We start from the raw sequence: 57,671 nt of genomic DNA on the forward strand, positions 1-57,671 counted from the left end.
GTATTCTCGATACCCGATCGTCAGCCGAGGTCTTCGGCAGCCCGTCGTTTCTGCCTGCACCCGTCGGCTGAGCACAGCCGTCATGGGGGAGGGCGACGTCTGTCGTACCGGCCCCAGCCTTCACATTCCAACAACAAATTCAGGTGAAACGATGAAAATCAAAGGCATCCGCTGGTGGATGGTCGGGTTGGTCACGGCCGGCCTGGTGGTCAACTATCTGGCCCGCAATACCCTGTCGGTGGCCGCACCGACCTTGATGACCGACTTGAGCATTTCTACCGCGCAATACGCCCAGATCGTGGTCGCGTGGCAGGTCTGCTACGCGCTGATGCAACCGGTGGCGGGCTACATCATCGACGCCATCGGCACCAAGATGGGTTTTGCCATTTTCGCCCTGGCCTGGTCGGTGGCCTGCGCTGGCGCGGCCATGGCCACGGGCTGGCAGAGCCTGGCGTTCCTGCGCGGGCTGTTGGGGTTGACCGAGGCCGCAGGTCTGCCTGCCGGGGTCAAGGCAACCACCGAGTGGTTCCCGGCCAAGGAGCGTTCGGTTGCGATCGGCTGGTTCAACATCGGCTCCTCCTTCGGTGCGCTGCTGGCGCCGCCGCTGGTGGTCTGGGCCATTCTGCACAGTGGCTGGGAGTTGGCGTTTCTGGTGGTAGGCGGCCTGGGTATCCTCTGGACCGGCTTGTGGGCCGTGCTGTACAAGCATCCACGGGATCAAAAAGCCCTCAGTGACAATGAGCGCGAGTACATCCTCTCCGGCCAGGAGGCGCACTTCAAGGATGTGCCCCAGCAAAAAGGCAGCTGGAAAAAGATCATCACCTCGCGCAACTTCTACGCCATCGCCTCCGCGCGGATTCTTTCCGAGCCGGCCTGGCAGACATTCAACGCCTGGATCCCGCTGTACCTGATGACCGAGCGGCACATGAACATCAAGGAAATCGCCATGTTCGCCTGGCTGCCGTTCCTGGCTGCGGATATCGGCTGTGTTTTGGGTGGTTACCTGAGCCCGTTCTTCCACCGCTACCTGAAGGTGTCGCTGTTCACGTCTCGCAAGCTGGTGATGCTGTTCGGTTGCTCGTGCATGATCGGCCCGGCCTGCATCGGTCTGGTGGACAGCCCTTATACAGCCATTGCGTTGCTGTGCATCGGTGGCTTTGCGCACCAGACGTTGTCCGGAGCGTTGTATTCCATCACTTCAGACTCGTTCGGCAAGAATGAAGTAGCCACCGCTACCGGTATGGGCGGGATGTTCGGCTATCTAGGGGCGGCGGCGTTCACCATGGTGTTCGGCGTGCTGGTGACCAAGGTCGGTTATAGCCCGCTGTTCGTGGTGCTGGCGGCGTTCGATCTGATCGCGGCGGTGGTGGTGCTGAGCGTCGCGCGTGAACTGGTCAAGCCACCGGAGCCGCGTGTTTCGCCGGATACCTCTATCGGCGGTAACGCTTTGCCTTCGGCTTGATCGCATGCCTGGGGCGGCGATGGCGTCTGCGAGGATGTCTTCGCGGGCAAGCCCGGCTCCCACAGACAGCGTGGGGGCAGGAATTGCTCGAACAGCCTGTGCAGGGGCAGAGTTCACTCCCACAGACTGTGTGCGGGCAGAGCTTGCTCAGACAGTCTGTATGGGGGCAGAGCTTGCCCTGTGTGGGAGCAGAGCTTGCTCGCGAAGAGGCCGGATCAGGCAGCGCAGCACGTCAGGGAAGGATCTTCACCGTATAGAACGCCGCCGTATCGTAGGGCACCGAGACCTGCTCCTTGCCCTTGAGGTCCACATGATCGGCGATCACGCCACGCACCTTGGCCAGGATTTCGTCCCGCTCGGCCTGGGGCTTGGAGGCGATAAAGCTGATCGACTTGACCCTGTTGACGATCACATCCTCGGGCGCGCCGGTGTGCAAGTGGGCGAAATGCTCCTCGTGCAGCGGCGCAAACTTGCCGTACGGGAAGACCTTGCGCCATTCCTGGCTGTAGTACCGCGGGTTGTCACTCGCCACCTCGCTCACCAATCCCGCCACCTCGGCGACCCATGGCTCGCGGGTATCGCGCAGATTCCACAGCATCACCAGGCGCCCGCCGGGCTTGAGCACCCTATGGATCTGCGCCATGGCGTCGTTGTTGGCGAACCAGTGAAAGGCGTGAGCGCAGACCACCACATCTATCGAGTGATCGTGCAACTCTGCCGGTAGCTCTTCAGCGGCCGCCAGATAGGCGGGCACCTGGGGGAAATTCTTCTTGAACCTGTCGAGCAACGCCTGCACCGGTTCCACGGCGATGACCTTGGCCTCGAGGTCGAGCAGGTGCTGGGTGAACTTGCCGGTACCGGCACCCAGATCCAGCACCACGGTGTTTTGGCCGACCTTGATGACCTCCTTCAACCACTTGTCGACCTGGGGCGGATAGCCGGGTCGGCCCTTGGCGTAAACATCGGCAGCCTGCACATAACCGCTGAAAGCGGACCAGTGGAGCATTTCTTTTATGGATTTCATGGATGCCCTCGAACGCGTGTCTACGCCATTATTCTTCTCAAAGCGTAGACAATCCCTCAGGCATCGCAGGGCTTTTTTCCCGGAGCGGCTAGGGGGTTGCCCCTCGCCCTACGGCCACTTAGAAGATGGCGTGAAACAAGGCATACAAGCCGGCCGACAGCAGCATCGCCGCAGGCAGCGTGAACACCCAGGCCATCAGCAGATTGCGTACCGTCGCCCACTGCAGGCCGCTGCCATTGGCGGCCATGGTGCCGGCGACGCCGGAGGAAAGTACGTGGGTGGTGGAGACCGGCATGCCGAACATGTCCGCGGCGCCGATGGTCGCCATGGCCACCAGTTCGGCACTCGCGCCCTGGGCGTAGGTGAGGTGGGTCTTGCCGATGCGCTCGCCGACGGTCACCACGATACGCCGCCAGCCCACCAAGGTGCCCAGCCCCAGGGCAATGGCCACGGCAATCTTCACCCACGACGGGATGAATCGGGTGGCTTCATCGATCTGACGCTTGAACTCGTTGAGGTTGGTCTGCGTCTGGGCGCTGAGCGTGGCCAGATGCTGCTGGTTGACCAGGCGAATGGTTTCGGAAGTCAGGAACATGTCGTTGCGCACGTTGGTCATGGCCTGGGCGGGGACCCGGTCCAGCGTGCCGTAGTTCTGTACTTCGTCGGCGATCTTGCCGGTGACGTCGGCCAGTGCCGGAACCACCTGCGGGCTGTTCTGATGGCTGCGCACGAATTCCAGCAACACAGCGCGCGAGTCGGCAGGCGCAGGGCCAGGGACGGCTTGCACCAGGCCATCGTGTGTGACCTGCGCGACCGCGACGAACTGCGTGGTCTGGGTCGAGGGGACGGCGCGGTTCAAGGCGTAAGCCATGGGCAGGGTGCCCACCAGAATCAGCATGATCAGGCCCATGCCCTTCTGGCCGTCGTTGGAGCCGTGGGCGAAGGATACGCCGCTGCAGGTCAGGATCAGCAGGCCACGGATCCATGCCGGTGGTGGCGAATTGCCGACTGGCGCACGGTACAGCTCGCGCTGCTTGATCAAAATACGCATGAACATCAGCAGCAGCGCGGCACAGACAAAGCCGACCAAGGGTGAGAGCAGCAGGGTGTAGCCGACCTTGGTGACTTGGGTCCAGTCCACGCCTTCGGTACCGGGGCGGCCATTGATCAGGGCGCTGCAGATACCGACGCCCAGGATCGAGCCGATCAGGGTATGGGACGAGGACGCCGGCAGCCCGAACCACCAGGTGCCCAGGTTCCAGATGATGGCGGCGATCAACAGGGCGAAGATCATCGCGAAACCGTTGCTGGAGCCCACCTGCAGGATCATGTCGATGGGCAGCAGAGCGATGATGCCAAACGCTACCGCACCACTGGAGAACAATACCCCGGCAAAGTTGCAGAACCCGGACCAGACGACTGCGACGTTGGCCGGCAGCGAATGGGTATAGATGACCGTGGCGACCGCGTTGGCGGTGTCATGGAAACCGTTGACGAACTCGAAGCCCAAGGCGATCAACAGCGCTAGCCCCAGCAGGCCATAGGGCATCCAGGTGGTGGCGACGCTGCCAGCCTGATCGACATCGCTGAAAATGCCGTAGGCGGTGATGACCATGCCCAGGATCAGCAGGCCGCAGAACAACAGGATGCTGCGTTTACCCATGGGATGATCGAGACGAGGACGCGCTTCTACGGCGCGGTGTAGGTGTTCTGCGGAGGTATTCATCGGATGGACCCTTTGAGTGGGACCCCAAGCCTAGCCCTGCAATGTGAAGATTTTCCTACGCGGGTCAATGAAAGCGATGGTTGGCGCTCAACCATCGCTAAAGACGACCAAGGGTCAGAACGCGGCGCTGGCCAGGCTCGGGTGCAGCGCCAGGAGTGGCAGCAGCGTGGCCTGATAGGCGTGATAAAGGTCCGGTTTGCCTGGCCAGATGCTATGGCTGGGCTGATTGTCGGCGCCCAGTTGGTGATGCCAGCTGCCGTGCTGGCGATCGATCAGCCAGGTGTCGATGTAATCCCAGAAGCAGCGATACCACTGCTCGTATTCGAACTCGCCGGTACGCTGCAGCAGTGCGCCGGCCGCGGCGACGGCTTCGGCGAGGGTCCAGTGCAGGCGGTCGGCCACCACCGGTCGCTGGTGCCAGTCGAGGGTATAGACGATACCGGGTTCACCATCTACCTCCCAGCCATGGCGTGTGGCGGCTGCGAACAGGCGCCGCGCATCGGTCAGTAGCCACTCTGGGGTCGACAGCCCGGCGGCTTGCCGTGCGGCCTCGAGATGCAGCAGCAGCCGCGCCCATTCGTAGGCATGCCCGGGCGTCTGGCCGAAGGGGCGGAACAGGTCGTCGGGCTTGTCCTGGTTGTAGTCGAGCAGGGGTTGCCAGTGCGCGTCGAAATGCTCTACCGGCATGTCGTGGTGCGCGCGTGCGTGCTGGTGGATGATCCGTTCGCTGATACGCAACGCTCGATCGAGCCACACCGGCGCCTGCAAGGCATCGGCCAGGGCGAGAAACGCCTCGGTGCCGTGCATGTTGCTGTTGCCGCCGCGGTAGGCCTCGGTGTGCTGCCAGTCCCGGGAAAAACTCTCGCACAAGGCGCCTTCGTCTTCCCGCCAGAAATAGCGCTCCACGATGCCCACTGCGTCGTCCAGCAAGGCCTTGGCCTCAGGCCGACCGGCAACGTACGCCGAACTGGCGGCCAGGGCGACGAAGGCATGCCGGTAGGCGGGTTTGTCGGTGTCGCCATCGGCAGCGTCCGGGCAGCCGAACCAGCCTCCGAAGACCGCATCGCGCAGCGCGCCGCGCAGTGCCGCGACACCGTGATCCACCAGCGCAGCGGCGCCTTCGACGCCCTGACGGTGGGCGATGGAGAAACAATGAACCATGCGCGCCGTGTGCAGCGTATCGGCGCGGGCGTCTTCGGCCAGCTTGCCGTAGCGATCGAGCGCGCCAAAGCCGCCAGGCATCTGCGCCGCATGGGCGAACGCGAGCAGGCGCTGGGCTTCGACTTTCAGCCAAGCGTGGTGGACGGAGGTATTGAGCCAACTGTCGGCGGGGAGATTGCTGAAGGTCATGGGCAGGGATCTTGTTGTTGGAGGTCTATGACTGTAGCGAGGGGGCTGCCCCCGATACGGAGTATCAGTCACAGCGAATGTGCCTGACACCCAATATCGGGGGCAAGCCCCGTCGCTACAGCTAAGTCGATTCAAACCTGTACCGGTTGCAAGCGCCGCCACAGATTGGGGCCGAACACGTTGATCGCAAGGCCCGCCATGACCAGAGCTCCGCCCATCCACTGCAATTCGCCGAGGCGTTCATCGAGCAGCAGCGCCGCCGATGCCAGGCCGATGACCGGCACTAGCAGCGAGAAGGGCGCCACCTTGCCGGCCGGATAGCGCGAGAGCAACTTGCTCCACAGGCTGTAGCCGAGCATGGTGGCAACGAAAGCCAGATAGCACAGTGCCAGGATCGAGTGCAGGCCGATGTGCAGCAACGATTGCTCGATCAGCGCCGGCCCTTCGAGCCACAACGACAGGGCGAAGAAGGGGATCGGCGGAATCAGCGCTCCCCAGACCACCAGACCGACCAGATTGATGTTGCCGAAGCGCCGGGTAATGATGTTGCCCATGGCCCACATGGCGGCGCCGCACAGCGTCAGCACCACTGCGATGAGCGGCGTCGGCCGTGAGCCATCGAAGCCGATCAGCGCCAGGCCCAGGGCGGCGACGATCAAACCGATGAGGCTGGCTGCGCGCAGTTTTTCACCGAGAAACGCCGCGGCGAAAAACAACGTGAAGAAGGCTTGCGCCTGCAGCACCAGCGACGCCAGCCCCGGCGGCATGCCGTGGGCCATGGCTTCGAACAGAAAGGCGAATTGCCCGACGGAGATGGTCAAGCCATAGGCTACCAGCCAGCGCAAGGGCAGTTGCGGACGCTTGACGAACAGCAGTGCAGGGAAGGCCACCAGGGTGAACCGCAGCGCGCCCAGGAGCATGGGTGGCAAGCCGTCGAGGCCGATCTTGATCACCACGAAATTCAGGCCCCAGGCAATGATCACGACCATTGCGATTAACAGATCCTTGGGTGCCATCGGGGTGCGCTCCTTATGTGGTGGTAGGCAGGGGCGTGAGGATAGCGCAAAGCACCGCATGGATAGAAGCAAGGTTACCTGCTGATCCTGTAGCGAGGGGGCTTGCCCCCGATACGGAATATCAGGCACATCTGCTGTGACTGACACTCCGTATCGGGGGCAAGCCCCCTCGCTACAGTTCTGCGCAGACAGGCCGATCAGTCGATGAACAGCAGCGACGGCTGCTCGAGCAAGCGCCTGACTGCCTGGATGAATTTCGCCGCGTCCATGCCGTCTACCACTCGATGATCGAAGGAACTGGACAGGTTCATCATCTTGCGAATCACGATCTGCCCGTCGATCACCACCGGCCGTTCGACGATGCGGTTGACCCCGACGATCGCCACTTCCGGAGTATTGACCACCGGTGTCGAGACAATCCCGCCCAAGGCTCCCAGGCTGCTGAGGGTCAGGGTCGAGCCGCTGAGTTCTTCGCGCGTTGCCTTGCCTCGGCGCGCGGCCTCGGCCAGGCGCTGAATCTCTTTGGCGTTGCTCCACAGGTCGTTGGCTTCGGCATGGCGCAGCACCGGCACCATCAGGCCGTTGTCACTCTGGGTCGCGACGCCCAGATGCACCGCGCCATGGCGGGTGATCACCTGGGCCTCGTCGTCATAGCGGGCATTGATCTGCGGAAACTCGCGTACCGCCACCACCAGCGCTCGTACCAGCAAGGGCAGCAATGTCAGGCGTCCGCGCTGCTCGCCCCAGCGTTGATTTAGTTCGATGCGCAGGGCCTCGACGGCGGTGACGTCGATTTCCTCGACATAGCTGAAGTGAGCGACGCGACGCTTGGCATCCTGCATGCGTGCGGCGATCTTGCGCCGCAGGCCGATGACCGGGATCTGCTGCTCGCTGTCTTGATGCACGGCAGAGACGGCTGGACGAGCCGTGCGTGGGGACTGCAATCTGGCATCGAGGTCAGCGTGCAGAATTTGCCCGCCTGGACCGCTGCCGTCGACGCTGTGCAGATCGATCCCCAGATCACTTGCGCGTTTACGCACTGCGGGTGCGGCCAACGCACGGCCGTTGCCTTGGTCATTTCCACCGCTATCGGTGGCAGCGGTTCGCGTGTTCACCGCGACCGATTGGTTATCCTCGATGTCGACCGGGGCAGGCCGGGTGTCCTGTGGGGTACAGGCCGGCGCAGTCGCGGGCATAGCCTGTGCCCCTCCAGCGTCCGGCTCCGTAGCGGCTGGCGACGCTTCGGGCACTTGCAGATCGGGCGCTTCTCGTTGCTCGGCCCCACCCTCTACCGCAATGCGGATCAGATCGCTGCCCACCGCCATGACATCCCCCGGGGCGCCGCCCAGGGAGATCACCGTGCCGCTGACCGGGCTGGGGATCTCGACCGTCGCCTTGTCGGTCATGACATCGGCCACCACCTGGTCTTCACTGACGCTGTCGCCGACCTTGACGAACCACTCCACCAGTTCGACCTGGGCAATGCCTTCGCCGATGTCCGGCATCTTGATGACGTGAGTACCCATTCAAACCTCCATGACGCGTTGCAGGGCCGCGCCAACACGGGTCGGGCCGGGGAAATAAGCCCATTCCTGGGCATGGGGGTAGGGGGTATCCCAGCCGGTCACCCGTTCGACCGGTGCTTCCAGCCACTGGAAGCAATGCTCCTGTACCAGTGCCACCAGTTCGGCACCGAGCCCGCAGGTTCGAGTCGCTTCGTGCACCACCACGCAACGGCCGGTCTTGCGCACCGAGTCGACGATGGCTTGCAGGTCCAGCGGCCACAGGCTGCGCAGGTCGATCACCTCGGCGTCGATGCCGGTCTCCTCGGCAGCGGCCACGGCGACATGCACCGTGGTGCCATAGGTCAGCACCGTGGCGGCCCGGCCGGGGCGGGCGATGGCCGCGCAATCCAGCGGCACCCGGTAATAACCTTCGGGCACCGCACTGGCCGGATGTTTGGACCACGGCATCACCGGCCGCTCGTGATGGCCGTCGAAGGGGCCGTTGTACAGGCGTTTGGGTTCGAGGAAGATCACCGGATCGTCGCACTCGATGGAGGCGATCAGCAGACCCTTGGCGTCATAGGGGTTGGACGGCATGACGGTGCGCAGGCCGCACACCTGCGTGAAGATGGCCTCCGGGCTCTGGCTGTGGGTCTGCCCGCCGTAGATACCGCCGCCACAGGGCATGCGCAGGGTCAGTGGCGCGCTGAACTGGCCGGCGGAGCGATGGCGCAGGCGCGCGGCCTCGGAGGTGATCTGGTCATAGGCGGGGTAGACGTAGTCGGCGAACTGGATCTCGACCACCGGCCGCAAACCGTAGGCGCCCATGCCTACCGCCGCGCCGACGATACCGCCCTCGGAGATCGGCGCATCGAATACCCGCGATTGGCCGTACTTGGCCTGCAGGCCTTCGGTGCAGCGGAACACGCCGCCGAAATAGCCGATGTCTTCACCGAAGGCGATGACGTTGTCGTCGCGCTCCAGCATTACGTCCATGGCCGAGCGGATCGCCTGGACCATGGTCATTACCGTGGTGGCACTGGCGTTGTGCAGCGCCGGTTGCAATTCGGTCTGACTGTTCATGCTGCGTTGCTCCCTTGACCATGGGCGCTGGCCAGGTCCTGCATCTGCTGGCGTTGCAGGCGCAAGTGCTCGGGCAGCTCGGAGTACACATCGTCGAAGATGCTGATATCGCTGGCCACGTGACCATCGTTGAGGGTGCCGTAGCGCTGCGCCTCCTTGAAGGTGGCGATGATCTCGGCGTCGATGTCGGCGACCGCAGCGCTGTGCTCGGCATCGCTCCAGGCGCCCAGCTCGATCAGATGCAGCTTGAGGCGGGCGATCGGGTCACCCAGGGGGAACAGGCTCCAGTCGTCGGCGGGGCGATATTTGGAAGGATCGTCGGAAGTCGAGTGCGGCCCCGCGCGATAGCTGACCCACTCGATCAGCGTCGGGCCGAGGTTGCGTCGCGCCCGTTCGGCGGCCCACTGGCTGACCGCGTACACGGCGAGGAAGTCGTTGCCGTCCACCCGCAAGGAAGCGATGCCGCTGCCCACGCCACGCCCGGCGAAGGTCGTCGCCTCACCGCCGGCGATGCCCTGGAAGCTGGAGATCGCCCATTGGTTGTTGACCACGTTGAGGATCACCGGGGCGCGGTACACGTGGGCAAAGGTCAAGCCGTTATAAAAGTCGGCCTCGGCCGTGGCGCCGTCGCCGATCCAGCCGGAGGCGATACGGGTGTCGCCCTTGATCGCCGAGGCCATGCCCCAGCCCACGGCTTGAATGAACTGCGTGCCCAGGTTGCCGGAAATGGTGAAGAAACCGGCTTCCTTGTGCGAGTACATGACAGGCAACTGACGGCCCTTGAGCGGATCGCGCTCGTTGGACAGCAACTGGCACATCAGTTCCAGCAGCGGTACCTTGCGGGCCATGAGAATGCCTTGCTGGCGGTAGGTGGGGAAACACATGTCGTCGTACTGCAAGGCCATGGCATGGGCGCAGCCGATGGCTTCCTCGCCCAGGCTCTGGATGTAGAACGACATCTTCTTCTGGCGCTGGGCGGTGACCATGCGGGTATCGAACAGCCGCGTGCGAATCATCGCCCGCAGCCCCTCGATCAGGGTTTCGGCGGGCAGTTGTGGTGCCCAGGGGCCTACTGCGCGGCCCTGTTCGTCGAGCACCCGCACCAGGCCCACGGCCAAGTCTTGAGTGTCGCGGGGTTCGACATCGATGGGCGGCTTGCGCGCACTGCCGGCGCCGGCCAGGTTGAGATAGGAAAAGTCGGTCTTGCAGCCTGGCCGACCGCTGGGTTCGGGGACATGCAGCCGCAGGGGCTCGTAGGGGGTATTCACGCTTCACAACCCTCGCTTTTGTGCTTTTTATGGGTGGGGTGCAACGGTGTGGCAGGCCCGATCGCTGCGGGCCGATGGCATCAGTTTACGACGGCCTCGGGAGAATAAATGTCCTTAATGGCCGGGTCGAAGAGGAACGAGCAGGCGTTTTATTCTGCGCCACGGGCGATAGGCGGATAAATTATCTGGTGGCGGTCAAGCGCTGTTTTCCGGCCGCCCATTGAAACCGGTCGGCAGGCTCTGCGAGACTGGGCGCTTCGATTTTCTCGCCAGCGAGTTGTGCACCTTGGCATTGTGTTCTGTTGTTTTGAAAGGAGGGCGGCCTCGTCGCGCGTTGAAATGCCTCCCTTGGATACTGGTGTTTTGCACCGCGCCGACCCTCGCCGATGACAGTTTGATCGTCTGGCCTCCCGGCTGGCAGGTCGAAAATCTGCCAGCGCCGGGCGCCGATCAGGCGCGACGCCAGCGCGCGGTCAAGGCCGACGGCAACGGCGATCCGGCCATGGTGGTGGAATTGACGCGCACGCCACTGGCGGCCGACCATCAGGTCAATCTGGCCGGCGTACTGCTGCAAATGCGCAAGGCGATGCAGGTCGATTTCTCCAAGGGTGGCTATCAAAGCGTCTGCAACAGCATCCATCCCGGTACACTGGGTAATCTGGCGGCCATGGAAACCACCTGCAAGGTGCTGCTCAACGGCGGCCACGTGATGACCCAGACCTTGGTGGCCGCCACGGCCCAAGGCAGCGCCTGGTCATTGTCCTATGCCGGATCGGCCCAGGGTTACAGCGATAACGAAACAGCGGTCAAGGGCATCCGCGATTCACTGATATTCAGCCCGCAACCATGATCAGTCGTTCATGCTTGCATTCCAGGAGAGCAACACCATGAGTCAGTTCGCCCATTTTTCGGCCAACGCCCACGGGCGTGATTTTGCCGTGGGCGATATCCACGGGCATTTCTATCGCCTGCAAGCCGCACTGGACCAACTGGGTTTCGATCCGGCCGTCGACCGCCTGTTCAGCGTCGGCGACCTGGTCGACCGCGGCCCCGACAGCTTCGATGCCCTCGACTGGCTGGAGAAGCCCTGGTTCTTCGCCGTGCAGGGCAATCATGAGGTCCTGACCTTGCAACTGATGGCCGGTCACTCGCGGCTCAACCTGATGGATTATCGGCACAGTGGCGGCGCCTGGTTCATCGACAGCCCGCAGGCTACCCGCGAGCGCTATGCCCAGCGTTTCCGGCGCTTGCCAGTGGCCATCGAGATCGAAACCGCCGACGGCCTGGTCGGTCTGGTGCATGCGGACTGTCCGTTCCCCAGCTGGACCACATTGCGCACTTACCTGCAAACCCATGAGCTGCAAGAAGGCTATGACCCGAATGCCGGCGGCGGCGTCGACGAGACCTTCCAGTGGTCGCGCTCGCGTCTCAAGCGTCGTGATTTCAGTGGGGTCAAGGACGTGCGTGCGGTGGTGGTCGGCCATACGCCCCTGCGCCGGGCACGGCAGTTGGGCAATGTCTTCCATATCGATACCGCAGGTTGGAGCGAAGGGTTTTTCACCTTCATCGAGCTGAGCACGCTGCGTATCCATGAGCAGCCGCTGCTGGGTTTTTAAGCGTACTGGGGCTCAAAACACTTGGGGGCGCACCCGGATCGGCTCATCGAGCGTCGGAAAGACCTGGTTGCGCCCGCCGTGCTTGGCAGCGTACAGCGCGACGTCAGCGGCGGCGATCAGCGCCTCGGGAGTCGGAATCGGGTGGGTGACGGTCCAGACATGCAGCCCGGCGCTGACCGTGACGATCCCGTGCTCACTGCCCGCATGCTTGATGCCCAGCGCGCGCACGGCTTCGACGATGCGCTGCGCCACACGCCAGGTGCCGGGGGCGTCGCTTTCGGGGAGCAGCACCAGCAACTCCTCGCCACCGTAGCGGGCGACCAGATCGCCGGCGCGCCCGACGCATCCCAGAATCGCGCGCCCGACGTCACGAATGCAGGCATCACCGGCAGGGTGGCCGTATAGATCGTTGAAACGCTTGAAGTGATCGATATCAAGCATGATCAGCCCCAGCGGGCGGCCGCTGCGGACGGTGCGGCCGATCTCCTGGGGCAGGGCCAGATCCAGCTGGCGGCGATTGGCCAGGCCTGTGAGGCCGTCCTGCATGGCCATCTGCTGCAGGCTGGCGTGGGCCAGCAGCAAGTCCGCCTCGGTGCTCTGGTTATGGCGAATCTGGCGCAGCAACAGGATGGCGAAGGCCCCCAGCACGGCGAACACCAGCGCTACCAGTACCGCCGAACGCAGCAGGTTGGCACGCCAGCCAGCGAAGATCGCCGACTCGGGCTGTGAGGTGTAGATCAGCAGCGGGTACACGCTGGAGGCTCGGTACGCGATCATGCGGGTCACGCCATCGATCAGCGACGGCAGCATCCGCGCACCCGTCGGGGCGTGCGGCAGCATCTGGCTGTAGATCACGCCTTTAGCAAGGCTGGTACCGATTATCTTCGGGTCATATGGACGGCGAATCAGGATAGTGCCGTCGCCCAGTGCCAGAACGATCGCGCCTTGCTCATCGAGATCGAAGCCGTCGTAGAACTTCTTGAAGTATTCGACCTTCAAGGTCGCCAGCACCACCCCGCCAAAAGAGCCGTCGGCGTTGTCCAGGCGCCGCGAGACGGGGATGATCAGTTCCCCCGTGGAACGGCTGACGATCACCGCGCCGATATGCAAGGCAGGGCCGGGATGGGTGCGGTGCCAGGTGAAATATTCGCGATCGGCATTATTGGCGTTAGGCGGGTCGACATCGTTCGAGGTCACCAGCCAGCGGCCGTCGGCGCCATAGATGAAGAGGCCGTGCAGTTGATCGAGGGCGGCGGTGGTCTGTTTGAGCACCCGATGCAGGCGTTCATGCTGCGCGCCCTTGACCCCATCGTTGTGAACCCGCTCGACCAGATCAGCCAATATCGTCTCGGCTTCCCCGACCGTGTCTTCGGCATGCTGGGTCAGTGAGCGCGATAGGTTCGACACCGTGACTTGCGCGGCGTCGAGCGCTTGCTGGCGCGCCGTCAGCGCTTCCCAGGCCACCAGCCCGAGCACCGAGCAGCCGACCAGAATGATCAGTGCCAGTGCCAGATGGCGCGCGGACTCGCTGGTGGGCGGTTCGGCAAGAGGAGAGGTGAGCTGGGACATCGCCGGCGCTTGTTGGCTGATAATCCTGTGATGATAGTGAAGGTCGCCGCCCTATGCTTGGCCAATGTCGCCTGGAGATGCAGGGCGCGGTGATCTTTTGACTCTTGAGGGATAGAACCCCTGCCGCAATGGTCGAACTGCCAGTAAACTGCCATTTCAGCCCTAGTTGCCCGTTCAGAGGTTTTGCATGAAGCTCAGTCCGTTTGCCGGAAAAACTGCACCCGCCGAGTTGCTGGTCGATATCCCGCGTCTGGTGACCGCTTATTACACCCAGCGCCCCGACCCCTCGGTCGCAACCCAGCGCGTGGCCTTCGGCACCTCCGGGCACCGCGGCAGTTCATTCGATGGCAGCTTCAACGAGGCCCATGTGTTGGCCATCAGCCAGGCGATCTGCCTGTATCGCCAGCAGAAGGGCATCAACGGCCCGTTGTTCGTAGGTATCGACACCCACGCCTTGTCGACCCCAGCGGGCGCCAGCGCTTTGGAAGTCTTCGCTGCCAACGGCGTCGAAACCATGATCGCCGCCAACGACGAATACACCCCGACCCCGGCGATCTCCCACGCCATCATTTGCTACAACCGCGGTCGCACCCAAGGCCTGGCGGATGGCGTAGTCATCACGCCATCGCACAACCCGCCACAGGCGGGTGGTTTCAAATACAACCCGCCCAATGGCGGTCCGGCTGACAGCGATGTCACCAAGTGGATCGAGAACAAGGCCAACGAGCTGCTCGCCGACGAGCTCAAGGGCGTCAAGCGTGTGCCCTACGAACAGGCGCTCAAGGCCTCCACCACTCATCGCCACGATTACCTGAACACTTATGTAGCCGATCTGATCAACGTCATCGACTTCGACGCGATTCGCTCGGCCAACCTGCGCCTGGGCGTCGATCCACTGGGCGGCGCCGGTGTGCGCTACTGGTCGGCGATCGCCGAGCATTACCGGCTGGACCTGACGGTGGTCAATACCGCTGTCGACCCGACCTTCCGCTTCATGTCCGTCGACTGGGACGGGCAGATTCGCATGGACCCATCCTCGCCGTACGCGATGCAAGGTCTGATCGGCCTCAAGGACCGTTTCGACGTGGCCTTTGCTTGCGACCCGGACCACGACCGGCACGGCATCGTGACCCCGAGCGGCGGCTTGCTGGCCCCCAACAATTACCTGGCAGTGGCCATCGACTACCTGTTCCAGAACCGTCCGCAGTGGCGCACTGACGCTGCCGTGGGCAAGACTGTGGTCAGCAGCGGCATGATCGACCGAGTCACCGCGCGGCTGGGCCGGCGCCTGTATGAAGTGCCGGTAGGCTTCAAGTATTTCGCCGACGGCCTGTTCGACGGCTCGCTGGGCTTCGGCGGCGAGGAGAGCGCCGGGGCATCGTTCCTGCGCCGCGATGGCAGCGTCTGGAGCACCGACAAGGACGGCTTGATTCCGTCACTGCTGGCCGCCGAGATGACCGCGCGCACCGGGCGCGATCCGAGTCAGGCGTACACTGCGCTGACCGAAGCGCTGGGCGAGCCGTTTTCGACTCGCGTCGAAGCCAAGGCCAATCCGCAGCAGAAGGCGCTGTTGAGCAAGTTGTCGCCCGAACAGGTCACCTCCACCGAACTGGCAGGCGAGAAGATCGAACAGGTCCTCAGCCGTGCGCCAGGCAACAATCAGGCAATCGGCGGGCTGAAGGTGATCACCGCGAACGGCTGGTTCGCAGCGCGGCCGTCGGGCACTGAAGACATCTACAAGATCTATGCGGAGAGCTTTGTCGACGAGGCGCACCTGCAGCGCCTGGTAAGCGAGGCACAAGTGCTGGTGGACAGCGCCATCGCCTGATTGCGCGCAGCGATGTAGCGAGGGGGCTTGCCCCCGATAGCAATGCGGGCGTTGCTCGCATCTATCGGGGGCAAGCCCCCTCGCTACATAAATCTGAAGCGGTTTCTGGGAATGACTTGTAAGGATCTGAAATTAATGAGGAAACCCCAGTTAATTAAAGTGCTTTCTCAGGCGACATCCACCAGCACCAGTTCACTGTCTTCCAGTGCGGTGACTGTCAGTACTGGCTCGTTATCAATTGCAACACCGTCTCGAGCTTTAGCCTGTAAGCCATTGATTTCTATGGATCCTGTCGCCGGTACCAGATAGGCTTTTCGGCCGCTTTCGAGCACGTACTGGGCTGTTTCCCCCGCCTTGAGCGTCGCTGCTACCAAACGTGCGTTAGCGCGGATGCGCAAGCTCACGTCGTCTTCGGCCTTGCCGCTGGCAAGGGTCACGAAGCCTTCACCGCGCTCGCCTTTCGGAAAGGGCCGCGCGCCCCAGGATGGCGCCGCGCCAAGCTGGTGGTCATCAGGGAAAATCCAGATCTGGAAAATCCGCGTTTCCACCGTTTCCAGGTTGTACTCACTGTGCTGCACGCCGGTGCCTGCACTCATTACCTGCACATCGCCGGCCTCGGTGCGACCTTTGTTGCCAAGGCTGTCCTGGTGGCTGATGGCGCCTTCACGCACGTAGGTGATGATTTCCATGTCGCGGTGCGGGTGCTGGGGGAAACCGGTGCCGGGGGCAATGATGTCGTCGTTCCATACCCGCAGATTGCCCCAGTGCACGCGTTTGGGGTCATGGTATTGGGCGAAGGAAAAGTGGTGATGGGCATTCAACCAGCCATGGTCGGCACCACCAAGGGATGCGAAAGGCCGTAATTCGAGCATGCTGGTCTCCGTAGAAGAAAAGGATCATGGATAGGAATTCTGTGCCAATAGTGCTCGATTAAAAAGCGCATAATTCGTGGGTGAAGCATCGGCTTAATCGATAGATAGCCGCCTCTTTACGTGATTTTCTGCTTGCGATTCGTCGCCTAATCGATTGATCGCAAAGCAATTGACTGGCCAAGCGCGGCTATAGCGGCGAAGATGTCGGCCTGCCGAAAACTAGCTGGAGTCCGCGTGCCGAGCCGTCCTTCCCGATTGTCCGTCGATCTGCTGCCACCCGCCGAATTGCCTTGGTTCAAGCGCCTTGCCGCGCGATTGCTGGGGCGCGGACTCAATCGCCTACAGGCGCAGCACCGTGATTCGTGGTTTCACGGCCACGCCGCCGGGCAGCGCGCCGGGCATGCCGACGGGCTGCGTGAGGGCTATGAGGAGGGTCATCTGGATGGTCTGCAGGAAGGCCGCCAGGTGCTGGTGATTCGTGATACCCGCCCGGCGGCGGGCGCGCCCGGTGTCGACGATGCGCTGTTCGACGATTGGCGCCTGGGATTGAGCGCCGAGCTCAAGAAGCGCATCAAGGCCGATGTCGCCGTGCGCCTGCCCAAGCATCAGCAACCCAGTGCGGCGCAATGGAAGATGATCTTCAGCGATACGCCGTCCACCTGCGTCATCGCCGGTGCCGGTGCCGGCAAATCGACCTCCTTGGTGCTGCGTATCGTGCTGCTGGTGCACTACCTCGGGTATGAGCTGGATGCGTTGACGGTAGTGACCTTCACCCGCGAATCGCGCAAGGATTTCATCGCCCGGCTAGTGACGGTGATGGGGCTGTGGGGGCGTGAGCTGAGCCCGCGCGAAGCGCAACGGCTGGTGCGCACCTTTCACTCGCGCATCCTGCCGATGGTGCGCAGCTTGCCGGGCTTCGCTCAACTGCAGGCTTTCGAAAACCTCGGCAACTCCGCTGTGACGCGGGGGCTTGCCGCCGATGACACGGCCCCGGGTGAACAGGGCCTGCTTGCAGGATTTTCGGGGGCAAGCCCCCTCGCTACAGAGGAGGCCGACAGCAACCCCTTCGATCTGCGCCTGAACGATACGCAACGCCAGCAGATGAACCTGTGCTACCGCGATCTGCTAGCCAGCGACGAGCGCTTTGCCGAATTGATCGATCTGATGCGCCGCGAGGCTCTGCAGCTCACCAGGCTGGAGCGCGATCACCCTGATGTGCAAAAGCGCGCCGCGGTGACCGAGCTTGCGTCAAAGCGCGACGAAGAGCTGTGCGACAGTATCGAGGACCTGTGGTTTCGCGCCGGGGCCTGGCCGATCCAGGGCATCGAGCCAGACCGCATGACGTTACAGATCAATGGCCATCCCTTTCACTGCCACGGGTTCATTCCTGCGCTGGATGCATGGGTGGTGCTGGGCTTCGATCCGGGCGAAAGCCAGCAGATCAAGCGCAATGGCGCCAAGTTGCCGGTCTGGGCCGAGTGGGTCATCAAGCGCACCTTGTTTCAAGCGTTCAGCCCCAAGCCGATCATCTGGCTGGAAAATTACGCCAGTGCCAGGCGCTTGATCCAGAGTCTGGCAGGTGACGCCGTGGCTGGCCCGGGCTTCGCCTACAAGGTCAATGGCGAGCTGGCGCCAGCGCCATTGCTGGATGCCTTCGTGGCCACCGCAGGGTTCATTGAAAACCTCGGCCTCGACGTGAGCGCCGCTGTCGCCGCCATGACCTTGCCCGGTGATGATCAGGACCGGCTGTTCTTCGAGGCTCTGAGCCGTTACTGGCGTGCCTTCGAGCAGCATCTGGAGGCCCAGGCACCGCCTGTCATGACCTACAACCGCATGTTCGCGCTGTTTGGCGAGAACAACCCGGAAAACCTGCGACTGATCAGTGATCCCTTGTTGCGCACGATGTCGCACCTGATGATCGACGAATTCCAGGACGTCTCGCCGCAGATCGTCTCCTGGCTGCGCGCCAGTCTGCGGGAAATCCGCCGACGCGGCGCGGACCTGCACCTGGGCCGCGCGGCGCAGCATTCTTCGCTGCTGGTGGTCGGAGATGACTGGCAGTCGATCTATGGCTGGCGCGGCAGCTCGCCGCGGTACTTCACCGATTTCGCCAAGACCTTCATCGCGCCCGCTACCACGCGGGTCATGCTCAGTGACAACTACCGCAGTCATCAGCACATCATCGACGCTGCCGAGCATCTGGTGAAATCGACACCGGCCATCGCTGGCAAAAAAGCCAGGTCGATGGGCAGCGAAGAGTCGGTCCTGGAGCCGGTGCGGGTTTATGAGCGCGACGATGAAGCCTTGGCGCAACGCTTGAGCGAGCATTACCGGCAGGGGGATTCGGTACTGGTGCTTTATCGAAAGTATTCGGATAAAGCGTTACTGAACAAGTACATAGACAGTATTGTTAATGAAGATTATAGAAAGCCATTCGCTCAGCGCAGGCTCAAGCAACTGACCTATCACAGTGCCAAGGGGCTGCAAGCGGATGTGGTGTTCATGGTCGGGGATTGCCAGCACGTGACCCGCTCACCCTACAAGAACAAGCTGTATCGGCTGGCCGGCCTGAGCGCTGCTGGCGAGGTCGAAGGCTACGACAAGGCCCAGCGCGACGAAGCACTGCGCCTGGCCTACGTAGGCGTGACCAGGGCGATCCGGCATTGCTATTGGTATGTGGACGCACCGGGCAAGGAGGGCGCGGCTGGCGCTGCCAAGGCCTCGGACCATGTCGATGACACCAGGCCCTTCTTCGAGGACAACCGCCCGCGCAGCGCCGCCACCAAGCCTGTCAGCTGACCGCGCACAGCGATAGTGGCGGTATGAACGCATCCAGTTCCGCCTCGACCGCTTCAATGATGAGCTCGACATCGGCGGCGTTCATGACGGTCGCGCAGGGGATGCCCGCAATCGCAATCAGGGTCTGGCCGCTGGCGCGATCGAACAATCGCGCAACCATACTGCTGGGGGCATCCATGCTGGCCTCGAAGCCCAGAGGGTGAAAATGCCAACGCATGACCTGGCATGCATTGGGGAACGTCATCTTGTTCATGTGCCTGCCCCTAATGCTTCGTGCAGCGATCCGTTGCTGCTCCCAAGGAAGGACCCAGCCGCAGCTGGAATTGATGTGCAGGGATAAAAATAGCACCCGCTGATGACAATAAAACTAATTTTTTCCTGTGGCCGGAACTTTATCCGGCTTTATTGACGTGCATCACGGGCCGTCCGACAAATGGGCAGATATATTAATTTGCCATCATCGTTTGACCCTTATAGAACGAACTGAACGGTTAAATAATTAGCTCTCAAGTATTTCTGTCAGCGAGCTAAAGTTCGGGCGAAGTGGCCGATAGACATTATGAGGGCATCCGCGTCCTCCTAAGGACGAAAACAACAAAGCAGCGGACGCCGCACGCCCTTACGAGAGATATCGACATGTCGCTACGCCGCCTCAATATCGCCCCTCGCGCGTTTCTCGGATTCGCCTTCATCGCCCTGCTGGTCGTGGGCCTGGGCTGGTTTGCCACCACCCGGATCAACCTTATCCGCGATGCTTCGCTGGATATGGAAACCAACCAGATCCCCAGCATCACTTACCTGGGCGACCTGTCGGAAAACACCCTGCGATTGCGCATCCTGTCGTTCCGTATCCTGACCAACCGCGAGCCCGCGGCCTTGAGCGAGGCCCAAACCCGTACGGCATTCTTGATCGATAAAGTTAAAGCAGCGCAGCGCAACTACGCGGCGTTGGATATCGGTGACGAAGAATCGGCGGTATTTAAAAAATTCAACACGACACTCGATAACTATCTGAGCGCTAACGCTTTGATGATGAGTCTGTCAGGGCAGAACAAGCTTGAAGAGATGCGCACGTTGATCAATACCCGCATCAACGAGGGCACCGATCAGATGGGCGATCAGATTCGCGAGCTGATCGCTATCAATCAACGCGAGGCGAAAGAAAGCGGCGTGATTGCCGCTGAACAGTACCGCTTCGCCAATACCGGAGTGATCCTGTTCGCCATCGTCGCCTGCTTGCTCACCGTGCTGCTGGCCTGGCTGCTGACCCGCAGCATCATTCAGCCGCTGAACCTGGCGCTGGAGGCCGCACGCACCATCGCCAAGGGCAACCTGACAGTCGCCATCGATGCCCAGGGTAATGACGAGCCAGCACGCCTGCTGGCAGCGCTGGATGAAATGCAGGGCAGCCTGCGCCGTACCGTGTCGCAGATCGCCGGCTCGGCGACGCAGCTGGCTTCGGCGGCTGAAGAGCTGAGTGCGGTGACCGAGGAGTCCGCCCGGGGCGTGGCGCAGCAGAACGACGAAATCGAGCAGGCCGCCACGGCGGTCAATCAGATGACCGCCGCGGTAGAGGAGGTCGCGCGCAATGCCGTATCGACCTCCCAGGCTTCCGCGGACTCCACCCGATTCGCGGGCCAGGGCCGGGAGCGCGTGGTCGCCACGGTCAGCGCCATCCAGACCATGACCCAGGATGTGCTGCACACCTCGCAATTGATCGAAGGCCTGGCCGCCCAAGGGCGCGACATTGGCAAGGTCCTCGACGTGATCCGCGCCATTGCCGAACAGACCAACCTGCTGGCGCTCAACGCCGCCATCGAAGCGGCGCGCGCGGGCGAGGCCGGCCGTGGTTTCGCCGTGGTGGCGGATGAAGTGCGGGCCTTGGCCCACCGTACCCAGCAATCGACCCGCGAGATCGAGCAGATGGTGGCTGGCATCCAGAGCGGCACCGGCGATGCGGTGCATTCGATGGAGCAAAGCACAGCGCGCAGCCAGAGCACTTTGACCCTGGCCCGTGACGCTGACGGTGCATTGGTACAGATCGCCGAGTCGGTGGCGCTGATCAATGAGCGCAATCTGGTGATCGCCAGCGCTTCGGAAGAACAGGCCCAGGTCGCGCGCGAGGTGGATCGCAACCTGGTGAATATCCGTGACCTGGCCAATCAGACCGCGACCGGCGCTCAGCAGACCAGCACTGCCAGCCATGAACTGTCGCGCCTGGCCGTGGACCTCAATGCCCTGGTAGCGCGCTTCACCGTATGAGCCTCGCCAGGCGCCCGGCAGTCGCTGCCGGGCCTTCAATCTTGAACCTCCGGCCTTGCTGCCTGTCGTCTATAGAGAGAGTGGCAATAATCACGATTGTGATGGAGGTTTCACCATGAACAAAGCGACGGACTACGAAGACCATAAAAACGGCCCGCTCGAGGGGCAGGAACGCGTCCATGAAGAAACCCTGGCAAATCATTGCACCATCCGCGTCACTGTGACTCCTTTGGCGCATAACCCAAAACGCCCGCAATGGCAGGTGGTGGTACTTTCGCCGGAAGGCAAGGAGATCCACAACGAGACCTCCGTGGCCAAGGATGATCACTGGACGGTGCCGAAGTTGCTGGATTGGGGGATCGATCAGGCCAAGCGCGTGGCCGGTGGGCACCATGGTGCGCCGCTGGATGATCATCACCAGAAGACGCCGGTCTGATCACTGACTGGAAGTTCGCACTACCGCCATAACGCATCGAGGGGGCTTGCCCCCGATTGCGGTCTGTCAACCACCACCCGGTGACTGAAGACCCGCAATCGGGGGCAAGCCCCCTCGCTATAGAGCGGCCTGCCTTACTGGCCGTCTTTCTCCGGAGCAGGGCTACCGGCCTGAATTTTCTTGAAGATTTCTTCGCGATGCACCTGGACTTCCTTGGGTGCGTCGATGCCAATGCGCACCTGCATGCCTTTGACCCCCAGGATAGTAACGGTGATGTCGTCGTTGATGATGATGCTTTCGCCTACCTTGCGGGTGAGAATCAGCATGAATGGCTCCTAAGTCCTTTACGCAAAAAAATGTGTCCGATGGTCGGTGTCTTCCGCTGCACCCCCCACTTAATGGACGCACGGATGAAGATTTAATTCCGTTACGGGAATCCTCGTCGACACGTCCTGAAGCGGATTACTGGCGAAATGGGAACGATCCCCAAAGGAAGTATGGCTGGCTTTATGCTAAACCGCCGGTTAACTGCGCACATGATATCTGCCGACGCGGCAGATGTCCTGCAACCTTTTGTTCATCTGGCAATAATTGCGCACAATTATGGTTGCCACAGGGTCCGTTCTCCACTCAGTTTGCGGTTCAGGAAGCTCGCCGCGCTGATCAGTGCCAGGTGGCTGAGTGCCTGGGGCGTGTTGCCCAGGTGCCTGCCGTGCTTGTCGAACTCCTCGGCGTAGAGCCCCAGCGGGCTGGCATAGCGCAACAGTTGTTCGAATTCCAGGTGAGCCTGCTCGACGCGCCCGGCGCGGGCTAGACACTCCACGTACCAGAACGAGCACGCGGTGAAGGCGCCTTCGCTGCCGTCCAGCCCATCGCCGTTCTGCTCGTCGGTGCGATAGCGATAGACCATGCCATCGCGCACCAGCGTGCGTTCTATTGCGTCCAGGGTGCTCAGCCAGCATGGATCGCTGGCACCGACGAAGCGCACCAGCGGCATCAGCAGCATCGAGCCGTCGAGCCGATCACTGCCGATGTACTGCACGAAATGGCCGCGCTCGGCGTTCCAGAAACTGCTCCAGATATCATCGTGGATCGCCTGCCGCTCCTTGTCCCAGCGGTCGAACGGGGCGGGCAGCGAACGCTTGAATGCCAGCCGCAGGGCCCGGTCCAGCGCCACCCAGCACATCAGCCGCGAGTGCAGAAAGTGCTGCGGCTCGCCGCGCATTTCCCAGATGCCCACGTCCTTCTCGCGCCAGCTCTCGCAGACCCGATCCACCAGCTGCGTCACGTGCCGCCAGCCTTCGTGGGAAATCGCGTCGCCGTACTTGTTGGCCAGGTACACGGCATCCAGCAACTCGCCGTAGATGTCCAGCTGCTTCTGCTCATGGGCGCCGTTGCCGATGCGCACGGGCTGGGCACCGCCAAAGCCGCGCAGATGATCGAGGTCGGCTTCCGGCAGCTCTTCGCGCCCATCCAGTCCGTAGACGATCCCCAGCTTGGCCTGTTCGCCACAGCTGTTGCTGACGCGGTCGTGAACCCAGCGCATATAGGCGTTGGCTTCCTGGTTGAAGCCCAGGCGCATGAAGGCGTACACGGTAAACGACGCGTCGCGGATCCAGGTGTAGCGGTAGTCCCAGTTGCGCGCGCCGCCGGGTTGCTCGGGCAAGCCGAAGGTGGCGGCGGCGATGATGCCGCCGTGCTTGCGCGAGGTCAGCAGCTTGAGGGCGAGCGCCGAGCGCATGACCATCTCGCGCCAGCGCCCCCGATAATGAGCGTTGCCGAGCCAGTCGCGCCAGTAGTCGAGCGTGGCGCGCAGGCAATGGTCGCTGCTGTCGGCGTACACCAGCGGGTCTTCGATACCGCCGAGGATGAACTCGGCGGTCTGCTCGTCACCGAGTTCGAAACGTGCCACGGCGCTGTTGCCGTCCAGTGCCAGTGCCTGGTCGGAACACAGCCGCAGGCTGGGTTGGCCTTCAGCGTGAAAACTCACGCTGGGCTTCTTGCAGTCGCTGTCCGCTTGGGCGCGGGTGTCGGCGCGGCTGTAGTCATGACGCACGCGGCAGCGCATCGACAGCGTCGCCTGGCCACTGACGACCTTGACCCGGCGTACCAGACGCGGCGTGTCGTCGACGTTATCCGGTATCGGCATGAAATCGGTGACTTCCACCACCGCTTGCTCGCTGATCCAGCGGGTTTGCAGGATGTTGCTGTCGGGAAGGTAGATCTGCAGCCGGCGGGCGTCCGGGAGTTCCGGGGCCAGCGCAAAGATGCCGGCGTCAGGGGTGTCGAGGAGGGCGGCGAACAGTGACGGGCTGTCGAAGTCCGGCCAGCAGCAAAAGTCGATGCATCCAGTATCGGCCACCAGGGCGGCGCTGCGCATGTTGCCGATCAGACCATGGGCTTCGATCGGGCGTTGTGCAGCGAGAGGGTCGAGGTCGTGCGCGCTGGACTCAGCCATTGTCACGGAACCCTGGGTAGAGGCTCATGCCACCGTCGATGAACAGCGTGGTGCCGTGCAGGTAGTCGGACAGATCGCTGGCCAGCCAGACCACCGCATTGGCGACATCCTCGACGTCACCTATGCGCCCATAGGGAATCAGCTCCAGTATCTTTTTCTCCGCGTCGCCCTTCATGGCCTCGGCGTTGATAGCGGTGCGGATCGCACCAGGGGCGATGGCATTGACGCGAATATGCTGTTGCCCGACTTCCTGGGCGATGCTGCGCATCAACAGGTCGATGGCGCCCTTGGACGCGGCGTAATTGGCATGACCGGCCCAGGGAATCAACTGGTGCACCGAACTCATGTGGATGATCTTGCCCGCCGCGCGGGAGACTTCGAGGCGCGGCCCCTGGCGTGCGAACTGGCGCAAGGCGGCGCGGGCGCAGAGGAACTGCCCGGTCAAGTTGACTTCGATTACCTTGTTCCAGTCGGCGAGGGTCATGTCGACGGTGGCGGCGTCACGCTGCAGGCCGGAGTTGGCCACCAGAATGTCGAGGGCGCCGAAGGTATCGAGAGTGGTGGCGAAGAGACGCTCGACGTCTTCTTCCTTGGACACATCGGCGCCGACGGCAACGGCGCGGCCGCCGTTGTCGCGGATGCTCTGCGCCAGCTTTTCGGCGGGCTCGGCGTGACTGTTGTAGTTGATCACCACGGCGGCACCGGCGTCCGCCAGCGCCTTGGCAGCGCCTGCGCCGAGGCCGGAGCTGGCGCCGGTGACGAGAGCAACCTGTTTTTCGAGGGATATTTGCATGGTCGAAGGCCTTGTCTGCAAGGATCTTGAGGGGTCTCCTTAACCTGACTGGCGCGGGGGTGTATCGGTTCAGGAAAATTACATGGCACCTTTTTCAGGATCGGCGTGCCTAAGAAAGGTACGTCCTTATTGAGGAATGCCTGATGTCACAGTCCGATAAAGAATCCAGGTCAAAACGTGAAGACCTGGCAAGCGAGCCCGCCAATGCCGGCAAGGTGGGCGAGAAGAACAAGCAGATGAACGAGAAGGGCGAGGCCGAACGACCTGGCACGCCGCCGGACCCCAAAAAACCACTGTAGCGAGGGGGCTTGCTCCCGATCAAGCCAACGCTTATTTATCGCCGATAGAGGGTAATCGGGGGCAAGCCCCCTCGCTACAGGCCGAAGTTGAACGCAATCGAAATCCGCGCCCGATCCCCACGATGGGGCTTGACCGAGTGCAGCAGCCACGACGGAAACATCACCAGCGTCCCGGCTGTGGGCGCCATCTTGCTCATGAAACCCGCCGTCAGGCAGCCCTCGATGCGCATGCGCAGTGCCGGGTAGAGCATGGTCGGCATCACGCCGCGCGGGTCGACGAATTCCAGTTCTCCGCCCAGGGAGGCGTCTTCACTGCGCCCGCCATCGTCAACCCAATACACCGCCGACCAATACGCCCCCGGGTGCCCGTGCACGCCATTGCCGTGGCCTGAGCGATTGATGTTGGCCCACGCCGCGCAAGTCCAGGTCAGCTTGGCCTCGATCAGGCCATGTTCCGGCGAGTTGACCGCCGACAATTGATTCGCCAGCTCCTGAGCGAATGCCAGCAGCTCGGCGCCGGCGGCACCCGACCATTGGCCGAAATCATCAGTGGACTGCCAGCCGCCTTCGTTGCTGTGGTCGGTGCTCAGGTGCGTAGCCTCCCGGGCCAGGATGGTCTCGCGCAACTCGGCGTTGAGACGCTGAAAGTCGGGATGCTGCAGGCTGGCGACCGGTGTGGCGAAGAGTTTGTTGATCTTGATCTGCCCGGCGTCGACGCCGAAGGGGGGAGGTGCAGGCTCAGACATGACGATATTCGCTCGATCGGGGTAAAGATATAAACGCAAAGCCTATTACAGGCGTCTGCGGTGTGCCATGACCTGTCGCAACCCTCAGGCGATCTGCGCAAGTTTTTCCAGAAAACTCGACAAGGCCACTTCTTCCATGCGCAGCCCCTTGCGCTGGCGCGGCTTGGGCAGCTTGGCCAGTTCTCCCAAGGCGAAATGCTCCAGCACCGCCGGGTGGATATAGCAACGTCGGCACACCGCCGGGGTGTTGCCCAGGTGCCGGGCGACCTTCTTGACCATGTCGACGATGTGCTGCTTGGCCTGGGGCTCGGGCTGCCAATGCAGTTCGCGCAGCATCTCCAGCGCCATCGCCGTGCCGGCCCAGGTGCGGTAATCCTTGGCGGTGAAGTCGGCGCCGGTCAAACGGTGCAGATAAGCATTGACGTCGGAGGAACTGACCTTATGGCGCTGGCCATCGTCGTCCAGATACTGGAACAGCGCCTGCCCGGGCAACTCCATGCAACGTTTGACGATCCCCGCCAGGCGCCGGTCCTTGACGCTGACCTGATGCTCGACGCCGCTCTTGCCGCGGAACTCGAAGGCGATCTGGCTGCCATGCACTTCGACGTGGCGATTGCGCAAGGTGGTCAGCCCGTAGGAGCGGTTGTCCCGCGCGTACTGGGTGTTGCCGACGCGAATCAGCGTCGCATCGAGCAGCGAAATGACCGTGGCCATGACCTTGTCATGGTTGAGCCCTGGAGTGCTCAGGTGCTTGTCCAACTGTTTGCGCACCCGTGGCAGTTGCTTGCCGAAGGCGATCATCCGCGCGTATTTGCCCTCGTCGCGCAGTTCGCGCCAACGCGGGTGATACCGGTACTGCTTGCGCCCGCGGGCATCGCGGCCGGTGGCCTGCAAGTGGCCATTGGGATCGGCGCAGATCCACACGTCGGTATAGGCCGGCGGGATCACCAGCTTGTTGATCCGCTCGATTTCGGCTTTGTCGCGAATGCGCTCGCCGTCGGCGTTGAAATAGGCGAAATGACCACGCAGCAGCTTGCGACGCAGGCCAGGTTGGGAATCGTCGACGTAGTGCAGATCGGCGGGCAGTGGGGGCGGGTTCGATAAGTCCGACATAGGGTGACCTTGATGGCGCAATGCTTGATCAGTTGACCTCGGCCACCTTGAAGGGTGCGATCAAAGTGCTTGCGAGTCGACGCCGACTGCCGCTGAGCGTGGGGCATGCGCAGTTATTTTCCGGCGCGGATCCCGCAACCACGGGGCCATCAGCGGTTTGTAGGATTAGTCGCAGCTAACTTCAGAAACGTCCTACAGACCTTGCCGAAATCCTAACCAATACTGTGCCCCTGGCCGCTCCTGAAGGCGTTGGCCGAACCCCAAAGCCCTGGGAGGGCCCCATGTACAAGGCATTGATCGTGGACGATCATCCGTTCATTCGCGCCAGCGTGAAGGTGCTGCTCAAGCAGGAGCGCTTCGACACCATCGTAGAGGCCGGCGACGGCGCACAGGCCCTGCAGATGGCCAAGCATTACATCCCCGACCTGATCATCCTCGACATCAGCATGCCCGGGCTGGACGGCATCGAGGTCATCCAGCGCATCCGTGAGCAGCGGATTCCGGCGCGTATCCTGGTGCTGACCTCGCAGCCCGCCGAGTATTTTTCCGCGCGCTGCATGAAGGCCGGCGCCAAGGGCTATGTGTGCAAGAGCGACCGTTTGTACGAGTTGTCCAAGGCCGTCGGCGCCATCATGACCGGTTACACCTACTTTCCCGACGTCGAAGAGTCCTCCGTCTACCGCGGTGATCGCAGCGCCAGTGAAGCCGAAGCCATCGCGTGCCTGACCGATCGCGAGATGATCGTGTTGCAGCAGCTGTCCCGCGGCCTGCGTAACAGTGAAGTGGCCGAGCACATGATGATCAGCCACAAGACCGTCAGCACCTACAAGTTGCGCATCATGTACAAGCTCAAGGTACGCACGCTGGTGGACCTCGCCGACCTCGCCAAACGACACGAGTTGATATAGCCCATGAACTCGCGCCTCTCCAGACTGCTGGCCCATGCCGTGCTCGGTTGCTGCTTCATTCATGCCGGGGTCCAGGCCCGGAGCCTGTCGTCGCCCCAGGCGCCGCCTCCTGTCCCCGAGACCCTCGAACTGCTCGGGCGCTCGACACTCGACGCCAAGGCGTTGGTCGAAATGGACCTCAGTGCCGAAGATCGCCGCTGGTTGTGGGAGCGGCGCACCCTGCGCCTGGGCGTCAGTCAGCCCGATTACCCGCCGTTCGACATGACTGGCAGCGGTCGAGACTACGAAGGCATCACTGCCGACTACGCGCGTCTGATCGCTGAGTTGCTCGATCTGCAGGTCACCGTGTCGCGCTATCGCACCCGCGAAGCCGCCCTGGAGGCACTGCAACGCAACGAGATCGACCTGCTGGGAACGTCCAACGGAGTCGAGGTGGCCAACGCCAACCTGAGCCTGTCCCAGGCGTATGGTCTTGACCAGACGGTGTTGGTACGACGCGTTGAATCGCCCCCGGTGCCGCTGTTGCAACGTCAGCCCCAGCGCCTGGCGATCGTCCAGCATTACTTGCCCGACGATGTGGTGCGGATGCTGTATCCGGATGCGCAGGTGCTGATCTACGAATCATCGCTGGCAGCTATGAGCGCCGTCGCCTTCGGCCAGGCCGACCTGTATCTGGGCAACGCCCTGGGTGCGCACTTCCAGCTTGGCCGCAGCCTGTTGAACAACCTGCAGCTGACCCAGGTGCCGGAACTACGGGAAAACAACTTCAGTTTTGCCATGGCTCCGGCCAACAGCCGCTTGCTGGCGCTGGTCAACCGTGCACTGCAGATGATCGACCCGCTGGAACGCCGCGCCATCCTGCGTCGTTGGAGTGTCGAGGGGGTGGTGATCCCGCGCCGCGCCGAGGTGCAGTTGAGCGCCTCCGAGCGGCGCTGGATGCAGCACCACCCGCGGGTAACGGTGTTGATCGACGAGCGTATGCTGCCCATCACTTACCGTGACGAGCAAGGGCGCTTTCGGGGCATCAGCGCCCAGGTGCTGGACGCCATCAGTCAGCGCACCGGACTGGTGTTCGATGTGCAGTCTTCTACCTCCCTGGCGCAGATGAGCCGCAGTGTCGTGCGGCGTGAGGCGCAGCTGCTGGCCGCCTTGGCACCGAGCCCGATGCGCGAAGAACAGCTGGCCTTCAGCCGACCCTATCTGACCAGCGGCATGGTGCTGGTGACGCCGGACGATAGCCTCGCGCCTACCAGTCTCGAGGAGTTGGTCGACAAGCCGGTAGCGGTGGTGGAGGGCACCTTTTTGCTCGATGAACTCGCCGAGCGCTACCCCCATGTGCCGTTGGTGCACGCGGCCACCGTGGCCGATGCATTGGCGTTGGTGGCTGAGGGCAAGGCCAATGCGGCGGTGGTGTCGCTGCTCAGTGCGCGTTATCAGTTGGCCGCCCGCTACGGCCGCGAACTGCGCATCAGCGCTTCGCTGCCGGTCAGCCAGGCCCATTTCGCCTTCGCCACCGCCCGCGGAGAAGGCGAACTGTTATCGATCATCGACAAGGCCCTGCTGAGTTTCGAGCCACAGGAGCTGGAAGCGCTGACCCACCGCAGCCAGCCACAGGTGATCGTTGCCGACAGCTACTGGAGCCGCCATCGCGAGCGGATCTTTCGGGTGCTGTGGGGCGGCGGCACCTTGTTGCTGCTGGCACTTATGTGGATCACCTGGCTGCGCCGCCAGATTCGCCGCCGCGAGCGCGCCGAGCAGGCCCTCACCGATCAGTTGGAGTTCATGCGGGTGATGATCGACGGCACGCCTCACCCGATCTACGTGCGTGATCGCCAAGGCTTGCTGCTCAACTGCAATGCCAGTTACCTCAAGGCGCTGGGGGCGAGCCGCGAGGAAGTGATAGGTCAGCCGATCACCATGACCAAGGTGGTCGAGCCGCAGGCCGCGCAGTTCTATCAGGATTCCTATCTGCGGGTCATGGCCCATGGCAAACCGATCGTCGAGGACCGCACCTTGATCCTTGCCAGTGGCGAGGAGATGACCATCTATCACTGGATCCTGCCGTACAAGGCGTCGGGCGGGCAGACGGTCGGCCTGATCGCCGGCTGGATCGACGTCACCGAGCGCGAGCGTCTGTGCCTGGCGCATCAGCAGGCCACCCAGGAGGCCGAGGCGGCCAATCAGGCCAAGACGCACTTCCTTGCCACCATGAGCCACGAGATCCGCACGCCGATGAATGCCGTGCTGGGCATGCTCGAACTGGCGCTGAAAAAAGCCGACGAGGGCCGCCTGGACCGCCTTGCCATCGAAGTGGCGGCCGAGGCGGCTCAAGGGTTGCTGGACCTGATCGGCGATATCCTCGACATCACCCGCATCGAGGGCGGTCACCTGCAATTGGAGACCCGCGCAGTGGCGCTGCGGCCATGGATCGAATCGGTGTTGCGGGTCTTCGATGCCCAGGCACGGCAAAAGGGCCTGGCGCTGGAGCTGCAGTTGCTCGGTGATACCCATCAGGAGCTGACGCTGGACCCGGTGCGTCTGCGCCAGGTGGTGGCCAACCTGGTTGGCAACGCGATCAAGTTCACCGCGACGGGCCATGTGCGGGTAACGCTAGAGGTACAGCCGCTGGGCCGCGACGTGCGCATCGTGTTGTGCGTCGAAGACACGGGGGTGGGCATTGCCGAGCACGAACAGCAGCAGCTCTGCGAACCCTTCGTGCAGGCTCGCAACCAGGTGCCCGGCAGCCGTGTGGGTACAGGCCTTGGCCTGAGTATCAGCCGCGCGCTGTGTGAACTGATGGGCGGCTCGCTGCGCCTGCACAGCGAGCCGGGCCGGGGCACCCAGGTGTGGGTGACCTTGCAGGCGTCGCGGGTGGCGGCCGAAACAGTGCCGTGCGCCCAGCCGAAAGCCGATGCGCCGATCAAGAGTGGTCAGGCGCTGCGGGTGCTGGTGGTGGACGATTATTCGCCCAACCGCCTGTTGCTCGATCAGCAACTGAGCTATCTGGGGCATACGGTGCGCTTGGCCAAGGACGGCGCGACGGGCTTCGAGCTGTGGCGGGCCGAGGCCTTCGATGCGGTGATCACGGACTGCAACATGCCGGAGGGCAACGGCTATGTGCTCGCGCGGCAGATCCGCGACAGTGAGCGTGAGGGTGGATTGCCACCCTGCCTGATCCTCGGCTGCACCGCCAACGCTCAACCCGAGGAGCGCCAGCGCTGCCTTGAGGCCGGCATGGACGATTGCCTGTTCAAGCCCTTGAGCCTGGCCCATCTCGCCAGTTGCCTGCGCGATGTAGTCGGCTGTCGACATCCGCGTACGCCGGCCCAGGTGGTCGATTTGAGCGAGTTGCGCCGTCTGACCGCAGGCTCCGCGGAAAGCTTCGCGCAGTTGCTCGAAACCCTGGTGGCCTGCCATCGCCAGGACCTGCAGCGCCTGGATGCCTTGACCGCCGCCGGCGATTTCCAGCCAGTGGCGGACCTGGTGCATCGGATCAAAGGCAGCGCGCGGATGATCCGTGCCGACGCCGTGCTGCAAGCCTGCACCTGGTGCGAGGTGTTGGCCAAGGATGATCCGATGGCGCTGGGAGACGCCCTGGCGACCTTGCGGGAGGCGATGTACGAGCTATCCCGGGCGCTGGAGCAGACCACCGAGGAGGTCTAGGTAGCGAACCGCTCAGGCCAGCACGGCCACCGACTTGATCTGCGCCCATAGCCGCAGGCCCGGGGCGATACCGAGTTGCTCCGCTGAATAGCGTGTGATGCGTGCCAGCAGCGGGGTGCCATCGGCCTCCAGACTGACCAGTACGTGGGCGGTATTGGCCGCACTGGCCAGGGCCTTCACGGTGACCGGCAGGCGGTTGAGGATGCTGCTCTGGTGTTCGTCCTGCAGGCTGAGGCTGACGTCTCGGGCCTGGATCGCCACGCGCAGGCGGCTGTCGGCGGGCAGGGGGGCATGGGCGATACGCAACTGCAGGGCGCTGTCGGGCAGCGCCAGGTCGAGCAGTTGGTAATGTGCGTCGTGACGAATCACGCGGCCGTCGATCACCACGCTGGCATCCTGTTGTTGCGCCAGTGGCAGGTCCAGCCTCGCCAGGGTCGACGTGATCGGCCCGCTGGCCTGCACTCGGCCGCTGTCGAGCAAGACCAGATGATCGGCCAGGCGTGCGACCTCGTCCTGAGCGTGGCTGACGTACACCACCGGGATCGCCAGTTCCCGGTGCAAGCGTTCGAGATACGGCAAGATGTCATTCTTGCGGGCACTGTCGAGGGCGGCCAGGGGCTCGTCCATCAACAACAGCCCCGGGCTGGTCAACAGGGCACGGGCAATGCCGACGCGCTGGCGCTCGCCGCCAGACAGCTCGCCAGGGCGGCGTTGCAGCAGGCCATCGATGCCCAGCAAGGCGCACGCCTGATCCATCTGCACCTTGCGCTGGGTGGCCGCCACGCGTCGCCAGCCGTACAGGAGGTTGTCGCGCACCGACAGGTGTTCGAACAGACTGGCTTCCTGAAACACATAGCCCAGCGCACGGCGATGAGGCGCGAGGAATATCCCCCGAGCGCTGTCCTGCCAGACCTCGCCCGCGACTTCTATATATGCCTCGTCGGCGCGCTCCAGGCCCGCCAGACAGCGCAGGCAGGTGGTCTTGCCCGACCCCGAGGGGCCGAACAAGGCGCTGACGCCGCTGCCGGGCAGTTGCACGTCGACGTCGAGGGCGAAGCCGGGTTTGTTCAGGCGCAGGCGCGCGACGATCGGGGCTGGGATGTTCATGGCTCAGTTCCAGGCGGCTTTGTGGCCGCGGCTGGAATACAGCGCCAACAGCACGAAAAATGAAAACACCACCATGGCCCCGGCCAGCCAGTGAGCCTGGGCGTATTCGAGGGCCTCGACGTGGTCGAAGATCTGTACCGACACCACGCGGGTGCGGTTGGGAATGTTGCCGCCGATCATCAGCACCACGCCGAATTCACCGACGGTGTGGGCAAAGCCGAGAATGCTGGCGGTGATGAAACCGGGGCGGGCCAGCGGGATGACCACGCTGAAAAAGCAATCGAGCCTGCAAGCACGCAAGGTGGCGGCCACTTCCAGCGGGCGCTTGCCGATGGCGGTGAAGGCGTTCTGCAGCGGCTGTACCACAAAGGGCATGGAATACAGCACCGAGCCGATCACCAGCCCGGCGAAACTGAACACCACCGTGCCGAGCCCCAACGCGTGAGTGGCCTGGCCAACTGGGCCGTGGGGGCCCAGCAGCAACAGCAGATAAAAGCCGATTACCGTGGGTGGCAGCACCAGCGGCAAGGCCACCAACGCCCCGACCGGCCCGCGCAGGCGCGAGCGGGTGTGAGTCAGCCACCAGGCGATCGGGGTGCCGACCAGCAGCAGAATCACCGTGGTCAGGGTCGCCAACTGCAAGGTCAGCCAGATGGCGGACAGATCGGCAGCGCTGAATGGCATCAGAGGGCGTAGCCGTAGGATTTGATGATCGCCGCGGCCTTGGGCCCCTTGAGATAGTCCATCAGCGCTTTGGCAGCGGCATTGTCCTTGCCTTTGCTGAGCACCACGGCGTCCTGCTTGATCGGTGAGTACAGATCGTTCGGCACTATCCAGGCCGAACCGCTGGTGACCTTGCCGTCCTTGTAGATCTGCGACAGGGCGACGAAACCCAGTTCGGCATTGCCAGTGGAGACGAACTGGTAGGCCTGGGAAATGTTCTGGCCTTCAACGATCTTGGCCTTGGTGGCTTCAGTCAGCTTGAGCCTGTCGAGCACCTCGGTGGCCGCCAGGCCGTAGGGCGCGGCCTTGGGGTTGGCAATTGACAGGTGCTGGTACTGATTGGCCTTGAGCACGGCGCCCTTGTCATCGACGTATCCGTCCTTGGCCGACCACAGCGCCAGGGTGCCGACGGCGTAGGTGAAGCGCGAGCCGGGGACGGTGTCGCCTTCTTTTTCCAGCTTGGCCGGGGTGGTGTCGTCCGCCGCCAGGAAGACTTCGAAAGGCGCGCCGTTCTTGATCTGGGTATAGAACTGGCCGGTGGCGCCGTAAGAGGCGACCAGCTTGTGCCCGGTATCTTTCTCGAAGTCGGCGGCGATGGCCTGGATCGGCGCGGTGAAGTTGGCGGCGACTGCCACCTGGACTTCATCGGCATGGGCAACGGACAGGCACAGGGCGCTGAGGGTGAAGAGGGCGAGGCGCGAGATCATCGGGTGCTCCGGGGCTGTTGGTCATTATCGTGTCGTTATATAAATCAATATATAGCGAAGCGCCAGCCCCGTGACGCACTGCGGTGCTACAGCGCCTTGCTGACCTTGATATCCGACACCTGACTGATGTCGTCACCGTGGATGGCCTGCAAGGCGGCGGTGGCTTCTTCCAGAGAGCCGGTGTGCAAATGGGCGAAGTCCCAGCGGCGTTCGCCGTTGAGCAAGTAGCGGATCACGTATTTGGTCACGGTGGCAGTACCTTGGAGCGCCTGGCGCTTAACTGAATTTTGACGCCGACCGGCGCACAATCTTGATCGAGTGGGTGAACGCAGGCTTGCGCGTGGCCGCCGTCGGCTTAGTGCCGGCGGTATCGATGGTGATGTTCCAGAACCCGGTGCTGGGAGCGGTAATGCGCGCCGGGAAGGTGTCGAAGGCGCCGCCGTGATAGCTGTGACGACCGCCATTCTTGAAGCTGCGGAAGTTGGCGTCGCTCATCAAGCGGATATTGCAGCGCTGGGAGCACTGGATGACGACGAGATCGTCTTCATTGAGGTGTTCGCGCTGGTGGACGAATTTCATGGAAAGCTCCGGAGCGGTATAGCGGGCAAAGGTGCAACAATACCATGATGGCATCGGCTCTGGCGCTTGCGGCAGAAAAACCTGCAAGCCAGGGGAGCAAACTGCCACTGGTGCGGTCTGAAGATTTTTTTTTGCATGGAGAAGTATATGAAGCGGGTCTGGTGGGGCATGGCGGTATTGGTAGTGCTGGGTGGCTGTACATCGGTGGGCGAAATTGAACAATCGCCCGAAACCATGAGCGTCATCTCCGGGAAAAAGCCCCAGGAATACGCGGAATGCGTCATGGGCAAGTTGCAAGCGTCACGCAAGCCCTCGAAGCTCGAACCCGTTCATAACGGCCTGCGCCTGATCGTTCCGCAGAAGCTCTCCGACGGCCCGGCCGCGGTGATCCTTATCGAGGACCGTTCCAGCGGCAGTTCGATCAAGGTGCACGAGCACCTCAACAATTTCCCGCTGCGCTTCGGCGATGTGCGCAAGGCCGCGGATCAGTGCATTTCCGGTTGATCGGCCGTCCCTATTTGCAGGTTATTACCATGGTGCGGTTCTTGTAGTTGCCAAGGTCGGCGGTGATGCTCTGCTCATCGGCCGCCACTGGCACGCCGTTGCGGGCGATGATGGTGTACTGCCCGCTGGCGCACGAAGTGGCAGCCTTGTCGTTGCACTGCTGCCATTTCATGGCTTCGCCAGAGCAACTGATGGCCAGCCCTTGGCGGCCATCCTTGAGGTAGGTCGGTACAGCGGTCGCACATCCGGCCAGGGCCAGGACTGCTATGAGTGCGAGAAGGTTGCGCATGGGATCGTCATCGATGGATATGGAAGAGGGGTCGTTCGCTGGCGGCGAAGATGGATCATCACCGCCGGGTATGGCGCAATGCTATACATTGCGCGTTGCGGGGTATATAAAAATGATCGGTTCGCCGTCGCTTGCCAGGAATTTTTCGAGTGAGCGGAACTATCCCTCTACAGATTTTTCTATTTAACCTGCAGACACCACGGGCCAAGGCATTGTCATCCGCACCTTGGCCTGATTAGACTGCGCCGAATTCAGCCGCTACGCCCTGTTAAGGACTCCCAATGATCAAGAAATGCCTGTTCCCCGCAGCCGGTTACGGCACTCGCTTTTTGCCTGCGACCAAAGCGATGCCCAAGGAAATGCTGCCAGTGGTCAACAAGCCGCTGATCCAGTACGGCGTTGAAGAAGCACTGGAAGCGGGCCTCAGCCAGATCTCCATCGTCACGGGCCGTGGCAAGCGCGCCATCGAAGACCACTTCGACATCATGTACGAGCTGGAAAACCAGATCAAAGGCACCGACAAGGAAAAATACCTGGTCGGCATCCGTCGTCTGATCGACCAATGCACCTTCTCCTACACCCGTCAGATCGAAATGAAAGGCCTGGGCCACGCCATCCTCAGCGGTGAGCCACTGATCGGTGACGAGCCGTTCGCCGTGGTGCTGGCGGATGACCTGTGCGTCAACCTCGAAGGTGACGGCGTACTGCTGCAGATGGTCAAGCTGTACAACCAGTTCCGCTGCTCGATCGTCGCCATCCAGGAAGTCGATCCGCAAGAGACCAACAAGTACGGTGTGATCGCCGGCGAGATGATCCGCGACGACATCTACCGCGTGCACAGCATGGTCGAGAAGCCCAAGCCTGAAGATGCGCCGTCCAACCTGGCCATCATCGGCCGCTACATCCTGACCCCGGATATCTTCGACATCATCCGCAACACCGAACCGGGCAAGGGCGGCGAGATCCAGATCACCGACGCGCTGATGAAGCAAGCCCAGGACGGTTGCGTACTGGCCTACAAGTTCAAGGGTCAGCGTTTCGACTGCGGTGGTGCCGAAGGCTACATCGAGGCAACCAACTTCTGCTTCGAAAACTTCTACAAGACTGGCAAGGCGCTCTGATTCACAGCGTCTGAGTCGATCAAGAAGCCGCTGATGACCTCAGCGGCTTTTTTCATGTAGCGAGGGGGCTTGCCCCCGAAAATGTTTGACCCCATATGTGGTGTTTGCCTGGCGGTTTTTCGGGGGCGAGCCCCCTCGCTACAGGTTCATTACCAAGGAATTCTGCAAATGCCCTACGATTTCGACCTGTTTGTCATCGGTGCCGGCTCCGGCGGTGTGCGCGCTGCGCGTTTCGCGGCGGGCTTTGGCGCCAAGGTCGCGGTGGTCGAGAGCCGCTATCTGGGCGGCACCTGCGTCAACGTCGGCTGCGTGCCGAAAAAACTGCTGGTATACGGCTCGCATTTCGCCGAGGACTTCGAGCAAGCCAAGGGCTACGGCTGGACCGTTGGCGAAAGCAGCTTCGACTGGCCGACGCTGATTGCCAACAAGAACCGCGAAATCGAGCGCCTCAACGGCATCTACCGCAAGTTGCTGGTCGGCAGCGGCGTGACCTTGCTTGAAGGTCACGGCCACTTGCTGGACCCGCACACCGTCGAGGTCAACGGTCAGCGTTACAGCGCCGAGCGCATCCTGATAGCGACCGGTGGCTGGCCGGTGATCCCCGAGATTCCGGGGCGCGAGTACGCCATCAGTTCCAACGAAGCGTTTTTCCTGGAGCAATTGCCCAAGCGCATCGTCGTGGTGGGCGGTGGTTACATCGCCGTCGAGTTCGCCGGCATCTTCAACGGCCTTGGCGCCCAGACCACCCAGCTGTATCGCCGCGAGCTGTTCCTGCGCGGTTTTGACGGCACAGTGCGTACCCACTTGCGTGACGAGATGACGCGCGCCGGCGTCGACCTGCAGTTCAACGCCGACATCGCGCGCATCGACAAGCTGGCGGACGGCAGCCTCAAGGCCACCCTCAAGGACGGCCGCGAACTGGAGACCGATTGCGTGTTCTACGCCACCGGTCGCCGTCCGATGCTGGACAATCTGGGGCTCGAGAACACCGGCGTGCAGCTCGATGACAAGGGCTTCATCAAGGTCGACGAGCTGTTCCAGACCACCGAGCCTTCGATCCTCGCTCTGGGTGACGTGATCGGTCGTGTGCAGCTGACCCCGGTGGCCTTGGCCGAAGGCATGGCCGTGGCGCGCCGGTTGTTCAAGCCCGAGCAGTATCGCCCGGTGGACTACCAGCACATTCCCACTGCGGTCTTCAGCCAGCCGCCGATCGGGACCGTCGGCCTGACCGAAGAACAGGCGCGGGAGCAGGGGCACCAGGTGGCGGTCTTCGAGAGCGATTTCCGCGCCCTCAAGCTGACCCTCACCGAGAGTCACGAACGCACGTTGATGAAGCTGGTGGTCGACAGCCAGACCGACAAGGTCCTCGGCTGCCATATGGTCGGGCCGGAGGCCGGCGAAATCGTCCAGGGCCTGGCGATCGCGCTCAAGGCTGGTGCGACCAAGCAGCTGTTCGATGAGACCATCGGCGTGCATCCAACGGCCGCGGAAGAGTTCGTGACGATGCGTACAGCGAGTCGCTGATTCCGACCGGCCTGGTCGGTGGCGCCAGGAGAGCTGCCACATTGCGCAGCGTAGCCCTCCAGACTCCTGGCTCCCGGCCGCATATCACGCATTAGGAGCGCCGCGTTGCGTTAGAGTCCGTCGTTTCAGTCACTCGTATTGCCTGAGCGATCATCGCTATGTGTAATGCCGCGACGGGGACGTGCTGCAGGACCGGGGCGACTTCCTTCCACATTGTTTTTGCCTGAGCTACGACTTCCTTTCGGGCCATCCGCGCTATATCGCCGAGCGAAGTGGAACTCACTTCTTTTTGCATAAAGCTTACAGAGGAATTTAATTCAGAAATGGCGGAGCCACTGGGCATTGCAGCGGATTTGACCGAATCGGTTGCTGCACCCACAGCTTGGCGATTTAATTTCGCGAGAGCCGCCAGGTGGCTTTTTGCGCCTGTACTTTCAGGCAATGCGTTGGCGATGTCGTCCAAGGTTCCTTTCGTCAACTTGGCTATGGATTTGGCCCGGGCCATGGTAATTGGCGGCTCCGCCTTCGCTACTCCCATGGGAAGCAGCGCTAGTTTATTGATCGATTTCATGCCGTCCTCCAGGGCCTCGAGAGCAGGGAGCGACGGGATCAATGTCTTCGGTGGCGTTACGTACATCATATCCAGCATCGAGAAGGCATCCAGCACGTGCACGCCGACCATGTCCTGGTCATCGTTCTTGATGTAGTGGTACTCCATCGCAGTCCTGGCGGCCAGCGCCACCGCATTCGCCGCAAATATGGCCCAACCGACCGGGCCGGTGACGGCAGCCAATCCCACAGCCATCAACCCCGCCCCTATCATGAAGGACATCGTCGCGCTGTTTCGCGCCGCAGCCTCCAGGGCGTCGCGATAATCGGCGGCCGCCTGCCCGGCGTGATAGGGCCGGGCGACGTGCCCGGACGGATCGCGATAGCGAATCGGGTTGCCCAGGCAGTAGGCGTAGGGATTGATACCGCCAGCGCCGAAAGGGCTCTCGCTGTCGGGGCTGTGGAAGCGCATCAAGTGTGGATCGTAGGCGCGGTAGCCACTGCCCAGCAGGTACCAGCCGGTATCGGCCTCGCGGACCTCGCCGTTGTAGCCCAGCTGGCTATCGAGCGGATCGCTGGGCACGCCATGGCCGGTATAGCGGGTGGTCTTGACATCGCCCTGGCCTTTGACCTCCGCCATCACGCTGCGGCTGGCGCCGCACAGCGTCAGCAGGGTGTCGTCGGGCAGCCCGAGCAGCTGTTGGCCCAGGGGCACATCGCCGTCGTAGCTGAAGCTGCGCCGTTGCTCGCCTTGCACGGTGGTGCGCAGCAGGTGGTCGTCGTAGAAGCGCAAGGTTTCATCGGCACCGCCCTGAGTTAGCCCCAGCAGATTGTCGTGAGCATCATAGCGATATCGCGCGAGCGGGTTGCCGTCGGGTTGGGTGACGGTCAACAGGCGACCCTGGCGGTCATAGTTCAATCCCCGGCCATCGCCGTCCTTGAGCAGATGGCCATCGGCGTCGTATTCCAAGTGTGTCTCGGCCGGGTAGTGGGGGTGAGTGTGGGTGATCAGCCGCAGCTGGCAGCTATCGTCGGCGGCATAGAAATGCTCGGCGATATCGCTGCTGCCGTCGGCAAAATAGCTGGTGCAGAACAGCAGGTTGTCGAGGCCGTCGAAATAGAACTGCTGCTCGCTGATGGCGTTGCCGTAGCGGTCGGTGGGTAGCTCGGGGCCGCTGCAGTGATGTTCGATCAGCCGCCCGCGCAGATCGTAGGCGAAGGTTTCGAGCAGCGCCAAGGCACCGTCGACGCGCAGTTCGCGCTCGCGTAGCTGGCCACTCAACGCCCAGCGCAGCGCTGTCACGTGTTCGGCGGCGCGGGTCATGCGTTGCGTGCGCAACACTTCCCGGCCCTGGGTGTCGTATTCGATCTCGGTGACCAGGGTATTGGCGCTGGTCAGGTCCTGGGTGGTGGTACGCGAGCGCAGCCCCTGCCCGTTGTAGTCGAATCGGGCTTCCAGTTGCCCTTCGTTGAGCTTGTCCAGGCGGCCGTGGGCGTCGTAGCGGTATTCGCTGACCAGTCCGGTGAAGTCCTCGCGGCGGCGCATGCGGCCCGCGGTCGAGTGCAGGTAATGGTTCTCCCGGACCTGGCCATCGATCACGCTACGCTCCAGACTCAAGTGGCCGGCGCCGTCGTATTGATATTCGCGAGTGCCCTGAGGTGATTGCGCCTTGGTCAGTGCTGCGTTGACGGGGTGATACTCGAAGGTCACCTCCTGCTCGGCGGTGATGCTCACCGGTGCGTCGCTGAGCGCCAGATTGTAGGTGTAGTCGATGCGCTGGGCGCTGGGCGTCAGGCGCGCGTCGGCCACACTGCGGCTGCCACTGTAGAGAAATCGCGTGGTGCGCTGCCCGTTGGTGCTCGTAAGGGTGCGCGCCAGGCCGTCGAAGTCCTGACTGCCGGCCAATACCCGGGGCAGCAAGCGGTTGCCTTGAGTCACCTGCAAACGGGCGACCAGCAGCGCCTCGCTGTGCGGTGCATAGTTATGCTCCAGCACGGTGCCATCCGGCAAACCGTTGCGCGTGGCGCGGCCCAGCATGTCGTAGTGGTACTCGCTGCGTTCGCCGCAAGTGCCGATGCTCACACGCAGCTGGCCGTAGCCATCGTAGAAGAAGCGCTGCCGAGACTGGCGGATGCCGTCGCTGCCGAGCACATCGATACGCTCCGGCTTGCCGAAACGATTGCTATGGGTCACCGTCCTGGCGCCGCCGTCCCGCCACTGGGTAACGGTCTGGGTAAAGGGATCGAGGAGGGTGTTGCTGGCCACCCCGGTACTGTCGATCACCCGGCAGCACTGGTCCCACTGGTCGTATTCATAGTGTTGACTGACCGCCAGCTCGATGTCGCCGAGCCAGTCGTGATGGGTCTCGCTGAGCACGTCCATGTCATGCCCATATTCGGCGCTGTACAACAGCCGAAAAGTACCGGCATCGCTGCTGCCGTCGGCCTTTTGCCGCGACCGCCTGACGGTTCGGCCGATGCCGTCGATTTCGCTCAAGGTTTCCACTCCCAGCGCATCGACTTCGTAATGTTGGGTGAGCTGCCCAGCGGCGGTGCCCCATTTGTATCGGTAACGCCGTATGGCCTCGTTGGGATGGCCGGGCATGGCGGTTTCAGCGATGACCCGCTGCAGCGGATCGTAGTCGTACCGAACCACTTGCCCTTCGGCAGTGCTGTGCTCTGCCAGCAGGCCGGTGTAGAGCGCCACGCGACTGAACACCTCGCTCTCGGTGCCATCGAGTGAATGCACTTCCTGCTGCTTTTGCACGACATAACCCGGGCTCTGGGCAAAGTCGTAGGAAAAGGTGGTGGTGACGATATCGTCCGGGCGGTGCACGACGGTGGTCAGCGGCTTGCCGTGTCGGTCAGGATCGCTGGGTGCATCGATAAAGGTAAAGGTGCTGCGCAGGACGGGTTGTTCCCCCTCGGGCGTCAGGGCGCTGTCGACCTGGCTTTGCAGCACCAGCGTAGGTACTTGGCCGCCTTCAAGTGGCGGATGGGTCGTGTAAATAAACCGGCTGATCATTACCGGTTGGTCGTTGAATACCGGGGTGCCTGTGCCGCGCTGCCGGGTGCGCTGGCGCGAGGCGGCGGTGTTGCGTTTGCGTGTCGCGAGGACAGGTGCCGGATAGCGGCGGATTTCCTTGATTTGCCGGGTAAAGCCATAGGGATCCGCCGGGCAGCCTTCTTCGCCCAGCGCCGAGTAGTACTCCCAGGTTTGCCGCACGCCTGTTTCATCGATGCTCTCGAGGGGATTGCCGAACGTGTCGTAGCGACTGAGGGCCACCTCTTCATACAGACGTGTCGGGTCATTGGCCAAGGCCCAGCGAGCGATGGTCTTGCGCGGCAATTGGCACTGCGGCACTTGCAGATCGAAGGGCAGCCCGTCGTCCAGGTGGTATTCACTGGCCATGATTTTCAGCGCGTCGCCGTTACGCGTGACCTGTTCGGTCAGCAGGTGGTAGCGGTTGTACAACGACTTGACGCTGCGCCCCGGCCTGTCGTCGTGCCACAGGGTTTGCACACAGTGGTAGTCATAGGGCTCGTTGACCTTGTAGAGGTTGTCGAGGCCGTCATCGGTAAACGTCAGGCCTTGCGCGCCGTTGCCGAGGAAGTTGTGGTGACTGTATTCAAAGCGTGTATCGATAGGCGCCTGGCCCTGGCCCGGAGCGATCACGTGACGGGTCACTCGGGGCAGGGCGGGTCGATTGATGCCAGGGTACGCATGGCCATCGTCCAGATGTTCGATATGCTCTTGGGCGCCTTGAGGCGAGCGCACGCGCTTCATGCATGTCAGGTTGCGCACCGTTGCGTATTCGAACTCCCAGTAACCGGCGTCTGCGGAGTCGACGCTGGGGAGCACCAGATAACGCAGCTGATTACCTGAGAGCTCAAGGGTAAAACTCGCCAGAACAGTGCCCTCATTGCCGCCCTGGTAGTCGATAGTCACGGTATTGAGGGCTTTGCTCACCCTTAGCAGCAAGGTGCCGTCGGCTTGCCTGACCTCGTCCAGGCGGTGGCCGTCGTTCCAGGGCCTGTAGCTCAGATACAGCACATGACCTTGCGCCGAATGCAGTTCGTACGGCAAGGCGACGAGCGAGCTGCCCGAGCCTTCATGACGAAGGAACTCGATCAGGCCACTCTTGTGCACCACACGGTAGCGATTGGCGCCTTCGACATAGAACTTGAAGGTTTCGATCTTTTGCTCGGGGATGGTTGCCGTATCCCCGGAGCCTTCGACCTTGAAGCTTTCTCCGGTGGACAGCGACAGCACCCGAGTCAATGGCCGGTACTGGCTCAGGGGCAGGTCCCAGCCCACGCCGTAACCGCAGTCCTGATTGTTGATGGGGCTGAAGTTGAGGGACAGTGCCAGCGACGGTCCGCACAGCTGGTTGCCGTTGAGTGCGGGGAGGCTGACGGACACGGTGTATTGCCCGGTGCGCGGGTCGACGCCATTGCTGACGAAACTGGCTGCGTTGAAGGCATTGGAGGCGACGGTGTTGTTGGTAGTCATGGTCGAGACCTAGTCGGAGAGGCTGATGTGCACGCAGGAGAACAGTTGGGACAAGGGCTTATTGTATTGATTGGTGCCGCGCTCCTTGCTCAGCAGGCGAACGCCAGGTACTACCACTGGATCGACGCTCGGATCGTTCGGGACGGTTCTGAACATGTCGTCATAATCGAACGTCCGAGTTTCACTGAGCTCCTTTGTCGTTTTGATAACGAACCGGTAAGAAAACTTTTCGAAATTCTCATACCTGTTGCAGTCGTTGATGGGCGATCCATTAGTTAGCCAAAAACTCCTGATGTAGACCGTTATAGCAGATTTTGCACCGGAAAAACTGAATGACTCTACATACCCGAAGTCGCAGCCCTCGACAGACGTAAACATATCAGGCCTGGCCGCTGTTTTGACAGTAGCCAGATCGATTCTACAACTCTCGGTGGGCGAATAGTGAAGGATCAGGTAACCATAGGATCCGGCCTTCGGTGTCTCGGCCTGGGCCATGGAAAGTACAATCGACAAAAAGGCGAACGCGATGAATTGCAAAGATGAAATTTTCACTCTGTTTATTCTCCAGAACGATAGATATGAATGCAGGACATCTTGTCCGCGTAGTCAAAACTTGGGCCGGTTTCCGTCGCTCGGTAAACGCTCAAGGTTCTAAGTCCAGGCGCGATCACGCCATCGCCCCGGTTAGGGTCTTCGTCTGCAGTTGCGGCACTCCTCAGTATGTCGTTGATGGATAATAAGGTTGTAGTGCTGACCGCTTTGGTTGTTTTCAATTCAAATCTGAATGTTTTAGGCGTGTCATCGCTGTCGTAACAAGAGCCGCCAACAAATCTCAAGGTCAGTGCCGAAGGCGCGCCATTGAGCGTGAAAAGAAGCGGTTTTTTTATATTGCAGGCACTTGCGATCCTGCCGTCACTGTCATACTCGAGTATGCCGGTGTAGAGGCTGATGACACAGCTGGTCGGCGGCTCGCTACCCTCATATTTCTCCAGTTTCAGCGTGCCAGTGGGGATTGGAACTGCTGCGTGGTGAGCGAGCTCGGATGCAGCCTGAGCATTCACGTTGTCGGTGGACATATATAACCTCTCGTTCAAGGGCGTGGGGAGGGCGTAATGAACAGGCACATGACTTCTCTGCCTGGGGCGTTGCCACTGTAGTCAGCGTGCGTCACCCTTACTCCTGGGACCACGACATCCTGGTCCGACGGCATCTGTTTGATTTCCAGGAGTGAGAATTTCTCGGTACTTGCCCGGTAACCGGCGGTTTTGATTGTTATGTTGTGGGGGTAGTAGACAGGATCATTTTTAGCGCATCTGTCGCCGTAGGGGGATTCCTGTACGAAGCTGATACTTGTCGCGGAGGCGGCATGTTCCAGCCAGATCTCGCCAACATAACCGAAATCACAGTTATTTTTGTCGCGCATGATAAATTTTTGGGCGGTGGACAGGTCAATCTTGCAGGTCTTGTCTGTCACCAAGTCTTCAATAACCAAAAAGCCATGGGTCTCCGTCGCCGGCGCAGCGTGAACACTGGCGGCCAAAGGAATAATGCTTATTAACGCCAAGCCTATCAGGACGGGTTTGAAAGTGCGCATCAATGGCGCGCGAGTGTCGTAAGTCATTATGGTGGGTCCTTTCAGGCCAAGACTTGAATGCAAGTTAATCTCGCACATTCGAGCCTGTACGTTAGCACTCACTGCCCGGCTGGCAACCTATCAGTTCTGTGAGTATCGCCATGCAAAAAAGCGCCTGACAATTGTCCCCAGCGATGACTCGGCCCTGCCTGCAAGCAGGTAATGGCTTTTCCTGAAGGACTACAACATGGCACTTGATCAACCTGCCCCATACATCCCTTATGTCGACCCTGAGGGCGTTCTGAGCCTTGAGGCATTAGGCGGCAGAGTGTTACCTATCACGGTGCAACTCGATAACGCGCCCATACATCAGTGGCTTCACCCTGTGTGGCGCGGAACCACCGCCAGCGGCGAGGTCATTGACCAGAGGGGTGCAGGCATTCGTATCAGCGATTCAAATCAATTGATCGAACTGTTCCACCTCCCCGCAGCCGACGTGTCGCTGCTCGATCAGGGGCTCGGGATGGCTTCCTACAGCCTCCAGCCTACTGCGGACTACCAGCAAGATTTCGAGGAATCACCCCGCACCTGGTGCCTGGTCGGCGCCAGAAACTTTCCTGGCGCTGGCATCAGCGTGCCGGTTATCAAGGAAGCCCATGAGGGCAAGTTCGCTCGTACCGACATCTCCGAACTGGGGGCGTCGGTCACCTTGGCGCCATGGCAGGCCATGCAGATCGGCGACACGGTCACACTGAAATGGCGCGGGTTCCGCACCAGTGGCCAGGAGTACGCCTATGAAGGCGAGCGGGTCGTGACTGACGCCGATCTGGATCGCCCCTTGGCTACCACAATCCCCAAGCAAGAGTTCAATCTCATCAGCAATGGGCGTGGCGAACTGAGTTACACCGTCGCCTACGCCGGTGGCGGCAGCCTGACCACTTCACCTGTGCAGCACTTCCAGATCGTGGCCGCACCTGACAAGCGCCTGCCGGCGCTGCAGATCGTCGAGCAGATAGGCGCCACCCTTGATCCGTCGCTGCTACCGGAAATTCTCACCTTCCGCATCCCGCCTTATAGCGATGTCCGTGAGGGTGATGTGCTAGTGATCTATGCACAGCAGGCTGACGCTGCAGCGGCAACCGAGCAAGACCCGGCACCCAGTGATGCAGCTGGCTTTCCAGTGACCAGCGTGCGGCTGGACCGCACCACCGTCGACAGCGGCCTGCTGCAATGTGAGGGGCCGAGCGAGTGGCTGTTCGAGTATCTGGACAGCCGCATCAGCCTCAGCTACCACCTTGCTCGCCCTGGGATGGCCTTGGCGTCCGAGCCGTTGACCCTGCCGGTAAGCCTGGCGATGGTCCTGCCGCCGCCTATCGTCGAGGGCGCCAGCGGAAACGGCAGCGCCGCCGGCGACTTCAAGGCCGAGACGACCGGAGCCGGTATCAAGGTCTGGGTCCCCAGCCTGGCCGTCTATCCGCAAGGCGCCACGTTGCAGATGCATTGGCAGGGGTCCACCAGCAATGGCAGCCAGGTCATCGACGTGCCGACCGGTGAAGTACCGCCCGCGTTCCTGGTCAACCCCAATGTGGTAGCGCCCAATCTGGGCAAGGCCGTGCGAGTGTTCTATCGCGTCACGCCCAGCAACGGGCCGGCGCAGGACTCGGATGTCTTCAGCTTGAGGGTGTTGCCCGTGCCGGAACGCTTCTATCCCCTCGTGCATTGCGAGCACGCCGACGCGGCAGCTCGTACATTGAGCCTGAGAAGTGTTCCGGCCCTGGGCACACCCCTGAAAGTTGCACCCTGGATATTGATCGCCAGCGGCCAGAAAGTCGATCTGGTTGTAACGGGCACCCTCAAAACAGGAGTGCCAACCACCACTGAGATCATCAAGAATTTTCCGATAAGCAATGCCCATGTCACCAGCGGGCTTACGGAGTTATTGGAAAAAAGTTGGCTGACAACCTTACAGATCAATAGCCAATTGACGTTTACCGTCAGGGTGACGGCGGATGATGGGTCGACCTATGTCACATTCCCGCGCCTGTATTTGAAGCTGCTGGAATAGTGTTGCCGTAGGTCAGGTTTAATCAAAATCGCACAATTGAATGATAGGGAAGATAGAGATGAGTAATGAAATAATGGGAAATACCAAGGCGGAGCTGCTGAATTGGATGAAAACCGGCACCAAGACCCTTGGCTGGGGCGCGCTGATCGCAATCGATCGGGCGACAATCAATAATGCGTTTCGTGAACAATATGTATCGAGCTACAGCAGCAACTCTTACATGGCCGAGATCAACGTTCCGGCCCAGATATTGGACTCAAACTACAAGATATTCGATCAGTGCGTTCTTAGTGAGCCGAGGCTTTCTTTCGTCGATTCCAAGATTACCAACAGCTCACCGGTCAGTAACTTGGAAATGGAGATCATCGGCGGGCGGGAAATTGCCCTGGATTATCACAATGACACGGACGCCGTATGCAAGAAAATCATTCAGGTCAATGCGCTGAACCCAACCATTCTGGCCGTGAAAGTCCCGCTGGAAAAAAAATCGGAACCAGGATCTGTGGGCGCAGTAGTGGTCGATTTGGGCAAAGGCACCAGCTATGACTTGTCATCCAGCAACAGTACGATAGAAAGCACTTTGTCGGGGGCTTCATTCAAAAAAACCTTGGCCAAATGGCCGCCGGCCAAGCGCATCTGGAAAATCAACGATCTCGTTACCAATGAGGGTGCGTTGTCGGTCGAGGGCTTTGAAATCCGCTGCCAACCGGCACCCGCTTCGAATCAGCGGGGTGCAATCAACTATGGAGAGGGCGCGGTCGTTCTTTTTGTTCAGACCACAGGTACCGAGCCCGGTATTTTTCCTAGCACGGAGGCTCAGCTGAGGTATCTGGTGCCGAGTGACGGTGCCAATCCCTACACGGTGGTGACAATTATCAGCTCAGCTGCGTTGCTTACCACGACTGTGGTAGATGCCTTTGGGCTTGATTCAAGTGATTGGGTAAAATTTCCTTTCCAATATAACCCTGCCCAACTCAATCCTAGTAGGATCCAATTTACCTCCGGTGCAGTCTATCGTCGGTACGAATGGGAATATGACGGTGAATGGCACTACAGCATGACTTCCATTCGTGAGGGAAAAGACTATTGGGAGGTTACAGCTGGCAGCAATCAGTGCACTGCCGAACTCTACCATGAAACGGCGGCGAATGGGGGAGGTCAGTTCGTGTTCGATTTCAAGCTAACAAACTATATGGAATACGGGGAGATCCATAGAGGGGCTGCCGCCCATGACGAGAATATTCCCATTACCATTAATGGGCGTGCTATCGGCCGTGCATCGCTTATGCTTGACGTTGATCGACAGGTGATCGCTGTGTCTCCTGCGCTTGGCAGCGTCCCTGTTCTCAATGTTGAAGTAGGCGCCTATACAGCGCCTGTCGATAGAAACAAAGTGCAAAATTCGTTCGTTAAAATTTCGAATGAGGCGTTGCAGAAAGTAGTAAAAGGCTTCGGCAGCCGCTCGACGAATCTCAGCCTGTTGGCCCTGAACAGTCTCTTGCTCCAAGGCCCCTATGCCAATCGCCTGTCGGACCTGCAGACACCCTATGATATGGCACTGTTCGGCCACGTAGCGCCGACAGCGACGGCTTTCGAAATCACTACCCCATTGCCGGTGATCGGTGCCGGGCGCCCCTATACATTCGCCATCAGTGGCAGCAATACCGGAGTAACCTGGTCGGTCGACAACCTGCCCGGTGAAAGCATCCCCAAAGGTTCGATCAGCGCCAGCGGCGTTTACACCGCTCCACCCCGTGAACAGATCAACGGCGTGCAGACCCGCGTTAAGGTCACTGCCCGTAAAGGTGGGGCGAGCGCTTCGGCCCTGGTCACCGTGGTCCGCAAGGAAATCAATATCAACCCCTTGGTCCAGTTCGTGAATCCTGGCAGCACCTGTGATCTGGTCGCCGGCAGTCTGGGCAGGACCAGGACCTGGAGCGCAGTAGACCCAGCCAAAGGCTCGTTGCGCGATAGCACCACCGAGGGACGCGACAAGACTTTCGTCGCCCCTCCTACTGGTACCCCGGGTGTCTTTCTGGACGTGGTGCCTATCACCGTGACCAGTGAAGGGGTCAGCGAAACCGCTTATGTGTGCGTGACCCATAACAACACCACCCTGGATGTGGTGGCCGGAACCATCGACACCGCTGCCCGGACCATCAAGCTGAAAGGGCAGGTTGCAGGTATGGACGTCCCAGACGGCGAGGCGACCTGGGAGGTCCTTGCCGGGAGCGGGACCATCGATGAGACCGGCTTGCTGAGGGTCCCTGCCGCTCCACCCGAGCCTTTCGCCCTCGTGAAATGCAAGGCTGGCTTCTTCAGCCAGGGTTATCTGCTGCTGCCCCTGCCGCTGGCTCCCTTTCCAACGAGAACGGAACTGGACGACCTCATTAAAGACCTGTAACCGAGCTGACTTCAATTCAATCGACAGGGAGAACTGTCATGGCCACATTCGCGCAACTGCTACAAACGTTGAAAAACGGCTCCTATACCGGTGGATGGGGTGCGATTGCCGCATTCGACGGCGCCACTATCGCACCACTGTTCGCTGACTATTATGCAGCGATGATTCACGGACACGATGCGGTACGTCCGATCGCCAAGGACCCGCAAACCATCCCCTTTACCGAAAGCCAGGACTTGTTCGCGACTATCCACAACGTGGTGCTGGCGGCGCCGCAGCTTTCCCTGGCCGGCGGTTCGTTACAGAACCCCAAGGTACTGCTGACCTACGCGCTGTCGCAGGGTGTGTATTCCGAGCGCTCGAGAAACCCCGGCAGCCCGGAAAAAGTCGTGCGTCTGACCAACCTGGCGGCTGGCGCAACCCATACGTTGACGGTTGAGCTTGACCTCACCGATGCGGTCGGCCGCATCGATGCTCAGGGCACCGCCTGGCTGACGTTGGGGGCGGCGAGCAATCCAGTGTGTAGCGTGGGTTCCAGCGATGTGGCGAAACGCAAGGTGGGCGAATGGTTGCTGGAGGCTCTCGGCGCACGTCAGACGGGTCCGATCCAATTGGCACTGGGCCACCTGGTGGCTGAGCGCTCATTTACGCGCCCGGCCTCGTTCATGCTTCGCCCGCAGGCCGGCCCAGCCGGGACGAGCGGGGCGCTGCTGGTGCTTATCACCAGGCCAGACGGCACACCAGGGCTGATCCCGAACCAGGCCAGCTTCCCTTATTTGATCCCCGAGGGACGCGATAGCAGCAACTCGCCCTACTCGGCAACGCTGCTGGTGGCTCGCGACTATCCGACGTTGATAGAGGGAGAAGCGGAGCAATTGTTCGGCCAGATCCTGTTCCCCAACGAGCAGTATTTCAAGGCCGATTCGATACATCGGGATACCCGGGACATCGTATTGTTCGGTAATGTCAAGCGGCGCCCCGCGCAGGCATCCGACCAGCAGGTCGGGCGTTACCTGCCCGGCGCCACGTCGCAGCTGATGACCGTAAGCGCAGGCCCTTCGGCATTCCCCGTCACGCTCATTGCCTCATCGTCGACCACCACAGGCTGGACATGGGAGCTGCCACAACCGGCGTTGGGTACCCTGGTCGATCAACCCGGCGCTGGTGCCATTTACACCCCGCCCGCGAGTCTGCCGGCGGACACGTCGATATCGCTTCAGCGCGTCATTGCCACCAATCGAGGCACCGGCGAGCGTTACGAGGCCTGTCTGGTCATACAGGCGCCTTATGCGCCGGTGGTGGAGTTTGATCGGACGCTGGTGAGTGATGTGCCCTTAGGGGTCGCAATCACGCTTTGGCATGATCTTGAACTCGATGATTATTCCGAACAATGGCATGTGGTCGGGCGCGGTACGGTGGAGGACGCGAGCCCTGCGGCGCCTGGCAAGCGCAGGTACAGAGCACCCGCTGAAGCGGGCGACGACATCGAGTTGCTGGTGTGCCGGATCTTTTCGCCGAGCGGCAGATTGGCGGGCTATGGCTATGCCATCATCCAACTGGGCCAGACGAACGAGCCCGGGCAATGGCCGGAGCCGGAGCCTTTCAAAATCCGCGCCAAGCATACGGGGGCGGTGCCTTATGCCAATGGTTTGCAGCAGTTCGAGATCGAAGTCGAAATTGGTACCGGCACAAACCAGCCGGATATGACCGACGCCGAATTTGCGACCTTGCGGCTTGCCGTGCGCGGTGGTGCCGATCTCCCGCTGATTCCGAGCACCCTCGAGGGCTTGCCGCTCGATATCGACGGCGTTAGCGCTCCCTGGGGCTACAAACTGGAACGCAACGACTATCTGCTGGCGGGCAATACCAACGCCGCCGCCGATGTGCAGGCTGCCAAGGGCAGTACCCGATTCAAGACCTTCTATCTGCATACCACAGCCACATCGCCGGCGACGTTTATCGCACGCATCACCGACGCCAATAACAAAGTCCATTCCTCTAGCGAATCCGGAGACGGGGAAGGGCAGGAGCGAACACTGACCGTCGACCGACGCCCGGTGCCAACCTGGTCGCAGGACCTGTCGCGTATTCCACGCAAACGTGTGGCTGGGGGATATCTGGACCTGGGCCAGCCTGCCGATCCTAATTACACCATCGAGAACCCCAACTATGACTGGCATTTGCGCACCTGCGATTATTGGACTATCGCGCAACATATCAATCAGCAACCGGTACGTATTGTAAGGCTGCAGATTCATAGCGATGGCCCTCCGATCAAGTGGGAAAGCGAGCAGAACAACGAAGATCTGTTCAGCTATATCGGTTACGCCTTGATCAAGGATGCTTCGAACCCTCGCAACCTGAAGTTTGCTTCGGTGGTCTCGGACCCGCTGCTGTATCTACCCAAGGTATTCGAGGGCACGCCCCAGCATGCGGTGATCGACCATGCGTCAGCGCCGGCGCCGGGTCAGTTGTTGCTCTCGGTCAACCGGGTGATGGAAGTCTTTTACCGGCAACGGGCAGCCATCAAGGAGGCCGCGGGCGGGACGTTCGATTTCGAACAGCCTGTGAGTTTTTCCCTGTGGGATGAATATGGCAACCGCTATGGATTGCAGGTTTCATTCGAATCCCTCAATCGCGACAAACTTCAAGTACGGCAAGTTTAACGCAGCGAACGAAGTTGCCAGGGCCGGATAACTACCCTGGCAGTTTTCAATAATCGATAAGAGGTTTCTACAATGACTGCATCTACCGCAGTGCACTCTAACGCGTTCAATTTCATGAGTTACATCCAGAACGGTGTCGATCCTCGCACGGGTCAATACACGCTGGGGATCAACTTGCCGGCCTTGCAGTCCTATGACCTGAATGGCCCGGAACTGCCCGTCGCCCTCACTTATAATCCGCTCAACACACTGGATGGCGGCTATGGCAAGGGCTGGGACCTGAAGCTGTCGCAGTTCACCGTGCAGACCCGGATCCTGGCGCTGAGCACCGGTGAGTCGTTCAAGGTCACGGGGGGCAGTACGGTACTCGAGCCTGAAATCGAGGAGAAGAAACTCGCCTCGTTTCGCTTTTTCCAGGACGGCAACGGTCGGTATCGCGTCGTTCACAAGTCCGGACTGGTGGAATACCTTGAGGTGCAGACGGGGACGCCGCAAGTTGCGCTGCCTAAGTACATCGAGTCGGCGCAAGGCCACCAGCTGACGCTCGACTACGGCGTATACAACAGCACGCCGTATTTGACGTCGATCCGCGATGAGACCTCGCAGTTGCTGCTGGTGACCCGTGACGGCAATCTTGTTCATGTCGATCTGCGCCCCGGTGCTGGCGAGCAAGGTGCGCCTTGGGCGCGTTATACCCTGGAGCTGAGCTCGGGAAGCGTCAGCCGTATCATCCTGCCGACCCAGCCAGAGGCGTCCTGGCGTTTTGAATACGTGACCATTCGTGGGCTGTTGTGCCTAAAAACCGTCCACTCGCCGACCGGCTCGCGGGAGGAGCTGGCCTATGACGATGAAGGTCATGCCTTTCCGGGCGGTGGCCGCCGCGGCGCCAAGGGGGCGATCGCGACGCCCAGGTCGACGTCGCCGCAGTCCGCGCAAAAGCTCGAGCAGGTTCTGGATCAACGCTTCGGCCCCCGCAGCGCGGCACCGCAAGCGCTGCCCCGGGTGACTCGCCATGTGACGTTTCCCGGGTCTGACCAACCCAATATCGTCGTGCAATACAGCTACGGTGTGGATGGCGCCCCAGGCGCCAACTTTCTGGGTTACGGTGCCGAGGGCGTCGTCTACGATCCCAGCGGACTCGATAACCTGTATCAGGCGACCTATCCCTATAGGTATGGCTCCACGGAAAAACTGATAGTCGATGGTCAGGCGGTCCGCAGCATCGAGCGCATCTTCAACGGCTATCACCTGTTGGTGGAGGAAAACACCACCCAGAACAGCTGTGTCAAAAACGTGGTCACCGTCTATCCCTTGAAACCGGATCTGCCGTTCCAGCTACAGGATCCGCAGTGCCAGTTGCCTGCCGAAGTCGCCACGACCTGGTCGCATCTGGTCGAGGGAGGCTCGCGCACCGAGCGCGAATACAGCACGTACGACACCTCGGGCAATATCATTCGCAGTGTCGCCAACACCGGAGTGGAGGAAATCACCAGCTGGTATGCGGCGGAAGGTGAAGAGGGCTGCCCGGCCGACCCATGGGGGCTGGTTCGCTATGTGAAGGCCAAGACGGTCAAACCGGCCAACTCGGCCTTCGCGGACACACCGGTATTGACCACTCGCTATAGCTATGAGCTGCAGTCGCCGGTGCACAGCGCGAGCACGCCCTGGGTAGCGCCCGTCAGCGAGGTGCTGTTCCAGGGGGCGGCCGGCAATGAAGTCGAACTGCAACGCAGCGTGACCACTTACGTCGACAAACCTGCCAGCCCCGGCGAGCATGGCCGGCCTGCGTCGGTGAGTGTGACCTTGGGCGGCCACACCTCGGTGACTCGCTATGCCTACACCACGGAGTCTGCCCAGGCGGCAAGCCGCAGCGGCGTGGCCGTGCGGGCGACCACCGAGCCAAGCTTGAAGACGACCGAGACGTTGACGACCCACGACAACTTGAGCAAAACCGTCATTCGCCTCGAATCGATCCTGACCGGCAATACCTTGCTGGACCGCGACGACAACAACGTCGAAATTCGCACCGCCTACAACGCTCTCGATCAGGTCATCGCCGAAACGGCCGCTCCGGAAACACCGCAAGAGGCGACCCGCCAATACACCTACACATTGGTCAACGTCGCCGGCGGCACTGCCGAGCAGCGTGTGATCGATGTCAAAGGGATTCAGACTCGCACGATCTTCGATGGCCTGAACCGGGCGATCCGTGAGGAGCGGCAACAAGAGGCCTCATCAGCCCGTGCTGGCGAATTTGTGCAGACCTACGGGGCTTCCTATGACGCCTATGGCCAGTTGGCCGAAGAAACCGAATACGACTGGCGCCTGGGCGATGCACCGAAACTTTCGGGGACGAAGTTCGGTGCCGGACAGTTCAACTGGTTGGCCGACGACGCGCTTGCGCTGACCACCAGCTTCACCTATGACGACTGGGGCCAGCAATGCTCGGCGACAGGGCCGGACGGGGTGATAGAGCACCAGCAAGCCAATCCGATCACCCTCGTCACTACTGCATGGCGCGAGGGGATGGGCAAGACCTTGACCACCGTCAATCTGTTCGAAAAGCCAGAGCAGGTCGAGCGCAGGAGCGCTACCGGGAGTCGCTATAGTGTCGAAACCTCCAAGTACGATGGCCTCGGCAGGCTGCGCGAGGCCACCGACGCCGGTAGCGCCAAGACCACTTACGAGTACGACGCGTTCGAGCGCCTGACGGTGCAGGTCTTGCCAGACCGCGCTCGCGTGGTGCGCGCTTATGCAACCCACAGCAGTGAAGACTTGCCGATCTCGATCGCGGTCAACGGCAAGCTACTCGGCACCCAGGAGTTCGATGGCCTGTCGCGCATGAAGTTGTCGATCACCGGCAACCGTCCACGCACGTACGTTTACGCCGGTAGCCAGACGCAGCCGATTGCCGTTCATACGCCAGCAGGCGCCACCCTCGAATACGACTACCTGCCGCACCTCAGCGACGAGCCGGTGGCGCGACGGGTGGCCGGGGCGCCCATCACCGCCAGCTATGAACTCGATCCACAGAACGCCAGGTTGCTCAGCGGCACCGAGTCGAGTCATAGCCTGACTCGGTCGTACTTCAGTACCGGCGAATTGAAATCCGAACAGCGCACGGAGGCTGGCGAGACCTATGACATGGAATATGTCTATAGCCTGCAGGGGCGCTTGCTCAGCTACACCGATGTGCTCGGCAACACCCAGACCCATACCTACGATCTGGCGGGCAGGCTGATCGGTACTGACCTTGGCACTACCACGGCCACGCTCACCTATAACGGCGTCGGTTTGAACGAAACCATCAATACCAGCGACTCGGCTATTGGTCAGCAGGTCAACGTGACCCTGAGCTACGATGAGTTCGGTCGGGAAACCAAGCGCGTATTCGACCTGGGCAGCGCGGGCAAGCAGACGCTGGAGCAGACTTACAACGGTCGCGATCAGATGACCAGCCGCACACTCAGCGAAGGGGATGCGCAGTTACGCAAAGAGACATTCGAATATGATCCGCGCGCACGCCTGACGGCCTACACCGCCGAGGGGCCAGAGGCGCCTTACGATCCTGCGGGCAAGCAGATCGCCGCGCAGTACTTCTATTGCGATGATCTGGACAACCACGAGATCGTGCTGACGGAATTCGCCGGTGGCGAGAACTTCGCCGAATATTTCTACAGCGAACTCGATCCCGCGCAGCTGGTTGAGATTACCAACGAACATCCGGACTACGCCGCCTTCAACCTGAGCCTGACCTATGACCAGAATGGCAACCTGCAGCAGGACGAAGCCGGGCGCAATTTGAGTTACGACGCCTTCAGCCGGCTGATCAAGGTGACTCCGGCCGATGGTACCCAGGCGTTGGAGTACGGTTACGACGCGATGGACATCATCAGCTCGGCCGCGAACGAACGGCGCTTCTACCGGGCGGGAGAGCTGGCCAACCTGGTCGAGGATGGGCAAGGGCATACCATCATGCGCGCCGGCGAGGCCTTGCTGGCGGAGCACCAGAGCGACGGCTCGAAACCTCGTACCAAGGGCGGTAAGGCCAAGGGGGTGAAATCCTGACGCGCTGTGCGCTGGATCACGCGGCCAGGGTTCGTCAGGTTGCGTCCAGCCCATTGATGTAGTCCAGCAAGGCACCGTCATGGACCAGCCCAAGCTTGTCCATGGCGTTGCGTTTCTGGCGGGTTATGGTCTTTTCGCTGCGCTGGGTGAGCAACGCGATATCCCGGCCACTGAGGCCCTTCGCGAGCATCCGCAGTACGTCGATTTCTCGAGCGGACAAGGGGTCGTTGGGTTCCTCGAGATTGTGCTGATAGCCGGGGCTGACGTAACGACGTTTCGCCCCGGCCAGACGCACTGCGCGGGCCAGTTCGACCAGGCTGTCCCTCTTGTCGTACAGGCCCATCACACCCATGCGCTGCAATGCCCGCAGCGTGTGAGTGCTGCTGATCCTGCTGAGCACGACAATCTGCACTTTCGGGTATTCATGACGTATGCGCTTGATCATGGCCAGGCCATCGGTCAGTTCGCCGTTGGGCATGGAAAAATCGGTGATCAATACCTTGCAAGGCGATCGCGCAAGCAATTCGAACAGGCCGACGACGGACTTGGCGGCACCGACCACTTCGAATTCTTGACGAGGGTCGGCCGTCAGCGTGGAAGTGATACCCAGCAAGACCACCGGGTGGTCGTCGGCAATGATGACTTTCAGGTTCAAGATCTATGACTCGAGCCGGTGGATCGCTGCTGCGATCAAACCCTGCGGCTCGCTCAGAGATCGATGAGGCCCAGGCCCAACGCCTTGATCACTGCATGAGCTCGGGTGTTTACGTTCAATTTGCCCATGATGTTGCGGCAATGGAAATTCACCGTGCATTCTTCGCAAAGGATGATATGGCCGATTTCCCATGAGCTCTTTCCCTGAGCTATCCACGTCAATACCTGATGCTCTCGATCGGTCAGGGATATGGCCGCCATGTGATGGATGGTTTGCGTACTGGTGATATGGGTAGTCTGGGGCTTGCGAGAATTCCGTTGCATGGCAATCACTCCCAATGGCTGAAGCAGATCGCTGAGGCCGATCTGCAGAGGAAAAGCGCATTACGCACTGGGTTATAGCCTGAATAGCCATGTTTGAAACCTGTAGGAAATGACAGTTTTTGCAGTCTAATGGTCGTCGTAAAACCCAGCTGTAGGACCTAACCCATTGTTTTTGTGGGAAAACTCCACAAATCCGGAAAGGGTCGAAATTTTGGATAGGTTTCGCGTGGTTGGTGCCACAAATCATTAGTCGCAAGAGGGCGCCAGACTGCATGGCACAAGGCGGGCAGTTGCTATCTTCGTCAGCGAAACTGGCAAGTAACGGCTCCAGGCGGTGCCTGTGCCTGGGCATGCGTCTCCCATGACTCTTTATAGTGTCCGTCGATAGGCAAAACCAATCGAACGCATCGACTTTGCCAATGGGCACGATGGGGCAAAGGCCGTTAGGATACACCCCATCAGATTTTCAACCCTGAAGGAGAGTCACCTGATGCCTATCATCAAC

The 57,671-nt window shown here is 61.4% G+C and carries 45 protein-coding genes (1 of these 45 running past the window's edge); 18 read left to right on the forward strand and 27 right to left on the reverse strand.

All coding sequences use genetic code 11. The annotated features are described in order from the left end of the window. The first annotated feature begins 151 nt into the window (after nt 1-151). Entirely contained in the window at nt 152-1,462 is a 1,311-nt protein-coding gene (locus tag AC3WJP_RS19095) for an MFS transporter (RefSeq protein ID WP_493722254.1), read from the forward strand. 232 nt (nt 1,463-1,694) lie between these two features. Here the strand turns inward: AC3WJP_RS19095 and AC3WJP_RS19100 are convergent, their stop codons facing one another. The 7 genes from AC3WJP_RS19100 to AC3WJP_RS19130 all read right to left on the reverse strand — a co-directional run bounded on the left by AC3WJP_RS19100 (nt 1,695) and on the right by AC3WJP_RS19130 (nt 10,434). Beyond that, on the reverse strand, nt 1,695-2,486 hold the full coding sequence (locus AC3WJP_RS19100) for a class I SAM-dependent methyltransferase (RefSeq protein ID WP_493722255.1): 792 nt from the start codon (nt 2,484-2,486) through the stop codon (nt 1,695-1,697). 118 nt (nt 2,487-2,604) lie between these two features. Next, nucleotides 2,605-4,149 (reverse strand): inorganic phosphate transporter, encoded by a 1,545-nt coding sequence (locus tag AC3WJP_RS19105; protein ID WP_493722316.1) that lies wholly within the window; start codon nt 4,147-4,149, stop codon nt 2,605-2,607. A 177-nt stretch (nt 4,150-4,326) separates the two neighbouring features. Next, nucleotides 4,327-5,562: a D-mannose isomerase gene (locus AC3WJP_RS19110; RefSeq protein WP_493722256.1), complete on the reverse strand. Its 1,236-nt coding sequence runs from the start codon at nt 5,560-5,562 to the stop codon at nt 4,327-4,329. A 131-nt stretch (nt 5,563-5,693) separates the two neighbouring features. Beyond that, nucleotides 5,694-6,578 carry an EamA family transporter gene (locus tag AC3WJP_RS19115; protein WP_493722257.1) on the reverse strand — a complete coding sequence of 295 codons (885 nt, stop codon included), beginning with the start codon at nt 6,576-6,578 and terminating at the stop codon, nt 5,694-5,696. 197 nt (nt 6,579-6,775) lie between these two features. Continuing rightward, nucleotides 6,776-8,104, reverse strand: a complete 1,329-nt coding sequence (locus tag AC3WJP_RS19120; protein WP_493722258.1) for a dihydrolipoamide acetyltransferase family protein — start codon at nt 8,102-8,104, stop codon at nt 6,776-6,778. Continuing rightward, the gene (locus tag AC3WJP_RS19125) at nt 8,105-9,166 is read right to left on the reverse strand and encodes an alpha-ketoacid dehydrogenase subunit beta (RefSeq protein ID WP_493722259.1); all 1,062 of its coding nucleotides are present in this window, start codon (nt 9,164-9,166) and stop codon (nt 8,105-8,107) included. Beyond that, complete coding sequence (locus tag AC3WJP_RS19130) at nt 9,163-10,434, reverse strand: 3-methyl-2-oxobutanoate dehydrogenase (2-methylpropanoyl-transferring) subunit alpha (RefSeq protein WP_493722260.1); 1,272 nt, start codon at nt 10,432-10,434, stop codon at nt 9,163-9,165. Before AC3WJP_RS19130 ends, AC3WJP_RS19125 begins: the two co-directional genes overlap by 4 nt. 358 nt (nt 10,435-10,792) lie before the next feature. Here AC3WJP_RS19130 and AC3WJP_RS19135 point away from each other — a divergent pair, with 358 nt between their 5' ends. Both AC3WJP_RS19135 and AC3WJP_RS19140 read left to right on the forward strand, forming a co-directional pair. Next, nucleotides 10,793-11,284 carry a DUF4946 domain-containing protein gene (locus AC3WJP_RS19135; RefSeq protein WP_493722261.1) on the forward strand — a complete coding sequence of 164 codons (492 nt, stop codon included), beginning with the start codon at nt 10,793-10,795 and terminating at the stop codon, nt 11,282-11,284. A 37-nt stretch (nt 11,285-11,321) separates the two neighbouring features. Beyond that, complete coding sequence (locus tag AC3WJP_RS19140; protein ID WP_493722262.1) at nt 11,322-12,050, forward strand: metallophosphoesterase; 729 nt, start codon at nt 11,322-11,324, stop codon at nt 12,048-12,050. A gap of 12 nt (nt 12,051-12,062) precedes the next feature. Here the strand turns inward: AC3WJP_RS19140 and AC3WJP_RS19145 are convergent, their stop codons facing one another. After that, nucleotides 12,063-13,619, reverse strand: a complete 1,557-nt coding sequence (locus AC3WJP_RS19145) for a sensor domain-containing diguanylate cyclase (RefSeq protein ID WP_493722263.1) — start codon at nt 13,617-13,619, stop codon at nt 12,063-12,065. Nucleotides 13,620-13,806: 187 nt separating this feature from the next. Here AC3WJP_RS19145 and pgm point away from each other — a divergent pair, with 187 nt between their 5' ends. Next, the gene (gene pgm, locus AC3WJP_RS19150; RefSeq protein WP_493722264.1) at nt 13,807-15,447 is read left to right on the forward strand and encodes a phosphoglucomutase (alpha-D-glucose-1,6-bisphosphate-dependent); all 1,641 of its coding nucleotides are present in this window, start codon (nt 13,807-13,809) and stop codon (nt 15,445-15,447) included. Between the two features lie 167 nt (nt 15,448-15,614). On the opposite strand, the gene AC3WJP_RS19155 is transcribed toward pgm, so the two are convergent. Further along, on the reverse strand, nt 15,615-16,319 hold the full coding sequence (locus AC3WJP_RS19155; RefSeq protein ID WP_493722265.1) for a pirin family protein: 705 nt from the start codon (nt 16,317-16,319) through the stop codon (nt 15,615-15,617). A 201-nt stretch (nt 16,320-16,520) separates the two neighbouring features. Here AC3WJP_RS19155 and AC3WJP_RS19160 point away from each other — a divergent pair, with 201 nt between their 5' ends. After that, a complete protein-coding gene (locus AC3WJP_RS19160) occupies nt 16,521-19,118 on the forward strand; it encodes a UvrD-helicase domain-containing protein (protein WP_493722266.1) in 2,598 nt (865 codons plus the stop codon). Here the strand turns inward: AC3WJP_RS19160 and AC3WJP_RS19165 are convergent. Beyond that, nucleotides 19,111-19,371 carry a DUF1652 domain-containing protein gene (locus AC3WJP_RS19165; RefSeq protein ID WP_493722267.1) on the reverse strand — a complete coding sequence of 87 codons (261 nt, stop codon included), beginning with the start codon at nt 19,369-19,371 and terminating at the stop codon, nt 19,111-19,113. The genes AC3WJP_RS19160 and AC3WJP_RS19165 overlap by 8 nt on opposite strands. Before the next feature lie 383 nt (nt 19,372-19,754). On the opposite strand from AC3WJP_RS19165, the gene AC3WJP_RS19170 reads away from it, so the two are divergent. Continuing rightward, the gene (locus AC3WJP_RS19170; RefSeq protein WP_493722268.1) at nt 19,755-21,380 is read left to right on the forward strand and encodes a methyl-accepting chemotaxis protein; all 1,626 of its coding nucleotides are present in this window, start codon (nt 19,755-19,757) and stop codon (nt 21,378-21,380) included. A 115-nt stretch (nt 21,381-21,495) separates the two neighbouring features. Then, nucleotides 21,496-21,816 carry a hypothetical protein gene (locus AC3WJP_RS19175; protein ID WP_493722269.1) on the forward strand — a complete coding sequence of 107 codons (321 nt, stop codon included), beginning with the start codon at nt 21,496-21,498 and terminating at the stop codon, nt 21,814-21,816. Nucleotides 21,817-21,950: 134 nt separating this feature from the next. Here AC3WJP_RS19175 and csrA read toward each other — a convergent pair whose 3' ends face one another. The 3 genes from csrA to AC3WJP_RS19190 form a co-directional block, all read right to left on the reverse strand. Continuing rightward, nucleotides 21,951-22,142, reverse strand: coding sequence for a carbon storage regulator CsrA (csrA, locus tag AC3WJP_RS19180; RefSeq protein WP_493722270.1), 192 nt, complete (start codon nt 22,140-22,142; stop codon nt 21,951-21,953). Nucleotides 22,143-22,417: 275 nt separating this feature from the next. Beyond that, the gene (locus AC3WJP_RS19185) at nt 22,418-24,274 is read right to left on the reverse strand and encodes a glycoside hydrolase family 15 protein (RefSeq protein WP_493722271.1); all 1,857 of its coding nucleotides are present in this window, start codon (nt 24,272-24,274) and stop codon (nt 22,418-22,420) included. Next, a complete protein-coding gene (locus tag AC3WJP_RS19190) occupies nt 24,267-25,067 on the reverse strand; it encodes a glucose 1-dehydrogenase (RefSeq protein ID WP_493722272.1) in 801 nt (266 codons plus the stop codon). Before AC3WJP_RS19190 ends, AC3WJP_RS19185 begins: the two co-directional genes overlap by 8 nt. A gap of 143 nt (nt 25,068-25,210) precedes the next feature. Between AC3WJP_RS19190 and AC3WJP_RS19195 the strand changes: the two genes are divergently transcribed. After that, nucleotides 25,211-25,366 carry a hypothetical protein gene (locus AC3WJP_RS19195; protein WP_493722273.1) on the forward strand — a complete coding sequence of 52 codons (156 nt, stop codon included), beginning with the start codon at nt 25,211-25,213 and terminating at the stop codon, nt 25,364-25,366. A 74-nt stretch (nt 25,367-25,440) separates the two neighbouring features. Here the strand turns inward: AC3WJP_RS19195 and AC3WJP_RS19200 are convergent, their stop codons facing one another. Further along, nucleotides 25,441-26,112 carry a TIGR02466 family protein gene (locus AC3WJP_RS19200; protein ID WP_493722274.1) on the reverse strand — a complete coding sequence of 224 codons (672 nt, stop codon included), beginning with the start codon at nt 26,110-26,112 and terminating at the stop codon, nt 25,441-25,443. A gap of 84 nt (nt 26,113-26,196) precedes the next feature. Continuing rightward, entirely contained in the window at nt 26,197-27,225 is a 1,029-nt protein-coding gene (locus AC3WJP_RS19205; protein ID WP_493722275.1) for a DNA topoisomerase IB, read from the reverse strand. A 281-nt stretch (nt 27,226-27,506) separates the two neighbouring features. Between AC3WJP_RS19205 and AC3WJP_RS19210 the strand changes: the two genes are divergently transcribed. Beyond that, nucleotides 27,507-28,133, forward strand: coding sequence for a response regulator (locus AC3WJP_RS19210; RefSeq protein ID WP_493722276.1), 627 nt, complete (start codon nt 27,507-27,509; stop codon nt 28,131-28,133). A 3-nt stretch (nt 28,134-28,136) separates the two neighbouring features. After that, entirely contained in the window at nt 28,137-31,796 is a 3,660-nt protein-coding gene (locus AC3WJP_RS19215; protein ID WP_493722277.1) for an ATP-binding protein, read from the forward strand. Nucleotides 31,797-31,808: 12 nt separating this feature from the next. Here the strand turns inward: AC3WJP_RS19215 and modC are convergent, their stop codons facing one another. From modC to AC3WJP_RS19240, 5 genes are all read right to left on the reverse strand, one after another. Further along, nucleotides 31,809-32,897 carry a molybdenum ABC transporter ATP-binding protein gene (gene modC, locus AC3WJP_RS19220; protein ID WP_493722317.1) on the reverse strand — a complete coding sequence of 363 codons (1,089 nt, stop codon included), beginning with the start codon at nt 32,895-32,897 and terminating at the stop codon, nt 31,809-31,811. A 9-nt stretch (nt 32,898-32,906) separates the two neighbouring features. Further along, nucleotides 32,907-33,587 (reverse strand): molybdate ABC transporter permease subunit, encoded by a 681-nt coding sequence (gene modB / locus AC3WJP_RS19225; RefSeq protein WP_493722278.1) that lies wholly within the window; start codon nt 33,585-33,587, stop codon nt 32,907-32,909. Continuing rightward, nucleotides 33,587-34,333 (reverse strand): molybdate ABC transporter substrate-binding protein, encoded by a 747-nt coding sequence (modA, locus tag AC3WJP_RS19230; RefSeq protein WP_493722279.1) that lies wholly within the window; start codon nt 34,331-34,333, stop codon nt 33,587-33,589. Before modA ends, modB begins: the two co-directional genes overlap by 1 nt. Before the next feature lie 86 nt (nt 34,334-34,419). Continuing rightward, nucleotides 34,420-34,581, reverse strand: coding sequence for a hypothetical protein (locus tag AC3WJP_RS19235; RefSeq protein ID WP_493722280.1), 162 nt, complete (start codon nt 34,579-34,581; stop codon nt 34,420-34,422). A 28-nt stretch (nt 34,582-34,609) separates the two neighbouring features. After that, complete coding sequence (locus tag AC3WJP_RS19240) at nt 34,610-34,912, reverse strand: DUF1883 domain-containing protein (protein ID WP_493722281.1); 303 nt, start codon at nt 34,910-34,912, stop codon at nt 34,610-34,612. 147 nt (nt 34,913-35,059) lie between these two features. Here AC3WJP_RS19240 and AC3WJP_RS19245 point away from each other — a divergent pair, with 147 nt between their 5' ends. Continuing rightward, nucleotides 35,060-35,416, forward strand: coding sequence for a hypothetical protein (locus AC3WJP_RS19245; protein ID WP_493722282.1), 357 nt, complete (start codon nt 35,060-35,062; stop codon nt 35,414-35,416). A gap of 10 nt (nt 35,417-35,426) precedes the next feature. On the opposite strand, the gene AC3WJP_RS19250 is transcribed toward AC3WJP_RS19245, so the two are convergent. Then, the gene (locus tag AC3WJP_RS19250) at nt 35,427-35,705 is read right to left on the reverse strand and encodes a hypothetical protein (protein ID WP_493722283.1); all 279 of its coding nucleotides are present in this window, start codon (nt 35,703-35,705) and stop codon (nt 35,427-35,429) included. 281 nt (nt 35,706-35,986) lie between these two features. On the opposite strand from AC3WJP_RS19250, the gene galU reads away from it, so the two are divergent. Together galU and gorA are read left to right on the forward strand one after the other, a co-directional pair. After that, nucleotides 35,987-36,826: a UTP--glucose-1-phosphate uridylyltransferase GalU gene (gene galU, locus AC3WJP_RS19255; RefSeq protein WP_493722284.1), complete on the forward strand. Its 840-nt coding sequence runs from the start codon at nt 35,987-35,989 to the stop codon at nt 36,824-36,826. Between the two features lie 168 nt (nt 36,827-36,994). Continuing rightward, nucleotides 36,995-38,350, forward strand: a complete 1,356-nt coding sequence (gorA, locus tag AC3WJP_RS19260; RefSeq protein ID WP_493722285.1) for a glutathione-disulfide reductase — start codon at nt 36,995-36,997, stop codon at nt 38,348-38,350. Between the two features lie 91 nt (nt 38,351-38,441). Here the strand turns inward: gorA and AC3WJP_RS19265 are convergent, their stop codons facing one another. From AC3WJP_RS19265 to AC3WJP_RS19280, 4 genes are read right to left on the reverse strand one after another with little or no spacing between them, the layout of a single operon-like run. Continuing rightward, nucleotides 38,442-43,412: an RHS repeat domain-containing protein gene (locus AC3WJP_RS19265; protein ID WP_493722286.1), complete on the reverse strand. Its 4,971-nt coding sequence runs from the start codon at nt 43,410-43,412 to the stop codon at nt 38,442-38,444. Between the two features lie 9 nt (nt 43,413-43,421). Further along, a complete protein-coding gene (locus AC3WJP_RS19270) occupies nt 43,422-43,964 on the reverse strand; it encodes a hypothetical protein (protein WP_493722287.1) in 543 nt (180 codons plus the stop codon). A gap of 5 nt (nt 43,965-43,969) precedes the next feature. Then, nucleotides 43,970-44,488: a hypothetical protein gene (locus AC3WJP_RS19275; RefSeq protein ID WP_493722288.1), complete on the reverse strand. Its 519-nt coding sequence runs from the start codon at nt 44,486-44,488 to the stop codon at nt 43,970-43,972. A gap of 14 nt (nt 44,489-44,502) precedes the next feature. Next, the gene (locus tag AC3WJP_RS19280; protein ID WP_493722289.1) at nt 44,503-45,033 is read right to left on the reverse strand and encodes a hypothetical protein; all 531 of its coding nucleotides are present in this window, start codon (nt 45,031-45,033) and stop codon (nt 44,503-44,505) included. 415 nt (nt 45,034-45,448) lie between these two features. Between AC3WJP_RS19280 and AC3WJP_RS19285 the strand changes: the two genes are divergently transcribed. The 4 genes from AC3WJP_RS19285 (at nt 45,449) to AC3WJP_RS19300 (ending at nt 56,188) form a co-directional block, all read left to right on the forward strand. Next, a complete protein-coding gene (locus tag AC3WJP_RS19285) occupies nt 45,449-47,050 on the forward strand; it encodes a hypothetical protein (RefSeq protein ID WP_493722290.1) in 1,602 nt (533 codons plus the stop codon). Nucleotides 47,051-47,108: 58 nt separating this feature from the next. Next, nucleotides 47,109-49,454: a hypothetical protein gene (locus AC3WJP_RS19290; RefSeq protein ID WP_493722291.1), complete on the forward strand. Its 2,346-nt coding sequence runs from the start codon at nt 47,109-47,111 to the stop codon at nt 49,452-49,454. Between the two features lie 38 nt (nt 49,455-49,492). Continuing rightward, on the forward strand, nt 49,493-52,120 hold the full coding sequence (locus AC3WJP_RS19295; RefSeq protein WP_493722292.1) for a hypothetical protein: 2,628 nt from the start codon (nt 49,493-49,495) through the stop codon (nt 52,118-52,120). Nucleotides 52,121-52,234: 114 nt separating this feature from the next. After that, on the forward strand, nt 52,235-56,188 hold the full coding sequence (locus AC3WJP_RS19300) for an RHS repeat domain-containing protein (protein ID WP_493722293.1): 3,954 nt from the start codon (nt 52,235-52,237) through the stop codon (nt 56,186-56,188). Nucleotides 56,189-56,222: 34 nt separating this feature from the next. Here AC3WJP_RS19300 and AC3WJP_RS19305 read toward each other — a convergent pair whose 3' ends face one another. Together AC3WJP_RS19305 and AC3WJP_RS19310 are read right to left on the reverse strand one after the other, a co-directional pair. Continuing rightward, the gene (locus AC3WJP_RS19305; protein WP_493722294.1) at nt 56,223-56,843 is read right to left on the reverse strand and encodes a response regulator; all 621 of its coding nucleotides are present in this window, start codon (nt 56,841-56,843) and stop codon (nt 56,223-56,225) included. 53 nt (nt 56,844-56,896) lie between these two features. Beyond that, a complete protein-coding gene (locus AC3WJP_RS19310; RefSeq protein WP_493722295.1) occupies nt 56,897-57,166 on the reverse strand; it encodes a helix-turn-helix domain-containing protein in 270 nt (89 codons plus the stop codon). Between the two features lie 490 nt (nt 57,167-57,656). On the opposite strand from AC3WJP_RS19310, the gene ahpC reads away from it, so the two are divergent. Next, nucleotides 57,657-57,671 carry the start of an alkyl hydroperoxide reductase subunit C gene (gene ahpC, locus AC3WJP_RS19315; protein WP_493722296.1) on the forward strand. The gene runs 549 nt beyond the window's last position, so the window shows 15 of its 564 coding nt (coding positions 1-15); the start codon lies at nt 57,657-57,659; the stop codon falls past the right edge of the window.

The organism is Pseudomonas sp. GW821-FHT01A09, from assembly GCF_058986725.1.

Excerpts from the sequence above, each read along its gene's own strand:
- modA (WP_493722279.1), bottom strand. The coding sequence starts at position 34,333 with ATGATCTCGCGCCTCGCCCTCTTCACCCTCAGCGCCCTGTGCCTGTCC.
- AC3WJP_RS19140 (WP_493722262.1), top strand. The coding sequence starts at position 11,322 with ATGAGTCAGTTCGCCCATTTTTCGGCCAACGCCCACGGGCGTGATTTT.
- AC3WJP_RS19155 (WP_493722265.1), bottom strand. The coding sequence starts at position 16,319 with ATGCTCGAATTACGGCCTTTCGCATCCCTTGGTGGTGCCGACCATGGC.
- AC3WJP_RS19120 (WP_493722258.1), bottom strand. The coding sequence starts at position 8,104 with ATGGGTACTCACGTCATCAAGATGCCGGACATCGGCGAAGGCATTGCC.
- AC3WJP_RS19250 (WP_493722283.1), bottom strand. The coding sequence starts at position 35,705 with ATGCGCAACCTTCTCGCACTCATAGCAGTCCTGGCCCTGGCCGGATGT.
- AC3WJP_RS19290 (WP_493722291.1), top strand. The coding sequence starts at position 47,109 with ATGAGTAATGAAATAATGGGAAATACCAAGGCGGAGCTGCTGAATTGG.
- AC3WJP_RS19205 (WP_493722275.1), bottom strand. The coding sequence starts at position 27,225 with ATGTCGGACTTATCGAACCCGCCCCCACTGCCCGCCGATCTGCACTAC.
- AC3WJP_RS19185 (WP_493722271.1), bottom strand. The coding sequence starts at position 24,274 with ATGGCTGAGTCCAGCGCGCACGACCTCGACCCTCTCGCTGCACAACGC.
- AC3WJP_RS19240 (WP_493722281.1), bottom strand. The coding sequence starts at position 34,912 with ATGAAATTCGTCCACCAGCGCGAACACCTCAATGAAGACGATCTCGTC.
- AC3WJP_RS19245 (WP_493722282.1), top strand. The coding sequence starts at position 35,060 with ATGAAGCGGGTCTGGTGGGGCATGGCGGTATTGGTAGTGCTGGGTGGC.
- gorA (WP_493722285.1), top strand. The coding sequence starts at position 36,995 with ATGCCCTACGATTTCGACCTGTTTGTCATCGGTGCCGGCTCCGGCGGT.
- AC3WJP_RS19200 (WP_493722274.1), bottom strand. The coding sequence starts at position 26,112 with ATGTCTGAGCCTGCACCTCCCCCCTTCGGCGTCGACGCCGGGCAGATC.
- AC3WJP_RS19300 (WP_493722293.1), top strand. The coding sequence starts at position 52,235 with ATGAGTTACATCCAGAACGGTGTCGATCCTCGCACGGGTCAATACACG.
- AC3WJP_RS19105 (WP_493722316.1), bottom strand. The coding sequence starts at position 4,149 with ATGGGTAAACGCAGCATCCTGTTGTTCTGCGGCCTGCTGATCCTGGGC.
- modB (WP_493722278.1), bottom strand. The coding sequence starts at position 33,587 with ATGCCATTCAGCGCTGCCGATCTGTCCGCCATCTGGCTGACCTTGCAG.
- AC3WJP_RS19100 (WP_493722255.1), bottom strand. The coding sequence starts at position 2,486 with ATGAAATCCATAAAAGAAATGCTCCACTGGTCCGCTTTCAGCGGTTAT.
- AC3WJP_RS19195 (WP_493722273.1), top strand. The coding sequence starts at position 25,211 with ATGTCACAGTCCGATAAAGAATCCAGGTCAAAACGTGAAGACCTGGCA.
- AC3WJP_RS19275 (WP_493722288.1), bottom strand. The coding sequence starts at position 44,488 with ATGTCCACCGACAACGTGAATGCTCAGGCTGCATCCGAGCTCGCTCAC.
- AC3WJP_RS19095 (WP_493722254.1), top strand. The coding sequence starts at position 152 with ATGAAAATCAAAGGCATCCGCTGGTGGATGGTCGGGTTGGTCACGGCC.
- AC3WJP_RS19265 (WP_493722286.1), bottom strand. The coding sequence starts at position 43,412 with ATGACTACCAACAACACCGTCGCCTCCAATGCCTTCAACGCAGCCAGT.
- AC3WJP_RS19170 (WP_493722268.1), top strand. The coding sequence starts at position 19,755 with ATGTCGCTACGCCGCCTCAATATCGCCCCTCGCGCGTTTCTCGGATTC.
- AC3WJP_RS19310 (WP_493722295.1), bottom strand. The coding sequence starts at position 57,166 with ATGCAACGGAATTCTCGCAAGCCCCAGACTACCCATATCACCAGTACG.
- AC3WJP_RS19175 (WP_493722269.1), top strand. The coding sequence starts at position 21,496 with ATGAACAAAGCGACGGACTACGAAGACCATAAAAACGGCCCGCTCGAG.
- AC3WJP_RS19165 (WP_493722267.1), bottom strand. The coding sequence starts at position 19,371 with ATGAACAAGATGACGTTCCCCAATGCATGCCAGGTCATGCGTTGGCAT.
- galU (WP_493722284.1), top strand. The coding sequence starts at position 35,987 with ATGATCAAGAAATGCCTGTTCCCCGCAGCCGGTTACGGCACTCGCTTT.
- AC3WJP_RS19115 (WP_493722257.1), bottom strand. The coding sequence starts at position 6,578 with ATGGCACCCAAGGATCTGTTAATCGCAATGGTCGTGATCATTGCCTGG.
- AC3WJP_RS19210 (WP_493722276.1), top strand. The coding sequence starts at position 27,507 with ATGTACAAGGCATTGATCGTGGACGATCATCCGTTCATTCGCGCCAGC.
- AC3WJP_RS19125 (WP_493722259.1), bottom strand. The coding sequence starts at position 9,166 with ATGAACAGTCAGACCGAATTGCAACCGGCGCTGCACAACGCCAGTGCC.
- pgm (WP_493722264.1), top strand. The coding sequence starts at position 13,807 with ATGAAGCTCAGTCCGTTTGCCGGAAAAACTGCACCCGCCGAGTTGCTG.
- AC3WJP_RS19215 (WP_493722277.1), top strand. The coding sequence starts at position 28,137 with ATGAACTCGCGCCTCTCCAGACTGCTGGCCCATGCCGTGCTCGGTTGC.
- AC3WJP_RS19160 (WP_493722266.1), top strand. The coding sequence starts at position 16,521 with ATGTCGGCCTGCCGAAAACTAGCTGGAGTCCGCGTGCCGAGCCGTCCT.
- AC3WJP_RS19145 (WP_493722263.1), bottom strand. The coding sequence starts at position 13,619 with ATGTCCCAGCTCACCTCTCCTCTTGCCGAACCGCCCACCAGCGAGTCC.
- AC3WJP_RS19190 (WP_493722272.1), bottom strand. The coding sequence starts at position 25,067 with ATGCAAATATCCCTCGAAAAACAGGTTGCTCTCGTCACCGGCGCCAGC.
- AC3WJP_RS19110 (WP_493722256.1), bottom strand. The coding sequence starts at position 5,562 with ATGACCTTCAGCAATCTCCCCGCCGACAGTTGGCTCAATACCTCCGTC.
- AC3WJP_RS19280 (WP_493722289.1), bottom strand. The coding sequence starts at position 45,033 with ATGACTTACGACACTCGCGCGCCATTGATGCGCACTTTCAAACCCGTC.
- AC3WJP_RS19295 (WP_493722292.1), top strand. The coding sequence starts at position 49,493 with ATGGCCACATTCGCGCAACTGCTACAAACGTTGAAAAACGGCTCCTAT.
- csrA (WP_493722270.1), bottom strand. The coding sequence starts at position 22,142 with ATGCTGATTCTCACCCGCAAGGTAGGCGAAAGCATCATCATCAACGAC.